Origin of the sequence: Sinorhizobium arboris LMG 14919 (genome assembly GCF_000427465.1) — a bacterium.
Classification (GTDB): domain Bacteria; phylum Pseudomonadota; class Alphaproteobacteria; order Rhizobiales; family Rhizobiaceae; genus Sinorhizobium; species Sinorhizobium arboris.
Genome location: NZ_ATYB01000014.1, coordinates 829,558 through 885,682, shown reverse-complemented (window position 1 = coordinate 885,682; position 56,125 = coordinate 829,558). Strand labels below are relative to the sequence as shown.

General features: G+C 62.6%; 54 protein-coding genes and 1 tRNA gene (2 of these 55 running past the window's edge). 25 read left to right on the top strand and 30 right to left on the bottom strand.

What is annotated here, in order from left to right; translation table 11 throughout:
- A protein-coding gene (cysS, locus tag SINAR_RS0115320) for a cysteine--tRNA ligase (RefSeq protein WP_027999919.1) crosses the window boundary here: on the bottom strand, positions 1 to 582 show its 5' end (the start). The gene continues 819 nt to the left of window position 1, outside the view; only the first 582 of its 1,401 coding nucleotides appear in the window; its start codon is at positions 580 to 582; its stop codon lies beyond the left edge, outside the window.
- A 412-nt stretch (positions 583 to 994) separates the two neighbouring features.
- Here cysS and SINAR_RS1000000135425 point away from each other — a divergent pair, with 412 nt between their 5' ends.
- Positions 995 to 1,144, top strand: a complete 150-nt coding sequence (locus SINAR_RS1000000135425; protein WP_084617449.1) for a hypothetical protein — start codon at positions 995 to 997, stop codon at positions 1,142 to 1,144.
- A gap of 195 nt (positions 1,145 to 1,339) precedes the next feature.
- Here SINAR_RS1000000135425 and SINAR_RS0115310 read toward each other — a convergent pair whose 3' ends face one another.
- Positions 1,340 to 2,173, bottom strand: coding sequence for an SOS response-associated peptidase (locus SINAR_RS0115310; RefSeq protein ID WP_027999918.1), 834 nt, complete (start codon positions 2,171 to 2,173; stop codon positions 1,340 to 1,342).
- Here SINAR_RS0115310 and SINAR_RS0115305 point away from each other — a divergent pair.
- The 8 genes from SINAR_RS0115305 (at position 2,172) to SINAR_RS0115270 (ending at position 7,320) form a co-directional block, all read left to right on the top strand.
- The gene (locus SINAR_RS0115305; RefSeq protein WP_027999917.1) at positions 2,172 to 2,636 is read left to right on the top strand and encodes an NUDIX hydrolase; all 465 of its coding nucleotides are present in this window, start codon (positions 2,172 to 2,174) and stop codon (positions 2,634 to 2,636) included. The genes SINAR_RS0115310 and SINAR_RS0115305 overlap by 2 nt on opposite strands.
- Positions 2,633 to 3,070, top strand: a complete 438-nt coding sequence (locus SINAR_RS0115300; protein ID WP_027999916.1) for a TIGR02301 family protein — start codon at positions 2,633 to 2,635, stop codon at positions 3,068 to 3,070. The genes SINAR_RS0115305 and SINAR_RS0115300 overlap by 4 nt, the downstream gene beginning before the upstream one ends.
- Before the next feature lie 158 nt (positions 3,071 to 3,228).
- A complete protein-coding gene (locus SINAR_RS0115295) occupies positions 3,229 to 3,498 on the top strand; it encodes a hypothetical protein (protein WP_010969047.1) in 270 nt (89 codons plus the stop codon).
- Between the two features lie 15 nt (positions 3,499 to 3,513).
- On the top strand, positions 3,514 to 4,260 hold the full coding sequence (locus SINAR_RS0115290) for a hypothetical protein (RefSeq protein WP_027999915.1): 747 nt from the start codon (positions 3,514 to 3,516) through the stop codon (positions 4,258 to 4,260).
- A gap of 109 nt (positions 4,261 to 4,369) precedes the next feature.
- On the top strand, positions 4,370 to 5,218 hold the full coding sequence (ygfZ, locus tag SINAR_RS0115285) for a CAF17-like 4Fe-4S cluster assembly/insertion protein YgfZ (RefSeq protein WP_027999914.1): 849 nt from the start codon (positions 4,370 to 4,372) through the stop codon (positions 5,216 to 5,218).
- Positions 5,215 to 5,823: a YfbR-like 5'-deoxynucleotidase gene (locus SINAR_RS0115280; RefSeq protein ID WP_027999913.1), complete on the top strand. Its 609-nt coding sequence runs from the start codon at positions 5,215 to 5,217 to the stop codon at positions 5,821 to 5,823. The genes ygfZ and SINAR_RS0115280 overlap by 4 nt, the downstream gene beginning before the upstream one ends.
- A 2-nt stretch (positions 5,824 to 5,825) precedes the next feature.
- Positions 5,826 to 6,359, top strand: a complete 534-nt coding sequence (locus tag SINAR_RS0115275) for a tyrosine phosphatase family protein (RefSeq protein ID WP_027999912.1) — start codon at positions 5,826 to 5,828, stop codon at positions 6,357 to 6,359.
- On the top strand, positions 6,313 to 7,320 hold the full coding sequence (locus SINAR_RS0115270) for an NUDIX hydrolase (protein ID WP_027999911.1): 1,008 nt from the start codon (positions 6,313 to 6,315) through the stop codon (positions 7,318 to 7,320). Before SINAR_RS0115275 ends, SINAR_RS0115270 begins: the two co-directional genes overlap by 47 nt.
- Before the next feature lie 397 nt (positions 7,321 to 7,717).
- Here the strand turns inward: SINAR_RS0115270 and SINAR_RS0115265 are convergent, their stop codons facing one another.
- From SINAR_RS0115265 to recO, 9 genes are all read right to left on the bottom strand, one after another.
- Positions 7,718 to 8,236: a superoxide dismutase family protein gene (locus tag SINAR_RS0115265; RefSeq protein WP_027999910.1), complete on the bottom strand. Its 519-nt coding sequence runs from the start codon at positions 8,234 to 8,236 to the stop codon at positions 7,718 to 7,720.
- A gap of 101 nt (positions 8,237 to 8,337) precedes the next feature.
- Positions 8,338 to 9,237: a carboxylating nicotinate-nucleotide diphosphorylase gene (nadC, locus tag SINAR_RS0115260; RefSeq protein ID WP_027999909.1), complete on the bottom strand. Its 900-nt coding sequence runs from the start codon at positions 9,235 to 9,237 to the stop codon at positions 8,338 to 8,340.
- Positions 9,238 to 9,286: 49 nt separating this feature from the next.
- Positions 9,287 to 10,885, bottom strand: a complete 1,599-nt coding sequence (locus SINAR_RS0115255) for an L-aspartate oxidase (RefSeq protein ID WP_027999908.1) — start codon at positions 10,883 to 10,885, stop codon at positions 9,287 to 9,289.
- A gap of 92 nt (positions 10,886 to 10,977) precedes the next feature.
- Positions 10,978 to 12,057 carry a quinolinate synthase NadA gene (gene nadA / locus SINAR_RS0115250; protein WP_027999907.1) on the bottom strand — a complete coding sequence of 360 codons (1,080 nt, stop codon included), beginning with the start codon at positions 12,055 to 12,057 and terminating at the stop codon, positions 10,978 to 10,980.
- 184 nt (positions 12,058 to 12,241) lie between these two features.
- Complete coding sequence (locus SINAR_RS0115245; protein ID WP_027999906.1) at positions 12,242 to 13,480, bottom strand: MFS transporter; 1,239 nt, start codon at positions 13,478 to 13,480, stop codon at positions 12,242 to 12,244.
- Positions 13,481 to 13,605: 125 nt separating this feature from the next.
- The gene (locus SINAR_RS0115240) at positions 13,606 to 14,454 is read right to left on the bottom strand and encodes an MOSC domain-containing protein (protein ID WP_027999905.1); all 849 of its coding nucleotides are present in this window, start codon (positions 14,452 to 14,454) and stop codon (positions 13,606 to 13,608) included.
- A gap of 79 nt (positions 14,455 to 14,533) precedes the next feature.
- Entirely contained in the window at positions 14,534 to 15,190 is a 657-nt protein-coding gene (locus tag SINAR_RS0115235) for an HD domain-containing protein (protein ID WP_027999904.1), read from the bottom strand.
- Positions 15,187 to 17,970: a DUF2339 domain-containing protein gene (locus tag SINAR_RS0115230; RefSeq protein ID WP_027999903.1), complete on the bottom strand. Its 2,784-nt coding sequence runs from the start codon at positions 17,968 to 17,970 to the stop codon at positions 15,187 to 15,189. Before SINAR_RS0115230 ends, SINAR_RS0115235 begins: the two co-directional genes overlap by 4 nt.
- A gap of 249 nt (positions 17,971 to 18,219) precedes the next feature.
- Positions 18,220 to 18,960 (bottom strand): DNA repair protein RecO, encoded by a 741-nt coding sequence (gene recO / locus SINAR_RS0115220; protein WP_150823945.1) that lies wholly within the window; start codon positions 18,958 to 18,960, stop codon positions 18,220 to 18,222.
- Positions 18,961 to 19,185: 225 nt separating this feature from the next.
- On the opposite strand from recO, the gene SINAR_RS0115215 reads away from it, so the two are divergent.
- A complete protein-coding gene (locus SINAR_RS0115215) occupies positions 19,186 to 19,926 on the top strand; it encodes a L,D-transpeptidase (protein WP_027999901.1) in 741 nt (246 codons plus the stop codon).
- A 5-nt stretch (positions 19,927 to 19,931) separates the two neighbouring features.
- On the opposite strand, the gene SINAR_RS0115210 is transcribed toward SINAR_RS0115215, so the two are convergent.
- Positions 19,932 to 20,294: a glyoxalase/bleomycin resistance/dioxygenase family protein gene (locus SINAR_RS0115210; RefSeq protein WP_027999900.1), complete on the bottom strand. Its 363-nt coding sequence runs from the start codon at positions 20,292 to 20,294 to the stop codon at positions 19,932 to 19,934.
- 9 nt (positions 20,295 to 20,303) lie between these two features.
- Complete coding sequence (locus tag SINAR_RS0115205; RefSeq protein ID WP_027999899.1) at positions 20,304 to 20,786, bottom strand: SRPBCC domain-containing protein; 483 nt, start codon at positions 20,784 to 20,786, stop codon at positions 20,304 to 20,306.
- A gap of 51 nt (positions 20,787 to 20,837) precedes the next feature.
- On the opposite strand from SINAR_RS0115205, the gene SINAR_RS0115200 reads away from it, so the two are divergent.
- The 3 genes from SINAR_RS0115200 (at position 20,838) to rkpK (ending at position 23,726) form a co-directional block, all read left to right on the top strand.
- The gene (locus tag SINAR_RS0115200) at positions 20,838 to 21,170 is read left to right on the top strand and encodes an ArsR/SmtB family transcription factor (protein WP_027999898.1); all 333 of its coding nucleotides are present in this window, start codon (positions 20,838 to 20,840) and stop codon (positions 21,168 to 21,170) included.
- 70 nt (positions 21,171 to 21,240) lie between these two features.
- Positions 21,241 to 22,266, top strand: coding sequence for an NAD-dependent epimerase (locus tag SINAR_RS0115195; RefSeq protein WP_027999897.1), 1,026 nt, complete (start codon positions 21,241 to 21,243; stop codon positions 22,264 to 22,266).
- Positions 22,267 to 22,412: 146 nt separating this feature from the next.
- Positions 22,413 to 23,726 carry a UDP-glucose 6-dehydrogenase gene (rkpK, locus tag SINAR_RS0115190; protein WP_027999896.1) on the top strand — a complete coding sequence of 438 codons (1,314 nt, stop codon included), beginning with the start codon at positions 22,413 to 22,415 and terminating at the stop codon, positions 23,724 to 23,726.
- Positions 23,727 to 23,798: 72 nt separating this feature from the next.
- Here rkpK and SINAR_RS0115185 read toward each other — a convergent pair whose 3' ends face one another.
- From SINAR_RS0115185 to cfa2, 3 genes are all read right to left on the bottom strand, one after another.
- On the bottom strand, positions 23,799 to 24,113 hold the full coding sequence (locus SINAR_RS0115185; protein WP_027999895.1) for a hypothetical protein: 315 nt from the start codon (positions 24,111 to 24,113) through the stop codon (positions 23,799 to 23,801).
- Between the two features lie 241 nt (positions 24,114 to 24,354).
- Positions 24,355 to 26,661, bottom strand: a complete 2,307-nt coding sequence (locus SINAR_RS0115180; protein WP_027999894.1) for a Tex family protein — start codon at positions 26,659 to 26,661, stop codon at positions 24,355 to 24,357.
- A 239-nt stretch (positions 26,662 to 26,900) separates the two neighbouring features.
- Positions 26,901 to 28,157 (bottom strand): cyclopropane-fatty-acyl-phospholipid synthase, encoded by a 1,257-nt coding sequence (gene cfa2, locus SINAR_RS0115175; RefSeq protein ID WP_027999893.1) that lies wholly within the window; start codon positions 28,155 to 28,157, stop codon positions 26,901 to 26,903.
- A 516-nt stretch (positions 28,158 to 28,673) separates the two neighbouring features.
- Here cfa2 and SINAR_RS0115170 point away from each other — a divergent pair.
- The 6 genes from SINAR_RS0115170 (at position 28,674) to arsH (ending at position 32,549) form a co-directional block, all read left to right on the top strand.
- On the top strand, positions 28,674 to 29,672 hold the full coding sequence (locus SINAR_RS0115170; RefSeq protein WP_027999892.1) for a glycerophosphodiester phosphodiesterase family protein: 999 nt from the start codon (positions 28,674 to 28,676) through the stop codon (positions 29,670 to 29,672).
- 59 nt (positions 29,673 to 29,731) lie between these two features.
- Positions 29,732 to 30,088, top strand: coding sequence for an ArsR/SmtB family transcription factor (locus SINAR_RS0115165; protein ID WP_027999891.1), 357 nt, complete (start codon positions 29,732 to 29,734; stop codon positions 30,086 to 30,088).
- A complete protein-coding gene (locus SINAR_RS0115160) occupies positions 30,081 to 30,602 on the top strand; it encodes an arsenate reductase ArsC (protein ID WP_027999890.1) in 522 nt (173 codons plus the stop codon). Before SINAR_RS0115165 ends, SINAR_RS0115160 begins: the two co-directional genes overlap by 8 nt.
- Positions 30,602 to 31,285, top strand: coding sequence for an aquaglyceroporin AqpS (gene aqpS / locus SINAR_RS0115155; RefSeq protein WP_027999889.1), 684 nt, complete (start codon positions 30,602 to 30,604; stop codon positions 31,283 to 31,285). Before SINAR_RS0115160 ends, aqpS begins: the two co-directional genes overlap by 1 nt.
- A gap of 123 nt (positions 31,286 to 31,408) precedes the next feature.
- Positions 31,409 to 31,831 (top strand): arsenate reductase (glutaredoxin), encoded by a 423-nt coding sequence (gene arsC, locus SINAR_RS0115150; RefSeq protein WP_027999888.1) that lies wholly within the window; start codon positions 31,409 to 31,411, stop codon positions 31,829 to 31,831.
- Positions 31,824 to 32,549, top strand: a complete 726-nt coding sequence (gene arsH / locus SINAR_RS0115145; protein ID WP_027999887.1) for an arsenical resistance protein ArsH — start codon at positions 31,824 to 31,826, stop codon at positions 32,547 to 32,549. The genes arsC and arsH overlap by 8 nt, the downstream gene beginning before the upstream one ends.
- 9 nt (positions 32,550 to 32,558) lie before the next feature.
- On the opposite strand, the gene era is transcribed toward arsH, so the two are convergent.
- From era to rpoZ, 8 genes are all read right to left on the bottom strand, one after another.
- Positions 32,559 to 33,488, bottom strand: coding sequence for a GTPase Era (gene era / locus SINAR_RS0115140; protein ID WP_027999886.1), 930 nt, complete (start codon positions 33,486 to 33,488; stop codon positions 32,559 to 32,561).
- An 8-nt stretch (positions 33,489 to 33,496) separates the two neighbouring features.
- Positions 33,497 to 34,213: a ribonuclease III gene (gene rnc / locus SINAR_RS0115135; RefSeq protein WP_084617445.1), complete on the bottom strand. Its 717-nt coding sequence runs from the start codon at positions 34,211 to 34,213 to the stop codon at positions 33,497 to 33,499.
- Positions 34,213 to 34,956 (bottom strand): signal peptidase I, encoded by a 744-nt coding sequence (gene lepB, locus SINAR_RS0115130; protein WP_027999884.1) that lies wholly within the window; start codon positions 34,954 to 34,956, stop codon positions 34,213 to 34,215. The genes rnc and lepB overlap by 1 nt, the downstream gene beginning before the upstream one ends.
- A 150-nt stretch (positions 34,957 to 35,106) precedes the next feature.
- On the bottom strand, positions 35,107 to 35,526 hold the full coding sequence (gene acpS / locus SINAR_RS0115125) for a holo-ACP synthase (protein WP_027999883.1): 420 nt from the start codon (positions 35,524 to 35,526) through the stop codon (positions 35,107 to 35,109).
- Positions 35,523 to 36,005, bottom strand: a complete 483-nt coding sequence (locus SINAR_RS0115120) for a DUF2062 domain-containing protein (RefSeq protein WP_419761328.1) — start codon at positions 36,003 to 36,005, stop codon at positions 35,523 to 35,525. The genes acpS and SINAR_RS0115120 overlap by 4 nt, the downstream gene beginning before the upstream one ends.
- Positions 36,006 to 36,445: 440 nt before the next feature.
- The gene (locus SINAR_RS1000000135415) at positions 36,446 to 36,598 is read right to left on the bottom strand and encodes a DUF3563 family protein (RefSeq protein WP_084617443.1); all 153 of its coding nucleotides are present in this window, start codon (positions 36,596 to 36,598) and stop codon (positions 36,446 to 36,448) included.
- Positions 36,599 to 36,815: 217 nt separating this feature from the next.
- Positions 36,816 to 39,041: a RelA/SpoT family protein gene (locus SINAR_RS0115110; RefSeq protein ID WP_027999881.1), complete on the bottom strand. Its 2,226-nt coding sequence runs from the start codon at positions 39,039 to 39,041 to the stop codon at positions 36,816 to 36,818.
- A gap of 103 nt (positions 39,042 to 39,144) precedes the next feature.
- A complete protein-coding gene (gene rpoZ / locus SINAR_RS0115105; RefSeq protein WP_027999880.1) occupies positions 39,145 to 39,552 on the bottom strand; it encodes a DNA-directed RNA polymerase subunit omega in 408 nt (135 codons plus the stop codon).
- A gap of 471 nt (positions 39,553 to 40,023) precedes the next feature.
- Here rpoZ and SINAR_RS0115100 point away from each other — a divergent pair, with 471 nt between their 5' ends.
- Entirely contained in the window at positions 40,024 to 40,602 is a 579-nt protein-coding gene (locus SINAR_RS0115100; protein WP_027999879.1) for a LabA-like NYN domain-containing protein, read from the top strand.
- A 153-nt stretch (positions 40,603 to 40,755) separates the two neighbouring features.
- Here the strand turns inward: SINAR_RS0115100 and smpB are convergent, their stop codons facing one another.
- A complete protein-coding gene (gene smpB, locus SINAR_RS0115095; RefSeq protein ID WP_003527297.1) occupies positions 40,756 to 41,235 on the bottom strand; it encodes an SsrA-binding protein SmpB in 480 nt (159 codons plus the stop codon).
- Positions 41,235 to 42,119, bottom strand: coding sequence for a 4-hydroxy-tetrahydrodipicolinate synthase (gene dapA, locus SINAR_RS0115090; RefSeq protein WP_027999878.1), 885 nt, complete (start codon positions 42,117 to 42,119; stop codon positions 41,235 to 41,237). Before dapA ends, smpB begins: the two co-directional genes overlap by 1 nt.
- A 236-nt stretch (positions 42,120 to 42,355) precedes the next feature.
- On the opposite strand from dapA, the gene SINAR_RS0115085 reads away from it, so the two are divergent.
- The 4 genes from SINAR_RS0115085 (at position 42,356) to SINAR_RS0115070 (ending at position 47,504) form a co-directional block, all read left to right on the top strand.
- The gene (locus tag SINAR_RS0115085; RefSeq protein WP_027999877.1) at positions 42,356 to 44,419 is read left to right on the top strand and encodes a lytic transglycosylase domain-containing protein; all 2,064 of its coding nucleotides are present in this window, start codon (positions 42,356 to 42,358) and stop codon (positions 44,417 to 44,419) included.
- Between the two features lie 163 nt (positions 44,420 to 44,582).
- Positions 44,583 to 45,074 (top strand): BA14K family protein, encoded by a 492-nt coding sequence (locus tag SINAR_RS0115080; protein WP_027999876.1) that lies wholly within the window; start codon positions 44,583 to 44,585, stop codon positions 45,072 to 45,074.
- Between the two features lie 278 nt (positions 45,075 to 45,352).
- Positions 45,353 to 46,396, top strand: a complete 1,044-nt coding sequence (locus tag SINAR_RS0115075; protein WP_027999875.1) for a porin — start codon at positions 45,353 to 45,355, stop codon at positions 46,394 to 46,396.
- A 40-nt stretch (positions 46,397 to 46,436) separates the two neighbouring features.
- A complete protein-coding gene (locus tag SINAR_RS0115070) occupies positions 46,437 to 47,504 on the top strand; it encodes a tyrosine-type recombinase/integrase (protein WP_027999874.1) in 1,068 nt (355 codons plus the stop codon).
- Between the two features lie 108 nt (positions 47,505 to 47,612).
- Here SINAR_RS0115070 and SINAR_RS0115065 read toward each other — a convergent pair whose 3' ends face one another.
- Both SINAR_RS0115065 and SINAR_RS0115060 read right to left on the bottom strand, forming a co-directional pair.
- The gene (locus SINAR_RS0115065) at positions 47,613 to 48,632 is read right to left on the bottom strand and encodes a porin (protein WP_027999873.1); all 1,020 of its coding nucleotides are present in this window, start codon (positions 48,630 to 48,632) and stop codon (positions 47,613 to 47,615) included.
- Between the two features lie 1,550 nt (positions 48,633 to 50,182).
- Positions 50,183 to 50,272 (bottom strand) — tRNA-Ser (locus SINAR_RS0115060).
- Between the two features lie 262 nt (positions 50,273 to 50,534).
- Between SINAR_RS0115060 and SINAR_RS0115055 the strand changes: the two genes are divergently transcribed.
- On the top strand, positions 50,535 to 51,656 hold the full coding sequence (locus SINAR_RS0115055) for a pyridoxal phosphate-dependent aminotransferase (protein WP_027999872.1): 1,122 nt from the start codon (positions 50,535 to 50,537) through the stop codon (positions 51,654 to 51,656).
- Positions 51,657 to 51,686: 30 nt separating this feature from the next.
- Here SINAR_RS0115055 and SINAR_RS0115050 read toward each other — a convergent pair whose 3' ends face one another.
- Positions 51,687 to 51,953: an SEL1-like repeat protein gene (locus SINAR_RS0115050; RefSeq protein WP_027999871.1), complete on the bottom strand. Its 267-nt coding sequence runs from the start codon at positions 51,951 to 51,953 to the stop codon at positions 51,687 to 51,689.
- Positions 51,954 to 52,573: 620 nt separating this feature from the next.
- Positions 52,574 to 56,125: the end of a tandem-95 repeat protein gene (locus tag SINAR_RS0115040; RefSeq protein WP_441004998.1), read on the bottom strand. It continues 9,234 nt past the right edge of the window; the window shows 3,552 of its 12,786 coding nt (coding positions 9,235-12,786); the start codon falls outside the window, past its right edge; the stop codon is at positions 52,574 to 52,576.

The window sequence follows — 56,125 nt, the reverse complement described above, 5'->3', positions numbered from 1 at the left end:
CACGAAATCGCCCGGGTTTTTCTTGTGCGCCTCGACGGCGACGCGGGCACCCGCCTGCTGCTCGTCGAGATTGCGCTTGGAGAGCTGGCCGTAATCGTCCATCGACCGCGTGTCGAAGAGCACCTCGCCTTCGGCCTCATAGGCATGACCCTTGGCGATCAGCTTTTCTATGATCTCGATCATCCCGGCGATGTTCTCGGTGGCGCGCGGCTGCACTGTCGGCTCGAGGCAGCCGAGGGCCGCCGCATCTTCGAGGAACTGCGTCTCGGTCTTCTCGGTTACATGCCGGATCGCCTCGTTCAGCGGCAGCCCGGGATAATCGCGCAATGCCCGCGCGTTGATCTTGTCGTCCACGTCGGTGATGTTGCGCGCATAGGTGACGTGATCCGCCCCATAGACGTGACGAAGCAGCCGGAACAGGACGTCGAAGACGATGATCGGACGTGCATTGCCGATATGGGCATAATCGTAGACCGTCGGGCCGCAGACATACATGCGGACGTTTTGAGGATCTATCGGCCGGAAATCGGTCTTCTCCCGCGTCAGCGTGTTGTACAGCTTCAAAATCGGCATGGCGCCCATCCAATCTCCAAATCTGCATGCAGCCGCCAGAACATAATCGCCGGGTGGCCCCGCGCGTTTGTCATCTTGGATTTCTGGAGACGAAAACGGCCAGGCCAGCGGATCGGCTAGCGAATAATCTTCCGGCAAATGATGCAGATAACCGTTTTCATGGCGCCCCTTATCGCGCGTCGTCCGGCGCCGGTCAAGAGGCGAACCACGCGCAGGCGAAACTCGTGATTCTACAACCATTGCGGCCATGGATTTGTCACGATTGGGCTATCTGGAACTCGTCGGAGGGGAAGGAGATTCGCAAATGCAGCCCGACACTGCATCAAGTCCTGTTTCCCGAGGAACAACGGGGACACGGTTTTCGTTGAAAATTCACGAGGGCTAATGTTCCCAACAGGGAAAACACCAAGGAAGACATGCAATGAAGGCCGCCAAAATTGCCGAACGCAACCCGCCGCCATCCGATCTGCTGACGAAATACCGCCCCCTTGGCCTGAAGGCCGTCCTCGCAGCCGCGCTGCAGGTCAGGACGAAACCGGCCGACAAGAAGATCGCGAAGCGTTCGGCTTAACCTTCGGAGGCCCACGTCGGCCCCTCACCCTAACCCTCTCCCCGCAAGCGGGGCGAGGGGACGAGTTTGCCGCTTGCGTTCTCCTTCCAGTGGGTACCCAGGTGGACGAGCGGGCACCGCTTGTCCCTTTTCCCCGTGTACGGAGAGAAGGTCGCGGCAGTGGGATGAGGGGCACCTGCCCCGTTGATCGTTCTGCTAAAACAGCGACATCTGCCCGCCATCATCATCCCGATCGTCAGCCCGCGCCCTCTTGGGGATCGGCACTGCGGGCGTGATCTCGTCCTGAAGCTCGGGGCCGGTGTTGCCAACCTTGTTCACCTTGTCCGAAACGGGGATTGCTTCGAAATAATCCTCCGCCGCCGGCACCATGAGATCGGCCACTTCGCGGGGCTCCTGGCTCTTGCAGTCGAGCCAGCGGGAAAAATCTTCCGGCTGGATAACGACCGGCATGCGGTCATGGATATGGCTGACGGCGCGGTTGGCGTCGGTCGTCAGAACCGCCGCGGTGTCGACCTCCGAACCGTCGGCGGAAGACCATGTCTCCATGAGGCCGGCAAAGGCCACGATTCCGCCCTTTTTCGGACGAACCCAATAGGCCTGCGAGGCCTCCCGGCTGCCCTTGGCCGGGCGGCGCCATTCGTAGAAACCGGAGGCCGGCACCAGCACGCGGCGATGGCGCATTGCTGCGCGGAACGCTGCCTTGCCGATCGCCGTTTCGGCCCGCGCATTGATGAGCAGCGGAAACTTGCGCGGGTCCTTGACCCAGCTGGGCGTGAAGCCCCAGCGGACCAGTAGGGCTTTGCGTTCCGGCAGGTTGCTGCCGGGTTCTGACCGATCGGAGGCGACGATCACGATGATCGGCTGCGTCGGCGCGATATTGAAGCGCGCAGGAAAGCCCTCCGCCTCCAGCAGGCCAAACAGCTCTAGCAATTCCTCCGGCGTCGCCGTAAGCGCAAAACGTCCGCACATGACATTGATGTGGCACTTCACATAATATGGGTCAACGACCGAGGTGATTTTCGATTCCATGACGACGAAGCAACCAGAGCGCGCCTCCTCCGCCATTCTCGAACGGAACGGCCGTTACCTTCTTATCCGGCGGGCCAATCCGCCGTCAGCCGACATGTACGCTTTTCCCGGCGGCAGGGCCGAACCCGGGGAAACCCCTGCGCAAACGGCATTGCGCGAACTCGCCGAGGAAACCGGCATCAGCGCCCGCGATCCCGTGCTTTTCGAAACCTATGATTTGCCCGGGACGGTACCGCAGGAGCGTCACTTCCTGCTCTCGGTCTTCACCGTCGAAGCCGATTCCGATGCGGTCGCGATCGCCTGCGATGATGCGGCCGGTGTCGGCTGGTTCACACCGGAGGAGATTTTCACCTTGCCCATTCCGGAAAGCGTACGCGACTGCGTGGAAAAGCTGCGGACCGGTGGGCCCAGGCGTGTATCTGGGCTCGAAAGGGGCGCCAGTTCGGATTTGAGGGGCTCATGATCGAACCGCGGTTCCCGTTCGGACTGTTGTTGGCAGGCATCCTCGTCGTGACCGCCGCAGGCGCGACGGCCCAGGAACAGCAGCCCGCCTCGCAAACGACCGCTCCCTCCCCGGATTCGGCGGAAAAGCCGACCCCTTATGACCAGCGGTTGATCCGCCTGGCCGAGATTCTCGGCTCGGTGCATTACCTGCGCAATCTCTGTCTCGACCAGGCCGAAGACGACTGGCGCCGCTCCGCGCAGGAACTGATCGACAAGGAGGCCGCAGGAGAGCCGAAACGGCGCGAGCGCATAACCGCCGCTTTCAACCGGGGGTATCGGACCTTCGCCTCGGTATACACCAGATGTACGGAGCCCGCGACGCTCGCGGAAGAGCGCTACCGTGCCGAAGGTGCAACACTCGCCTCGGAAATCGTCGCGCGCTTTGGAAATTAGGACGATATTAACCTCTTTTTCCCTGACCCCGTGTCGTTTCGGGAAAAGGCTGCTAAGTTTGTTAAGAGAGTGATAAGAAGTAGCCGGCCTGTCCGCCCGTTCAGTTGCGGTTCAGCGGACAGGCGGTAGGTTAGCCAAGTGCACATAGTGGAAGCCGCATGGAACGAATGATGGAACCAAGCCTGACAGACATCGACGACATGATCGTCCACGAGAAGATGCAGGCGGCGCTCGAACACCAGAACGAGGCTTGGGCGGATGGCATGGCCGACGGCATCGAGCCCGAGATCATCGCCGATGCGGCGATTGCGCTGGCCATGCGTGAAACCGTCCGGCTCCATGGCGAAGAAGGTGCCGAGGCAATGCTGAATTCGCTTCGCGAGCGCATGCTCGCCGGAGAATTCTCGCCAGAGCGGACGATTCAGTAACATCAGGACTGCCCGATGAACCGGAACCCTGCAAACCGGGCTTCCCCGGTTGGTCTCGTTGTGTTGCTGCTGGCGAGTGCGACCATGACCGCCGCGCCGGCGCTGGCCCTCAGTGAGTTTCCGGACGCACCTGTCTCCATTGCCGGCGAACAGAACGCAGCTCCGAGCGAAGGGCGCGACGGCGCCTCGCCGGAAGAACGGACCCCTCTCGAAATTCCGATGCCCGACCCTCTCGTCGACAGGACCGCGGTCGAGCCAAAGGATGATGAGATCGCCGCGCCCGAGGTGGTAGAGCCCATCGAGGTGCTGACGGATGTCTCGAAAATCCCGGTGCCGGTCGCACGCATGCGCGAACTGATCGTCGAGGCCGCGGCTTCGGGTGACATAGAGCGGTTGCGTCCGCTGCTCGGCAAGGGCCCCACCCAGACCCAGGTTACCGCCACCGCCGGGGAAGACGACCCGATTGCCGCCCTCAAAAGTCTTTCCGGCGACCAGGACGGCATCGAAATTCTGGCCATCCTCCTCGATGTCATGTCGACGGGCTTCGTGCTTGCGGACAAGGGTACTCCCGAGGAGGCCTATGTCTGGCCCTATTTCGCCGAGAAGCCGCTCTCGTCGCTGACCGCCCCGGAAAAGGTCGACCTCTTCCGGCTGGTGACCGCCGGCGACTTCGCCGGGATGGAAGAGTTCGGCAGCTACAATTTCTACCGCGTCGGCATCACGCCGGATGGAAGGTGGAAGTTCTTCGTCGCGGGCGATTGAGCGCGTCTCGTGCCGGAGCGACGGGAATACTGACGGATCCCGCTCGGGCATGCTTGCCCTTCCCCGGCAGACATCCTACCTCTTCGGGATAGAGAATAGGACTCGACATATGCCAAAGCTTTGCCTCGACGACCGGGCAATCATTCGTGTCTCCGGAAAGGACGCGGAGAACCTTCTTCAGACGCTGATCACGACGGATGTCGCCACGCTGGCTCCAGATGAGGTCCGGCCCGGTGCGCTCCTGACGCCGCAGGGCAAGATTCTGTTCGATTTCCTGATCTCCCGCGACGGCGAAGCGTTGCGGCTGGACACGACGGAGGACCAGGCCGAAGCGCTGCTCAAGCGCCTGACGATGTACAAGTTGCGCTCGGCAGTGGAACTCTCCCTCAACTCGCCGGAGCCGGTCACCGTCGTATTCGGAGAGGATGCGCCTGCCGAGAGCTACCGCGATCATCGGTTCGAGAAGGCGGGCATGTCCGTTTTCCGCCTCTATCGCGACATGCCTGCCGCGGAAGCCGGCATCGCCGCGTTCGACCGGCTCAGGATCGCGGCGGGCGTCGCCGTCGCCGGCCGCGACTATGACCTGCAGGACGCCTTTCCGCACGATGTGCTGATGGACCTGAATGGCGGCCTTTCCTTCCGCAAGGGCTGCTATGTCGGGCAGGAAGTCGTTTCGCGAATGCAGCACCGCGGCACCGCGAGACGCCGCCTCGTCATCGTCGCCGGCGAGGCGACGCTGCCGCCGACCGGAACGGGCATTTCCGTCAATGGGCGGCCGATCGGTTCTCTCGGCACCGTACTGGATCGGGACGGCCTGGCTATCGTCAGGACCGACAAGGCGGGCGAAGCGATCGTCAAGGGTGAGGCCATTCTTGCCGGCGACGTGCCCGTTACCGTGACGCTGCCCGCCTGGACGGGGCTCGCCTTTCCGAGCGAGGCAGACGAGGCGAGCGCATGATGAATGCGCGTGCGTGGCAGCGTATGCTTTCCGGCAGGCGGCTCGATCTTCTCGATCCCTCGCCGCTCGATGTCGAGCTTTCCGACATTGCGCACGGGCTCGCCCGCGTAGCGCGGTGGAATGGGCAGACTTCCGGCGACCACGCCTTCTCCGTTGCCCAGCACAGCCTCGTCGTCGAGGAGATATTCCGCCGCACCAACCGCTGCGATGCCCAGGATTGCCTGATGGCCCTGCTTCACGACGCGCCGGAATATGTCATCGGCGACATGATCTCGCCGTTCAAGGCCGTCGTCGGCGGCGGCTACAAGACCGTGGAGAAGCGCCTGGAGAATGCGGTCCATCTCCGCTTCGGGCTTCCCGCTCACACGCCCAAGGAGCTCAAGGAACGGATCAAGAAGGCCGACCGCATCGCCGCCTATTTCGAAGCGACGGAGCTTGCCGGCTTTTCCGCCGAGGAGGCCCGCAAGTTCTTCGGCCAGCCGCGCGGCATCACCCGCGATATGTTGCTGATCGATCCTCTGCCAGCAGTCGAGGCGCAGCGGCTCTTCGCAGCGCGCTTCAATACGTTGGAGTCCGAGCGCGCCAAGGCGGGACAGGAGGCGTGACCATGACGGCTATCGTGGTCTCACCGCTTCGGCGCATCGCGGAAATGGCCGTCAGGCATGGCTGCCGCGAAATGCTGAGCCTGCTCGCAAAAGGCCAGGATTTTCATCGTCCCGCCGTTATCGACAAGGCGAAGCATCTGACGATCGGGGTCAACGACATCAGTTTTGCCGGAACGGGCGACCTCATCGCCCCGCAGGAAGAGCACGTCCAGCGGATCATCGATTTCGCCCGCAAATGGGACCGGACGCGGCCGATGCTCATACATTGCTGGATGGGTGTCTCCCGCTCGCCCGCGGCCGCGCTGATCGCCGCACTCGCCGTCGAACCGGATCAGGACGATCATGCGCTCGCCGTGCGCCTCCGGGTTGCATCGCCCTTCGCCACGCCGAATGCGCGGCTCGTGGAAATCGGCGACCGGGCGTTGTCGCGCAAGGGTGCACTCGTCGCCGCGGTACGCGCCATCGGGCGCGGCGCGGATGCCGACGGCAATGCGCCTTTCGTCCTGCCCCTGCAAGACGTGCAACATGCCCGGTGAAGCGCAGCCCGTCACGGTCGAGATCGGGCTCAATGCCGTGATCGTCGCTGTCGTCAACCGCAGCCCGCGCATCCTCGCGGTGAGCGAGACGGACGGGGACGCTCGCGACAGCCTGCCCTTCGGACCGTTCGACCCGGCCCGCCACCGTACCTTCGAGGCAAGCCTGCGGGCGCGTGTCGAGAAGCGTACGGCGCTCAAGCTCGGCTATATCGAGCAGCTTTACACCTTCGGCGACCGAGGGCGCCAGCGGCTGCCCGGCGAGGAAGGCAAGCACATGGTATCCGTCGGCTATCTCGCGCTGACGCGCACCGACGCCGAGAACAATGAGAGGCTCGCCGAAGCCGGCGCCCATTGGCGCGACTGGTACGGCTATCTGCCTTGGGAAGACTGGCGCCTCGGGCGCCCCACGATACTCGATCAGGCCATCCTGCCGGCGCTTGCCCGCTGGGAATCCGGAGACGAGAAGTCGCCCTCGGCGGCACAGCGCCGTTCAAGGGTCCGCCTCGCCTTCGGCCTTGACGACTTTCCCTGGGACGAAGAACGCGTGCTGGAGCGCTACGAACTGCTCTACGAGGCGGGACTGGTGCGCGAGGCTGTCATCGACGGCCATTGCCGCGATCCGGAGAGCCCGGCGGCAGGGCTGGCGATGCGCCACGATCACCGCCGGATCGCCGCGACCGCCGTCGCGAGACTGCGCGGCAAGCTCAAATACCGGCCTGTTGTTTTCGAACTGATGCCGCCGGCCTTCACCCTCACCGACCTGCAGGCAACCGTCGAGGCGATCTCAGGGCGCCATCTTCACAAGCAGAACTTCCGCCGCCTCGTCGAAGGAGCGGAGCTCGTCGAGCCGACGGGAGAGACCCTGGCATCGACCGGCGGCCGTCCGGCCGCACTCTTCCGCTTCCGCCGGCAGATCCTGGACGAGCGGCCCGCGCCCGGCCTCAAGCTTGGCGGGCGCTGATACGGCCGCGAGGCTGGCATAAACGCAAACGGCAGTTGCGGCGGATCCGCAACGCGCGGCTTACCGTCGGCGCCGTCAACTGCCGCTATAGGTGGAGTAGCCGCGCGGCGCAATGCCAGCGCTGGCTTGCTTACCCGAAACCCCTTCTGCGTCTCGCGCGCCAGAGGTCCGATATCAAGCAATGATACGACGCGACCTATCTGCTGATGCCGGCCGGCAGCCACCTGCGTCACCTCGGCGGTTGCGGCATAGCAAGGCTTTCACGGAAATCAGCTGGTCCACCACGTCCTTCGGCTGAAAGAGCCCTTCCCGCGCCGCAAACGCGGCGCTGCTGGATCTCTGTGACAAGCATGCGGCATAGCTCGGACGCGCACAGAAACGTACTGGGCGACATGCACTACTTCACCACCGCGCAGGCCAGCCGGTCGCCGGCATCTCCGGAGGGCTGGCTGCGATTGTCGTCCGAATGCGCGTGAATCACCAGGGCCCGGCCGCGAAGGGCGGTAGCCTTGTCGTCGAGAGACACGAAGCTGTTGAATATCTGGGCGCGCAGGGTGCCATCGGCGCCGACATACTGGTTCGGCATGTCGCCGGCATGCGGGCCATTGGAAGCGAGAAAGCCGTGCTCGGCATTTTCATCCTCGCCGGCAAAATGCTCTCCCGCCGACTTGAACCCGTCCTTGGGATCGCAGCGCCCCATTTCGTGCGCGTGAAAAGCGACCCAGGTATCCTTCGGCAGGCCGCTTATCTCCATCTCGATCAGCACGCCCTTGCCGCCCGCCGTCAAAGTGGCCCGCCCGATGTCCGTGCCGTCCTTGCCCACGAACTCGGCCGTCGCCGTTTGCGAGGATTGTTGCGCCGAAGCGGCAGCTGTCATTCCTGCCGCACAGACGACAGCGATCATCGTTCTCATCATCGGAGTCTCCTCATCGCGCTCGAGCAATGGGGAACAACGCGCAGCTGCCGGTGTCGTTCCGCGGAAACGCGGCTGAGTTGCAGCCAATCCGGCGAAACGGGCTAAATCGACACGTCCAGACCGATGTCGAGCGTTGGTGCGGCCATCGTGATCTTCGATGTCGAGATGTAGTCGACGCCCGTTTCGGCAATTGCCCGAATGGTTTCGATCTTCACGTTTCCCGACGCCTCCAGCCTGGTGCGGCGCAGGTCGCCGGGATAGGAAGCGGCGGACAGGCCCCAATGTACTGCGTTGATCGCGACGGCCTCGCTGAGCAGTTCCGGTCCCATATTGTCGAGCAGGACCACGTCCGGAGAGGCAGTCAGCGCCTCGCGCAACTGTGCGAGCCCATCCACCTCCACCTCGACCTTCACCAGGTGGCCGCAATAGGCCCGGGCCGCGCGGATGGCGCCGGCAACGCCGCCGGAGACGGCGATGTGGTTGTCCTTGATCAGCACCGCGTCGTCGAGCCCGTAGCGATGGTTGGAGCCGCCGCCGAGGCGAACGGCATATTTCTCAAGCGCGCGAAGCCCGGGAATCGTCTTGCGCGTGCAGCAGACCTTGGCGTTCGTATGGGCGATCTCATCGGCGAAGGTTGCCGTGTAGGTCGCAACCCCCGAGAGATGCATGAGGAAGTTGAGCGCCACCCGCTCGGCCGAAAGAAGCCCGCGGGCACGCCCGGAGATCCGGGCAATCGTCGCGCCCGCCGCCACCCGGTCGCCGTCCCCCGCGAGCGCCTCGAAGCGGATCGACGGATCGATCAGGCGGAAGGCCGTGCGGGCGAGTTCCAGTCCCGCAACGACGCCCGCTTCACGCACGCCCATCTTCGCGGTGGCTGTTTGACCCGGGCCGATGGTCGAGAGGGTGGTGATGTCGCCGGCCCGGCCGAGATCTTCCAGAAGGGCCGCTTTCGCCTGCTCCTCGACCATGAGAGCGGGCAGTTCCGGGCGAAGGGCGGTCATGATGTCATTCCTGCGGTTAGAATATTCCAATCTTGTGCGTTTGGCGCCGTCATGCCGGCTCGCTCTCGGTCACTTCCGCGGCCAGACGCTCCGCCTGGGCGAGCGTCAGGTAGGTTCGCCGCCGCCATTCCGGCCGCTCCTCCGGGCTATCGGCTCGAAAATGACCGCCGCGGCTTTCCGTCCGCTGCAGCGCGGCGATCGCGATGAGCTTGGCCGTGGTTGCGATATTGGCGAAGCGCAGGCGCCTGTTGGTCCGCTCGAGTTCCGCGATTCCCCGGATGGCGCGCGTCAGGCTTTCGCGCGTACGCACGACCCCGACGCAGTCGCTCATCAATTGCCGCAGCACTTTGAAAGGCGGGCTGTCTTCGACCGTCACCGGATCATCGTTCTCGCCGGCGTTGTCGCCCCAGGGGGTCAGCTTCGGAGCCGGCAAGCTTCCCTTGATGTTTTCCGCGATGCGCGCCGCGAAGACGACCGCCTCCAGCAAGGAATTCGACGCAAGGCGGTTCGCGCCGTGAACGCCGGTCGACGTCACTTCGCCCGCCGCCCACAGGCCGTCGATGGAGGTCCGCCCCTCCCCGTCCGTCAGCACGCCGCCCATGTGGTAGTGCACGGCAGGCGTGACGGGGATCGGCTGCCTTACCGGATCGATGCCCGCTGCGATGCACGAAGCGTAGACGGTCGGGAACATCTCGGGGAAATGTTTGCCGACGGCCTTGGTGCAGTCGAGGAAGGCGCCGCGTCCGGCTTGCACTTCCGCGAAAACACCACGCGAAACGACATCGCGCGGCGCGAGCTCTCCATCGGGATGAATGTCGAGCATGAAACGATGGCCTTCCGAATTGATCAGGACGGCGCCATCGCCGCGCAACGCCTCGGTCGCCAGCGGCGCCGGGTCCTTGCCGATGTCTATCGCGGTCGGATGAAACTGGACGAATTCGGGATCGGCAATGATGGCGCCCGCCCGCGCCGCCATGCCGACGCCCTGGCCGCATGCCTCCCAGGGATTGGTGGTGACGGCGTAGAGATGCCCGACGCCGCCCGAGCAAAGCACGACGGCGCGCGCTGGGAAGGAAACGCGGCTCTTCGACTGGCCGGCATCCGGCCGTGCGATGACGCCGGAAATGAACCGGCCCTCGCGCACCAGTTCCTCGACCACGTAACCCTCGATCACCCGGATAGACGGGGTGTTGCGCACCGCGGCAATCAGCGCCTCCATGATCGACTTTCCTGCCATGTCGCCCTTGACGCGGACGATGCGCCGCTCGGAATGCGCAGCTTCGCGCGAAAGCAGGAGCTTGCCCTCGAGATCGCGGTCGAAGGGCACCCCGAATTCGAGCAGGTCATGGATGCGAGCCGGACCCTCTGCGACCATCATCCGGGTCATCTTCTCGTCGACGATGCCGGCGCCCGCCGCGAGCGTGTCGGCGACATGCTTTTCGAATGTGTCGCCCTTGCTCATCGCCGCGGCGATCCCGCCTTGCGCCCAGGCCGAGGAGGCGCCGTAGCCGATCGGTGCGGCGGCGAGGATCGTGACGGGACGCGGCGCCAGTTTCAGCGCGCAGAAAAGCCCGGCAAGGCCGCCGCCGACGATGACGATGTCATCGATCCCGTTGAAAGACTGCGGACGAAAATGGTCGGTCAGCATGGCTCGGTACTCCTCCAGACAGCGGCGCCGCGCGTCCTATTTTGAACCCTGCATGCCTCGGCATGCCTCCCGGAACAACTCCGGCGGATCGATTACTGCTTGAGGTTCACCATGCGCTCGACCGCCAGGCGCGCGCGGTCGGCGATCGCCGGATCGACCAGAACCTCCTCCGTCATGTTAAGCAGGCTGTCGAGGATCTTCGGCAGCGTGATACGCTTCATATGCGGACACAGATTGCAGGGCTTGACGAAATCGACGTCATTGACCTCCGCCTGGATGTTGGACGCCATCGAGCATTCCGTCACCAGCAGCACCCGTTGCGGCCGCTTATCCTTGACGTAATTGATCATGCCCGAAGTGGAACCGGAGAAGTCGCACACGGCGATGACATCCGGGTGGCATTCCGGATGGCCGACGATCTCGATACCGGGATTGGCTTCCTTGTAGGCGAGGAGCTCGGCTGCCGTGAAGCGCTCGTGCACTTCGCAATGGCCTTTCCACGTCAGGATCTTCTTGTTCGTCTGGCGCGCCACGTTCATCGCCAGATATTCGTCCGGAATGCACAGTACCCTATCGGAGTCGAGGCTTTCGACCACCGCAAGCACATTGGAGGAGGTGCAGCAGATATCGGTTTCCGCCTTCACGTCGGCCGAGGTGTTGACGTAGGTGACGACCGGTACGCCCGGATAGCGTTGTCTGAGGAGCCGCACATCTGCCCCGGTGATCGACTCGGAAAGCGAGCATCCTGCTCTCGCGTCCGGAATGAGCACGGTCTTTTCCGGATTGAGCAGCTTCGAGGTCTCAGCCATGAAGTGCACGCCGCACTGAACGATGATCTGCGCGTCGACCTTCGTGGCGTCGCGGGCAAGCTGAAGTGAATCGCCGACGATATCAGCCACGCAGTGAAAAATATCCGGCGTCTGGTAATTGTGGGCCAGGATGACCGCATTGCGCTCTTTCTTCAGCCGGTTGATCGCATGGACATAGGGCGCGTAGGCCGCCCACTCGAACGCCGGAATGAAGTCCTTGACCTTTTCGTAAAGATGCTCGGTCTCGCGGGCGATGGCCGGAGTGAAGGCGAGGTTCGGCTTCTCGATGACGCCGAAGCGTTCCGCAGCGCTCACGAAGGCTTTAGCGGGGGCCGCCTCCTTGCGAAGGTCAAGAGTTGTCATCGGGCTCTCCTCTCTCGCCGTTTCCGGCAAACCGCGAATTATGCTCAAAATGAGCATAATTGGCGCAAAACAAAAGCGGCTGAGCCGCCGAAACTGATTTAGAAAGTTTTGTGACAGATTTCAAGTTCGTAAGGGAGAAACAATGCGCCCGCTTATGACGGGCGCATCGAACATTTTTTTGTCGTCAGGCCAATGCCGGACGGGCGACGGCACGCTCTTCGATCGGCCAGTGAACGATGGCTGCGAAGATACCGAGTGCCACACCCACCCACCAGACGGGATCGTAAGAGCCGAATTGGTCGTAGAGATAGCCGCCCATCCATACGCCCAGGAATGAACCGATCTGATGCGACAGGAAGACGATGCCGCCGAGCAGGCCGAGGTGCCGCGTTCCGAACATGATCGCCACCAGTCCATTGGTCGGCGGCACCGTCGAGAGCCACAAGAGACCCATGACGACCGCGAAGACGATGACCGATGTCGGCGTCTGCGGCAGCAGCAGGAAGGCCGAGACGGCGACTGAACGGGCCAGATAGATGAGCGCCAGGAAATAGGGTTTCGAATAGCGCTGGCCGATGATGCCGGCCGAAAACGAGCCGATGATGTTGAAGAAGCCTATCAATGCCAGTGCGATTACCGCATAGCGCGCATCGATGCCGATATCGCCGATATAGGCCGGGAAATGGGCCGTGATGAAAGCGACCTGATAGCCGCAGACGAAGAAACCTGAGACGAGCAGAAGATAGCTCTTGTGGCCGAGTGCTTCCTTGAGCGCTTCGCTGACCGTCTGCTTGTACAATGCCTCGGACTGGCGTCCGGACGCGGCATTGCCGCGCAGCGGAATCGCAAAGAGCGGAACAAGCAGCATCAGGAGGCCGAGATAGACGAGACTGTCAGACCAGCCATAGGCGGAGATGAGGCCTTGGCTCAGCGGCGCGAAGAGGAACATGCCGGCCGAGCCGGCAGCGGTGCCTATGCCGAAAGCGAGTGAGCGCTGCTCGGGCGCGACGTTGCGCGCAAAGGCGGAAAGCACAATGCCGAAGGAGCCGGACGCAACGCCCAGACCGACCAACACGCCGCCGCCGATATGCAGCCAGATCGGCGCATCCGCGAAGGCCATCAGGATGAGTCCCGCGGCGTAGACGAGTCCGGAGAGCGCAAGCACGCGCCAGGTGCCGAACTTGTCGGCGATCGCGCCGAAGAACGGCTGGCCAAGTCCCCAGCACAGATTTTGAAATGCCATTGCGAGGCCGAAAGTCGTTCGGTCCCAGCCCTTTTCGGCGAGCATCGGCAGTTGGAAGAATCCCATGGCGGAGCGCGGACCGAACGTCAGCATCGCGATGATCGAGCCGGCGACGATGATGAGCCACGGCAGGCCGCTGCGCTCGACCGGACGGCTGACTGCAGAAGAAACGGCGGACATGGGCAAGCTCCTGATGATGAGGGGCCATCCTATGGCGGCGCCTGCTTCGGGGGAAGCCAATTAAATTGACGATGCGATCACAGGAATTGATGCGCCGGCCGCAGCCGCGTTCCTGCGGACCCGTCTCAGCCGGCGGAACGCAGCTTCATCGGCCAACGCTCATTGCGGCGCACGACCTCGACCGCATCACCGAGGCCGAGGATTCCCTCGCCGCGCGGCACGGCGTTCCAGCCGAAGAGCACGCCGGGAACGCGTCTGTCCGCAGACATGCGCTTCTCCGAAAGACCCTGGATCGGGTTGCCGCCCGTACGTTCGCCGGTCGTTTGATCCTGGGTGGTCATGATGCACCGGGCACAGGGCTTGACCAGATCGAAGATGATGCCCGAGATCTCGATGCTTTCCCAAAGATCTTCTGCCCAAGGCTCATCGCAATCGATGAGGATATTGGTGCGGAAGCGTTCCATGCCGACCGGTTCCTGCCCCTTCTCGAGCAGGGTGCGGTTGAGGTCGGCGAGCGAGCCCGTCGTCGTGACGAGAACCGGGAAGCCGTCAGCGAATCCGACGGGCGCCGCCGTTCCCGCCCATTCGGCGCCGACGAGCCGCTCGGCTTTGTCGTCCATATGGACGAGCTTGACGGGGCGGCCGAACCAGCCGGAAAGCACTTCATTGGCCGCCTCACTTGCGACGGCCGCATTGACGTCGCTCGACCAGACCCGAATGTCGAGGCGGTCATTCGGGTCGAAGCGGACGGAGAGCTCCTCGCCCTTCATCCTGAGGCGCACGCCGCCCTCGACATGCTCCGCCTCGACTTGCGCCAGCGCCTGCAATTCGCGCTGGGTGATGAAATGTCCATCGGGTCCGGTCAGCATGAAGCGCCGGTCGCCGGCTACCCCGTCGAGATTGACGGTCACGGCCGTTTGCGGCACCGCACGGCCGCTCTTCAAGGGATGGATGTTGAGGCCGATCACTTTCATCACAGAGGTTCCATATTGAGGAATTGATTCAGCGCGCTCGCAAAATGATTCATGCGGCCGCGATAAACCTTTGAAGGATTTAGATTTCATCGAGCATCATGGCAAGCATGCTGCGCAGCCGGGCTTCGCGTTCCAGGGCCAGACGCCGCCCCGCTCCGGTCTGGAAGCCGCCGGAGAGACGGAAGAGCTTCGTTTCGAAGTGATCAATAGCGAAAGCCTTGTCGTCGAGCGGCCGCTCCTCGGCCAGGGGATCAAGCGGATCGTAGAGGGCGCTGCCCATGCGTCCGGCTATGTAGAAGCAACGCGCGGCGCCGACCATGCCGATGGCGTCCAGGCGATCCGCATCCTGCAGGATTTTCGCCTCCAGCGTTTCCGGTGCGAGATTGGCCGAAAAGCTGTGCGTCAGAATGGCATGCGCTACGGATGAAATCTCCGCCGCGCACCAGCCGAGGCCGCCGAGGATTTCGGACGCCTTTTCCGCCGCCAGCCGCGACGCCTCGGCCCGCAACGGAGAGTTCTTTTCGACTGAAACGCAGTCATGCAGCAGCACGGCGGCGGCGAGCCGGCGCGTGTCGCCGCCCTCCTCCGACTGGATGCGGGCAGCGTTTTTCCAGACGCGAATGAGGTGCGAGGCGTCATGCGAGCCGTCATCGGCGGCAAAGGCATGCGGAAGGAGTTCCACGGCCAGACGGTCGTGAGGAGCGAATGCGGCTGTCAGTGCGGAGAGCCGGGTCATGCCCGCTGACCCCCGCTTCCAGCGCTGCCCGACAATATCCTTTGATAGAAGAGCCCGATGCCGATCAGTACGGCGCCGAGGCCGATGAAAGACAGCGCCCGCAGGAAGCCTTCAAGATTGGACATGTCGACCAGGAAGACCTTGAGCACCGCGACGAAGACGAGAACCGCCGAAGCAATCCGGATGCTCTTTGCGTCGAGACGCGAGCCGGCCACGAGCAGCAGAACGCCGAGCACGAGCCACACGACCGAATAGGTGTAGGTTTCGCCCTGGAGGAATCCCTTCCAGTCGGCAACGTTCTGGCCCTGCCAGAAGCGGCGAACGCTTAAGGTGGCCCAGGTGAAGGCAAGGATGGCGCCGCTGACGGCGAGCGCCACGACATAGGGCTGCGGCCGTCGGCCGCGTGCATACCACGCAAGCCCGAAATAGCCGATGGCGGGCAGCAGATAGCCGATGAGGAGCAGATCGAAGAAGGGAACGCTTCCGAGCAGTTCTCCGCTGAAATAGGGGTTCAGGCCGACAAGATGCGCCCCGAGCACGGAGAGCATGGACAAAACGCCAAGCGCCATACCTCCGTAGCGGAACACCGGGCTCGGCGACCTTCCGTCGAGCGTCATGAATATTCCCGAAGCGCCGATGGCGAGGAGGGTGTAGATCGCCTGTTCGCCAAGCGTCGGAACGGAGCTGTCGAGCACGCCGCGGTTCATTGCATGGCGCACGAGCATTGCAAGCGTCAACAGGACGAAGAGGCTTGCGAGCGCCTGCAGCAGGTTTCGTACGCGCAGGTCCGGCCAAGCCCGCAGAAAATAGGCGGAGGCGACGAGCAACAGTGCCGGGATGCCGTAGCCCGGGAGCAGCCCGTTGAAGACGGGCGTCGTTCCGAGACTGCTCGGCCCGACGATCGTCGGCTCCCAGGCAATTCGCGCGAGAACGACGACCCCGCCGGCCACCGTTACCCAGGGAAGAACCGGCCAGGAGCGCAGACGCGTCGCGAAGCTGTATCCGGCACCAAGGAGCGCGATCGCCAGGGTGGTCACCAAGCCGTCGGTCCAGGCATGAAGCCCGATGACGAAGAGGCCGAATGAGCCGAGCGCCAGCAGCCCCCCATCGACATCGGTATTGCCTGCCCCGGCGCTCCGGCGATAGAGCCATTCGACTAGCCCGAGAAGGAACAGCCCGCCGGCGAACGCAGCGAGGCCATGCGGCAGGTCGAAGGCGAAATTGCCTGTCATCACGAACGACATGGCCAGAAGCGCATTCGGCACCACGGCGGCCATGCCCGCCCAAAGGGCTGCGAATTGCCGCCCTCCCGCCCGGCGGCGGGCAAGGACGAAGGCGCCGAGAAGGACGAAGAGCGCCGACAGCGTCATGGCGGTCAGCATGGCCGTGCGACCGGGGACGACGATCTGAGGCGGCAAATCGGCAAATGACGGATCGAGATAGGCAAGCACACCGCTGAGCGCGGTCAGGCTCCAGGTGCCGGCGATGGCGCCGAAGCCGGCGAGCAGTGCCGGATAGACTGCCGTCGCCCTCAAAGACCCTGCCGCCGCCAGCGCCGCGATGACGATCGCAAATTCGCTCACCGGGAAGCGCGCAGCGTCTACTGCGGGGCTGATGAACAGGAGCGCGAGAGCGGTGGTCACGAGCGCCGCCGAAATGGCGATGCCGGCGTGCGGCGGTTTGAAGAGGCTCTCCCATGCACCCGGCGCAGTCGCATCCATTGCGGCGGCCGTCGTTCCGCTCGCTTCATCCGTCCGGGCACGCCCCGGCCAGATCAGCGCGACACCGGCTATCATCACCAGGAGCGCGAAGGTGACCGGAGGCGCTTCGAAAGGTGCGGCGAGCGCTACATAGGCAAGCCCCCAAAGGCCAAGGCCGGCATTGGCAAGAGTCGGCACCACCGTCCAGCGCCGCAGGCGCGACGCGGCGAGCGTGGCGAGCCAGGCGACCGCGAGGAAGCCGAACAACACCCACGGACGCGGCTCTCCGCTCGACACGAAGAGCGGCGTCAGAAGCGATGCCAGAAGGCCGAGGCCGGCGAGCGCCTGGCCATGCAGCAGCGAGAGCCCGACGGTGGCAAGAGAAACCAGCGCCAGCAGGACGAAGGCGGAGCCGGTGCCGATGAAATCGTAAATACCATAGGCCGCATAGACGACACCGAAGAGCGTGACCGCACCGGCGGCGGTCAGCACGCCGGGGATCATCGCATTGCGGTACCGGTCGGCGATGGCAGGCACGGCGCGGCGCCGGATCACCTCGCCGGCTATTGCGAGCACGAATCCGAAAACGGCGGCAAGCATCAGGCGGACCGCCGGGCTCAAAAGCCCGGCCTCGATCGAATACTGCACGAGAAAATAGCCGCCCAGCGCCAGCGCCAGGCCGCCGACCCAGACCGGCCATCGCCCGCCGATCCGGCTCTCCAGGCTCTCGGTCGGTTCTGCCGCAGCGAAGGGCGTCGCCGGCGCCGCGATCTCCTCGTCTGGCGGGGCGCTCTGCGCAGTGCCCCTCGCTTCGTCAGCAGCGGCACGCGCGTCCTGCCGCGCCCGTGCCCAAGGACCGTCGGCTTTTGCCTCCGACTCGGCAGCGGCTGTAACGTCAATCTCTGGCGGAGTGGCGGATGCGAGGTCCTCCGCAGGCGCTGCCGCCCCTTCCCTCGCGAGCCGGGCGATTTCCGTCTTCAGACTTTCGATTTCGCCTTCAAGCCGCTCGGCCGTCCTGCGGCCGCCGAGGAAAGCGGCGAGCGCCATCACAAAGGCTAGAAGAGCTATGGCCTCGAGCATCCGTTCCCCCGGCGTCATCATGGTCGATTCGGCAACGTTAGCGCGAAACGGTCGCCGAAAATATCCTGCGCCTGACATCTGAGGCCTACACGGCTTTGGGCATCGCGACCGGGTCGTCGTCAACGAAGTGGCAGCCGGTCGACGGCAAGTACAACCGCCGCATCATCACCACTGCCGGGATGCCGCTTTGCGGCAGCACCTTTCCTCCCGGCCTCATCGCTGTGCTCGTCACAGGGAGCGAAACAATCGTTACGCCGGCGAGGCGGCCTTCAGGGCTTTCAGCGTCGCGTGGACGAAACCGTCCCGCGCCGACGCAGCGTCAATGCCTCGCGGCTCGTAAACATGACGGTTGAGGAAATAGGCGGTGAGGCGGAAGGCGGCCGCCAGACTTTGGTGATCGGCAGCTTTGCTTGCTCCCGAAAGGAAATCCGGAAGGACAAGCATGCGCTCGGCGTAAGGAGCACCGGCTTCGCGACAGACCGCGCGCCCCGATTTCGGAGACACAAAGACCAGTTCGTCGCGCGCGCCCGTTGCCGCGCACTCGGAAAGGTCCAGTCCGAAACCGAGATCGTTCAGCACCGCGAGTTCGAAGCGCACGAACAATTCACCGGCGTCCGCCGGATCCTGGAGATGATCCACGATGACGGCGAGCGCCTCGTACAGATGGGGATGCGGGTCGCGCTCCGGCAGAAGCCGCAAGAGCGCGCCAAGCGCCTGAATTCCGTAAACGGAGGTTGCCGTCTCTATCAGCCTCGCGGCGCGCAATTGCAGCGGCTCGACACGGAATTCGCCGAGATGCTCGTCGAGTCTCGCCCGCCAGATCACCTCCACGGAATTGCCCGGCTGCAGCACCGGCTGCATCGCACGCGAGCGGCCCGAGCGCACGAGCCCGAGATGCCGCCCGTGCCCCGGCGTCATCACTTCCGCGATGACAGAGCTTTCGCCATGCCGCCGGATACCGAGAATTATGGCTTCATCGCTCCATTGCATGGAAGAGGCATACACCCGTGGCGGAAAGAGGATCAAGCGAGAAAGGACCAGCGTTATCGGGCCCGGACGGATGCGGCCGAAGCAAACTGTCGCCTTTCCGCTACACTTGCGGTGCGCTGCATTCTCCTGTCGTTTTTGCCGCATTGCGACGTCTTTCAATGCAGGTTGCCAGGCCTTAGACGTGAACCACCTCCTCAGAAACAATGCAGCAGGAACAGTTCGATTATGTGTGTGTTCGGGAATCGCGCCAGCCGCCTGATGCAGCTTTGCGCAGTTGTGGCCCTCTCCGCTGCGCTCGCGGGTTGCGTTAGCAACAGTCAGCAGGTGCAGCAAAAGGGGCCGGATCCTTATTTCGTGGCGATGTACGCGGCGAAGCCGGACGAGCGGTTCCCCCTACAGGCCACCGACATCCGCAAGGTCGAGCCGCGTTTTCTGCGGCAACAGGTGTCTTACGTCACCCATGAGCCGCCTGGTACGGTCGTCATCGACACGGAGAATCGCTTTCTCTATCTGGTGCAGGGCGGAGGCATGGCGCTTCGTTACGGCATTGGCGTGGGTAAGGCCGGATTGGAGTTCGAGGGAGAGGCGCGCGTCGGCCGCAAGGCGGAATGGCCGCGCTGGACGCCGACGTCCGACATGGTCGCGCGCGAACCGGAACGCTACGGACCGCTCGCGGGAGGCATGGACCCCGGCCTCCGAAATCCGCTCGGACCGCGCGCGCTCTATCTGTATCAGGGAAACCGCGACACGCTGTTCCGCATCCACGGCACCACGGAGGCCTGGTCGATCGGCAAGGCGGTTTCGAGCGGCTGCATCCGCCTGTTCAACCCTGACATCATCGACCTTTACGGCCGCGTGCCGGAGGGCTCGCGCGTCGTCGTGCTCCAGGCGGAACCGCCGATGAGCCAACCGACGGATGCACCGATGTCGACCGCCGCCGACGGCAGCGGTTCGCTTTCGTTCTAGAACGCTTACCAGGCGTCCGGCTCGCGCACGAGGTGCACGATATTGGCGGGGTTCATGATCCATCCGCCGCGGAAGCCCTCGCCCAGTTCCTCGACCTGATCGCAGCGCACGACATCGTGCGCTGCCAGGCGATCGAGGGCTGCCCTGTGATCTTCGGTGAACAGCTCCAGCCATATTTCTGCCTGGCTGCAATGCGGCGCTTCGTCTATCCACAAACGGTTGGGACCGAGAACGAAGCCTTTCGCCGGTGCCTTTTCGTCGAAAGGCGGGAGACCGACGACGTCGCGGTAGAAGGCGATCACCGCTTCATATTGATGGCTCGGAACTTTCATGGCGATGTTGATACCGCCCTTGATTTCGGTCGACATCGCCCCCTCCTAAACCTGCGGTTCGAGTGCCGGCTTGCCGGAGAGTTCGCTCACATAATAGCCCTCCCGCAAATTGATGCCGTATTCGACCCAGGCCTTCATACAGGCGAGCATCTGCGACCAGCCCTCGCAATTGAGGTAGGAGCTCTTCTGCCCCTGTTCGTTTTCCCGCCAGCCGCTCTCGGCGATCGTCACCATGGTGGCGCCGTCGTCGAGCGGCTGAAAGCGCATTTCGACCCGCGTTTGGTAGGGAGACTCGCCTTCACCGATCATGGCATCCCAGCAAAAGACGATCCGCTCGTTAGGCTCCACGGCCTCGACCTTGACGGGGACCTCGCCCCACCACGTCACGATGGCGCCGGCGACCAGCGGACCGCTGATGCCGCCGAGCGTGACGAAATAGCGGCTGAGCTGATCCGGATTTACCACCGCGTCGAAAACCTGCTCGACGGGACGGGCAATCCGTCCGTTCACACGAAATTCGAAAGTCATGACGTCCTCCTCATGATTGTATCGGTCAACAATATGTTATAAAAATATAACATGTCAAACGATTCGAAAGACGATGGGGTTTTCAAGGCCTTGGCCAACGGCCTGCGCCGACAGATGCTCGACGCGCTGAAGGAGGAGCCGCAAACGACGGGCATGCTCTGCGAGCGTTTCCCGAACCTCGATCGCTGCACGGTCATGCAGCACTTGAAGGTCCTTGAAGAGGCCGATCTCGTTCTCGTCAGACGCGAGGGCCGCGAGCGGTGGAACCACCTGAACGCCTTACCGATTCAGGCCATTCACAATCGCTGGATCAGCCAGTATGCCGGCCACGCAATCTCCGTTCTGACAGCCCTCCAGCGTGACCTGGACGAGCCGCGCGAGTGACGGATTTGACTTTTCATCGCCCGGCTTTCTGCGTATGAACGGTCGAGTGGGCAAACTGGGGGAAATCGTCGTGCGTTACCTCATTACCGGCACTGCAGGTTTCATCGGTTTTCATGTTGCAAAGCGGCTGATCGACGAGGGGCATTTCGTCGTCGGATTCGACGGAATGACACCCTATTACGACGTGATGCTGAAGGAGCGCCGGCACGCGATCCTCCAGCGCTCCAACGGCTTCAAGGCGGTGACGGCTATGCTCGAGGACCGGGCCGCACTCGACCGGGCGGCGGAGCTTGCCGAACCGGAAGTCATTATCCACCTCGCCGCTCAGGCGGGTGTTCGCTACAGCCTCGAAAACCCGAAAGCCTATGTGGATTCGAATCTCGTCGGGTCGTGGAACATGCTCGAACTCGCCAAGGCGATCAACCCGAAGCACCTGATGCTCGCCTCCACCTCTTCGATCTACGGCGCCAATGAGAAGATTCCGTTTGCCGAAGCCGACCGGGCAGACGAACCGATGACGCTTTATGCCGCGACCAAGAAGTCGATGGAATTGATGGCGCACAGCTATGCACATCTCTACAGGGTGCCGACCACCGCCTTCCGCTTCTTCACCGTTTACGGTCCCTGGGGGCGGCCGGACATGGCGCTCTTCAAGTTCGTCGACGCCATCCACAATGGCCGCCCGATCGACATCTATGGCGAGGGCCGGATGAGCCGGGACTTCACCTATATAGACGACCTCGTCGAAAGTATCGTGCGCTTGTCACATATCCCACCCTCGGAAGAGAACCGGGTGGCACCGGAAAAGGCCACTGACACGCTTTCGCGCCATGCGCCGTTCCGCGTCGTCAACACCGGCGGCGGCCAGCCGGTGGAGTTGATGACCTTCATCGAAACGGTCGAGAAGGCGGTGGGCCGTCCGGCGATCCGCAACATGCTGCCGATGCAGCAGGGCGACGTACCGCGCACCTTTGCCTCGCCGGACCTGCTCGAAGCCCTGACCGGGTTCAAGCCGTCCGTTTCGGTCGAGGAAGGCGTAGCGCGCTTCGTCGAATGGTATGAACAGAATTATCGTCGTGCACAGACGGCCGTCTGATGGTAAAACAAGCTATATTTATGCGAGACGCGTGCCCCCGCACGCAGTTGCAATCGGGTTTTTCTTTGCATTTTGTTCAATGCCATCTTTTTATTAGATAACACTTAATTTACTAACGTTCTCAAGAACAATCAAAGGAAGAGCGGATGAAAATCACGATGATCGGCGCCGGCTATGTCGGCCTTGTTTCCGGCGTTTGCTTTGCGGATTTCGGCCATGAGGTCGTCTGCGTCGACAAGGACGAAGGCAAGATCGCGGCGCTCAGGAAGGGGCAGATTCCGATCTTCGAACCGGGGCTGGACCATCTCGTCGCCGGCAACGTCGCTTCCGGACGCCTGAACTTTACCGACGACCTCAAGACCGCCGTCGCCGCAAGCGACGTGGTCTTCATTGCCGTGGGAACGCCGTCACGGCGCGGTGACGGCCATGCGGATCTTTCCTATGTTTACGCCGCCGCACGTGAAATCGCCGCCAATCTTCAGGGCTTCACCGTGGTCGTGACCAAGTCCACGGTTCCGGTCGGTACCGGTGACGAGGTCGAGCGCATTATCCGCGAAACCAACCCCGAAGCCGACTTCGCCGTCGTATCCAACCCGGAATTCCTGCGGGAAGGCGCGGCCATCGAGGATTTCAAACGGCCCGACCGGATCGTCATTGGGGTCGACGGCAACGACGGGCGCGCGCGCGAGGTGATGACGGAAGTCTATCGACCGCTCTATCTCAACCAGTCGCCGCTCGTCTTCACGACACGCCGCACTTCGGAACTGATCAAATATGCCGGCAACGCCTTTTTGGCGATGAAGATCACCTTCATCAACGAGATTGCCGATCTCTGCGAGAAGGTCGGCGCCAATGTGCAGGACGTCGCCCGCGGCATCGGACTGGACGGCCGCATCGGGTCGAAATTCCTGCATGCCGGACCGGGATATGGAGGCTCCTGCTTCCCCAAGGACACATTGGCGCTGGTCAAGACCGCGCAGGACCACGACAGCCCTGTGCGGCTCGTGGAGACCACGGTCGCCGTCAACGACAACCGCAAAAGGGCAATGGGACGCAAGGTGATCGCGGCCGCCGGCGGCGAGATCCGCGGCTCCAAGATCGCGGTCCTCGGCCTGACCTTCAAGCCGAATACCGACGATATGCGCGACAGCCCGGCGATCGCGGTCGTCCAGGCGCTGCAGGATGCAGGCGCCCAGGTCACCGGCTACGACCCGGAAGGAATGGAAAACGCGCGCAAGCTGATAGAAGGCCTGAACTGCGCGAGCGACCCCTATGAAGCGGCCGCCGAGGCGGATGCTCTGGTGATCATCACCGAATGGAACGAGTTCCGGGCGCTGGATTTCGACCGTTTGAGGTCCACCATGAAGACGCCCCTGCTCGTCGACTTGCGCAATATCTACCGCAAGGATGAGGTCGCAAAGCACGGCTTCCGCTATGCGAGCGTCGGAAGACCGGACTGAACGGCGACGCCGTCGCATTCATGGTCGACAGAGGGAGGCAGCGCCGGCTTCCCTCTGTACATAACACGGGCTTCAGGCCTTCGGACCCACCTGGACGACCTGTTCCCAGCTCTTTCCGGCAAGCACGACGCAGCTCCGGCCGGAAACATCCGTCACGATCAAGGTCCAACTGCCGCCGTCGGCTGCATAAAGTTCCATGACCGCTTGCGGGTTGATCTGCCCGACTGCGGCCTGCTTTTCTTCATATTGCCGGGTAAGCAGCTCGATGACCTGCGATCGCTCGGCGCAATTCACAACGCCCTGTGAATCTGCCACATGGGGGTAGGCCGTCACCGCCGCCGTCAGCAGGACGGCAAGAGAGAGGCCGCGGACCACTTTGCGTACCATGACGCACCTCCTTTCGCCGGGATGTCCCGGCGGAAGAGGATTTCCGCTGACCTGTTCCGCCGCCTACCGGCATTCGATGGTCGACACCTTCTCGCGACAAAGAGATGTCGCCATCTGAAGAGTGTGACGGAGGCGGGATTACATGTCATTTTGCTAATTTATAGAGCGTAACCCGTCCCATCACACGAGCATCGATGCTCGGGTAACGATCCGCCCACAGGGGCCGTTCCATCGGCCTCGCTCATTTTTTCTTCATCGCCGCCATCAGCGCCGCGCCGAACGCGCCTTGCGCCGGCTCCTGCGGTGTTTGCGACCGAGCCGGACCGCCCCGATGGCCGCCCTTCGCCGCCACCCCCCTCGCCTCGCGGGACGTGTCGGCGCCGCCCTCCTTGCGCATGGAAAGGCCGATGCGCTTGCGCGCGACGTCGACCTCGGTGACGCGCACCTGCACGACGTCGCCCGCCTTGACGACCTCATGCGGATCCTTGACGAAACGGTCGGCCAGTTGCGACACGTGGACGAGGCCGTCCTGGTGCACGCCGATATCGACGAAGGCGCCGAAAGCTGCGACATTGGTCACCGTGCCCTCGAGCCGCATGCCGACTTTCAGATCCTTGATGTCGTCGACGCCCTCCGCGAAGGTGGCCGTCCTGAAGCTCGGGCGCGGATCGCGACCCGGTTTCTCCAGTTCGGCCAGGATATCCTTGACCGTCGGAAGGCCGAAGCGCTCATCGACGAAAACACGCGGATCAAGCTTTTTCAGTTCGGCGGTGTCACCCATGAGCGAGCGCACGTCCCGGCCGCAGGCCGCAACGATCTTCTTGGCGACGCCATAAGCCTCCGGATGCACGGCCGACGCGTCGAGCGGCTCGGAACCGTTCGGAATCCGCAGGAAGCCGGCACACTGCTCGAAAGTGCGGGCGCCGAGACGCGGCACTTTCAATAGCTCCTGGCGGCTGGCGAAGGGACCCGTCGCGTCGCGATGCGCGACAATCGCCTCGGCCGAGGACTTGCCCAACCCCGAGACGCGCGCCAGCAGCGGCGCCGACGCGGTGTTGAGATCGACGCCGACCGCATTCACGGCATCCTCCACCACGGCATCGAGCGAACGGCTGAGCTTCGACTGGTCGACGTCGTGCTGGTACTGGCCGACGCCGATCGATTTCGGTTCGATCTTGACGAGCTCGGCCAGCGGATCCTGCAGCCGGCGGGCGATGGAGACCGCACCCCGCAGGGAAACGTCGAGCCCCGGAAATTCGGCTGCCGCCGTCTCGGACGCGGAATAGACCGACGCGCCCGCCTCGGACACGATCACCTTGGTCGGCTTCGGCGCCGGCATGGCGCCGAGCATATCTGCGACGAGTTTCTCTGTTTCACGGCTACCGGTACCGTTACCGATTGCGATCAGTTCCACCTTGTGCTTGCGCACGAGCGCCGCGAGCTCCGCCTGTGCGCCGCGAACGTCGTTCTTCGGCGGAAAGGGGTAGACCGTGCTCGTGTCGAGCAGCTTGCCGGTCCCGTCGACCACGGCAACCTTGACGCCCGTGCGGATGCCGGGGTCGAGGCCCATGGTCGCGCGCGAACCCGCGGGCGCTGCGAGCAGCAGGTCCTTGAGGTTGCGCGCGAAGACGCGGATGGCCTCCTCTTCGGCCCGCTCCCGCAGTTCGCGCATCAGATCCAGCGACAGCGAGAGCGAAAGCTTGACGCGCCATGTCCAGGCGATGACCTCCAGCAGCCATCTGTCGCCGGGCAACCGGTCGCCGACATTGTAGGCCGCGGCGATCATCCGCTCGGTCGGTCTCTGCGAAGCCGCCGCTTCCGGATCGACCACGATATCGACCGACAGGACCTCTTCGTTCCAGCCGCGCAGCATCGCCAATGCGCGGTGCCCGGCCACCGTCGCCCAGCGCTCGGAGTGGTCGAAGTAGTCCGAGAATTTGGCGCCGGACTCCTGCTTACCGTCGACGACCCGGGCGCGCAGGAAGGCTGTTTCCCGCATGTGGCTCCGCAGCCGCCCGAGAAGGTCGGCGTTTTCGGTCATGGCCTCGGCGATGATGTCGCGGGCGCCATCGAGCGCGGTCTTGACGTCCGGCACATCGGCGGTGAGGAAGGCTGCCGCCCGTTCGGCCGGCGCGATCGAACGATCGGAAAGTATGGCTTCGGCCAGCGCACCCAGACCACGCTCGCGAGCGATCTCCGCTTTGGTGCGGCGCTTCGGCTTATAGGGCAGGTAGATGTCTTCGAGTTCCGCCTTGGTGGCCGCACCGGCGATCTTGCCTTCAAGCGCGTCGGTCATCTTGCCCTGGCCGCGGATCGAATCGATGATCGACGTCCGCCGCGCTTCAAGCTCGCGCAGATAGGTGAGCCGCTCGGACAGGACACGCAGTTGCGTATCGTCGAGACCGCCAGTGACTTCCTTGCGGTAGCGGGCGATGAACGGCACGGTCGCCCCGCCATCCAGCAATTCGACGGCGGCCGCGACCTGGGCGGCGCTCGCCTTGATTTCGCTGGCGATGATGACGGCGATGGGCTTTGCAGTCATGACCATTCTCTCGTTCCGTTTCCTGTTTCGGGACCGGACCATAATGGCGCAGACCATCAAGGCCAAGTGAAGGCCTGCGGCCGTCTGGGCGAACTCCACAGAAGATCATGAGAGATGCTTGCCCCCCGCAAGCGGAGCGAGGGGAGAGTGCGTGGCTGCCGAGACTCCCTTTCGTCCCGCCTGCGGTAGAAGACCGGCAAGCGGACAAGGGACGAAATGGGCCCAGAGCGTAATGCTCCCCTGCACTAAACCGCAACGAGTTCCAGCCGTTCGCGGGTCTTTTCGAACTCCAGCAATTCGCGCTCCCTGATGGCGATGTAGTCGCGCGACACCGGCACCGTCGCGAGAGACGGCGACAGCTGGAGCTGGAAGATGAAGTGCTTGTCGTAGAGGAAGGCCGTCTCCGAGGCGGCGAGATAGAACTCCCACATGCGGAAAAAGCGTTCGTCATAGAGCCTGACCGCCTCCTCCCGCTGCGCCACGAAACGCTCGCGCCAGGCCCTCAGCGTCCATGCGTAATGCAGCGGCAGGATTTCGATGTCCTTGACGAGCAGGCGATTGCTCTCCACCGAGGGCAACACCTCAGAAAGGGCTGGAATATAGCCGCCGGGGAAGATGTATTTCTCGATCCACGGGTTGGTCGCCCAGGGCTTGTAGATCTGGCCGATCGAATGCAGCAGCATCACTCCGTCGGGCTTCAGCAGTTCTTTCATCTTGCGGAAGAAATTGCCGTAATTGCCGATGCCGACATGCTCGAACATGCCTACGGAAACGATGCGGTCGAATTGCCTTCCCTGCATGGTGCGATAGTCCTGCAGCTCGAACCGCACCCGGTCGGAAAGCCCGCGCCTTGCCGCACGCTCACGCGAAACCTTCAACTGCTCTTCGCTGAGTGTGATGCCCGTAACTTCGACCCCCGACGATTCGGCGAGATACATCGCCATGCCGCCCCAGCCGGAACCCACCTCCAGGACTTTCTGACCGGGTTCGAGCAAAAGCTTTGCCGCTATGTGCCTCTTCTTGGCGCGCTGCGCCTCGTCCAGCGAGATGCCCGGCGGATGGAAATAGGCGCAGGAATATTGCCAGTCCTCATCGAGGAAGAGATTGAAGAGCTTGCCGTCCAGATCGTAATGATGGGCGACGTTGTAACGGTTGCGGTTGACCGGCAGCCGGCTCTTCATCTGCTGGCGCAATATATGACCCAGCGCGACGATCGAATTGGTAAAGGTTGCCGCCTTGTCGAGATCATTGCTCTTGACGATGGACAGCACGTCGAAGATGTCGCCCTCCTCCACAAGAACGCGACCGTCCATGTACATTTCACCGAATTTCAGTCCTGGATCGTAGAGGACGGCTTTTTCCGCTCCGGCATCAACGAAACGAATGGCCGCGGGCTTGCCGGTACCATCGCCCAGAACCACCTTTTCACCCGACGAGAAAACGACCGTAAGCTTGCCTTTCTGGACAAGCCGGCGAAGTAGCTTCAACAATCCCGCATTCATATCCTACCTCAGCTCAGACCTAAACGGACCATCGGTTCCTTCACGGGGTGGAGCGGGTGAGCGGCTGGTCGGCTTCGGGGCAGAGACGGGCGGCGATGCTTGGAAGCGCGCAGCCACGTCCGGAAGCGGCGAGAAACCGGCTCGAGCACGACCTGACGGTTTCCGCCGGGTCCTCGCGAAACGAGGCGGGACCGTCTGCGGCAATTCGTCAGGCCAGCCCATCGGGCTCCTATCCATCAGAACTTCCATTAACTTAGCCGTGTTCGGCGGTTATTCAATGGGGCTTTTTTGTGGCCCCTCAAAGATTTATTTCCTTAGTAAGTTCGAATTCACTGACTGAAGCCCATCCGCAGCGGGTGCAGACGGCGCGCTCCCGGGTGCCCGCAGGTGCGCGGGTCCGAGCGCGCGGCCGGGGGTGACAGGGCGATGCCAATCCGTGTAACACTTTGCACACCGGCCGGTAACATCGTCACGCCACATTATCGCGGCAAGCCCGACGCGAGAGGAGGATACACGATGAAGAAGATCGCCGCGATTGCGCTTGTCGTCGTCGCCATCGTCTGGCTTCTCAATACGTCGCTTTTGGCGCCGCCTCCCTCCGGCAATGCAAAGATCCTCGCCCATCGCGGCATCCACCAGGTTTTCGACTCGAAAGGTCTCGACAATGAGACCTGCACCGCCGAGCGCATCGAAGCCCCGCGTCACAGCTATCTCGAAAACACCATCGACTCGATGCGCGCGGCGATGGAGATGGGCGCCGACGTCGTCGAGCTCGATGTCCATCTGACGCCCGACAGACAGTTCGCCGTTTTTCACGACTGGACGCTCGACTGCCGGACGGATGGGAGAGGCGTGACCGAAGAAACGCCGATGTCCGAGCTGAAGACGCTGGACATCGGCTATGGCTATACGGCCGACGGCGGCAAGTCCTTCCCGTTCCGCGGCCAGGGGGCCGGCCAGATGCCGACGCTGACGGAGGTCTTCAAGGCCCTGCCTGAGGGCCGCTTCCTGATCAATTTCAAGAGCGAGCGGCGGGAGGAAGGCGCTACCCTGGCCGTGCTCCTCCGGTTTCATCCGGAGTGGCGCAAACAGGTATTCGGCGTCTATGGCGGCACTGCACCGACGCAGGAAACACTCCGGCTGGTTCCGGGGCTTAGAGGCTATGATCGACAGTCCACGCGCGCCTGCCTTGGCCGATATGCCGCCTATGGCTGGACCGGCATCGTACCGGACGCCTGCCGCGACACGCTGATCATGGTTTCCAGCAATTACGCACCATTTCTGTGGGGATGGCCCGACCGGTTCGCGGCCCGCATGCAGGCCGCCGGCAGCGAAATCATCCTGCTTGGCCCTTATAGCGGCGGCGATTTCACCTCGGGCATCGACAGCGCCGATGATCTCGCCTCCGTTCCCGAGGGCTTTGCCGGCTATGTCTGGACCAACAGGGCGGAAACAATCGCCCCCCTTCTCGGCAAGCGTCCCGCGGCAGCGACCGATCAGGCTAATCGCCAGTAGTCGAGACCCGGGCAAGCTTTCGCTTGCGCTGATTACCATATGTCGATATATCTCGACATATGGACGCACACGACACCATCGCGGCCTTCGCCGCTCTCGCCCAGCCGACGCGGCTCGACGCGTTCCGATTCCTGGTCAAGCATGAACCGGACGGACTCCCGGCAGGCGAGGTCGCGCGGCTTCTGAACGTTCCACACAACACCATGTCGACCCATCTCGCGCAGCTGCAGCGCGCGGGACTGGTGACCACTCGGCGGCAGAGCCGGTCGATCATCTACCGCGCCGACCTCGATGGATTGCGCCGCGTCGTGAGCTTTCTGCTCAAGGATTGCTGTGCCGGCCACCCGGACGTTTGCGCGCCGCTCGTCGCAGATCTCGCACCCTGCTGTTCGCCAAGGGAGGAAAGCCGTGCCTGAACCCATCTATAATGTGCTCTTTCTTTGCACCGGCAACTCGGCGCGTTCAATCCTCGCCGAGGCGATCATGAACGCTGAAGGCAAGGGCAGGTTCCGCGCCTTTTCGGCCGGCAGCAATCCCAAGGGGACGGTGCATCCGCTCGCGCTTCGGGAGCTGCAAAACATCGGCTATCCGGCCGAGGGCTTCAGCTCAAAGGGCTGGGAGGTGTTCTCCGCGCCCGGTGCACCGGAGATGGACTTCATCTTCACCGTTTGCGACAGCGCCGCAGGAGAGGCCTGCCCCGTCTGGCCGGGCCATCCCATGACCGCGCACTGGGGTGTGGCCGATCCCGCCGCCGTTGAGGGCAGCGAGTTCGAAAAGGAAAGGGCCTTCGCTGAGGCCGCGCGATTTCTCAAGAACAGGATCATGGCTTTCCTCAGCCTGCCGCTTGCCTCGATAGACCGCATGTCGTTGCACAGCCATCTCTCCGAGATCGGCAAGATGGACGACGAAGCCACGGATCGGAAGATTTGATGCAGGAGTTCGATCTGACACGACGCTGCATCGCAGAGGCGCTCGGCACCGGTATTCTCGTCGCGGCGGTCGTCGGATCGGGGATCATGGCCGACGCGCTGACAGCCGACGACGCCTTGGCGCTCGTTGCCAACACCATCGCCACGGGCGCGATCCTGGTCGTGCTGATCACGATGTTAGGCCCGCTGTCCGGGGCGCATTTCAACCCGGCAGTCTCGCTTGTCTTCGCGCTCTCCGGCAGTCTCACGCGGCGGGAGTGCAGCGCTTATGTCGTAGCGCAAGTGGGCGGCGCCGTTGCCGGGACTGCCCTCGCCCACCTGATGTTCGACCTTTCACCGCTCGACATATCCGCGAAGGTGCGCACCGGTCCGGCGCAATGGCTTTCGGAGGCGGTCGCGGCCTTCGGGCTCGTCGCCGCCATACTTGCCGGTATACGGTTTCGTCGTGAGGCCGTGCCGTGGCTCGTGGGCCTCTACATCACGGCCGCCTACTGGTTCACCGCATCCACGTCCTTCGCCAACCCCGCCGTGGCACTGGCGCGCTCATTCACAAACACCTTTTCCGGGATCCGCCCGGGCGACCTGCCGGGATTCGTACTCGCCGAACTGTTCGGGGCCGTTTGCGCGCTCGCGCTGATGCGATGGCTCTTCCAGCCGGCCCGCCCCATGACCGGAGCGGGATGAGGAAAATCTGTGCGGATTCCGCCCCACTCCCGCGTCTCGACCATCAGAATCGATCGCGTTCAGGATCAGGTCTGTCCGACCTGAAATCGTCGTGATCAGCCACCCTTCCCAGGAGACCGCATCATGAACGTCACCATCTACCACAATCCGGCTTGCGGCACCTCGCGCAACACGCTGGCCATGATACGTAATGCTGGCATCGAGCCGACCGTCGTCGAATACCTGAAGACGCCCCCTTCACGTTCCGAGCTTCAGACGCTGATAGCCGCCGCCGGGCTGACGGTGCGCGAGGCTGTTCGTGAAAAGGGCACGCCTTTTAACGAGCTCGGCCTGGACGATCCGTCGCGCACCGACGAGGAACTGCTCGACGCAATGCTCGCGCATCCGATCCTCATCAATCGCCCCTTCGTCGTGACGCCGCTCGGCACGCTTCTCTGCCGGCCCTCCGAGCTCGTACTCGACATTCTGCCCGACACCCACAAAGGCCCGTTTTCCAAGGAAGACGGCGAAGCCGTCCTCGACGCCGGGGGCAAGCGCATTGTCTGACGACGACTCCAGACACGACCTGCCCGCCGCGAATCTGCAACAGCTGCGGCTGCCGGACAGCGGCGCGCTGCGCCCGGCTGCTTCGACCCACGGGCCGCGCATCCTGATCCTCTACGGATCACTGCGGGCGGTGTCCTACAGCCGCCTCCTGGCCGAGGAGGCCCGGCGCCTGCTCGAATTTTTCGGCGCGGAACTGAAGATGTTCGACCCGTCCGGTCTGCCGCTCCCCGACGCGGCACCGGTGAGCCACCCCAAGGTGCAGGAGCTGCGCGAATTATCGATCTGGTCAGAAGGCCAGGTGTGGGTGAGCCCGGAGCGGCACGGCGCGATGACCGGGATCATGAAAGCTCAGATCGACTGGATCCCGCTTTCGGCCGGCTCGATCCGGCCGACGCAAGGCAAGACGCTAGCGGTGATGCAGGTTTCGGGAGGCTCGCAGAGCTTCAACGCGGTGAACCAGATGCGCATTCTCGGCCGTTGGATGCGCATGATCACCATTCCCAACCAGTCTTCGGTCGCCAAAGCGTTCCAGGAATTCGACGCCAGCGGCCGTATGAAGCCGTCGAGCTATTACGACCGGGTCGTCGACGTCATGGAGGAACTGGTGAAATTCACGCTTCTGACGCGTGACTGCTCCGCTTACCTGACCGACCGATACAGCGAGCGCAAGGAGCCGGCCGCGGACCTCGAACGCCGCGTGACATTGAAGAGCATCTGAGCCGCTCCATTACCGTGGAAAATCGAGCCCCATTTCGCGGAAGCGCTCCGGATCGTCGCCCCAGTTCTCACGCACCTTGACGAACAGGAAGAGGTGCACCGGCTGCTCCAGGATTTCCGAGATCTCCTTGCGCGCGGCGGTCGAAATCGCCTTGATCGCCTCGCCGCCCTTGCCGAGGGCGATCTTCTTCTGGCTGTCACGCTCCACGTAGATCACCTGCTCGATGCGCACGGATCCGTCCTTGCGCTCCTCCCACTTCTCCGTCTCCACGTGAGATGCATAGGGAAGCTCCTGATGCAGCCTCAGGAAGAGCTTCTCGCGGGTGATCTCGGCAGCGAGCTGGCGCATCGGCAGATCGGAGATCTGATCTTCCGGATAGTACCACGGGCCTTCCGGCAGCGTCTCGGCCAGATAATCCATGACGTCGTCGCAGCCGGAACCCGTCAGCGCGGAGACCATGAAGGTGCGCTCGAATGCAACCGCCTCGTTGGCAGCGGCCGCGAGCTTCAGCAAATCCTCGGGGCGAACCCGGTCGACCTTGTTGAGGACGAGGATCTTCGGCTGATGCACCTCCTTCAGACCGTCCAGGATGGCTTCCGCGTCACCCTTGATCCCGCGCTCGCTGTCGATCAGCAGCATGATGAGATCGGCGTCCTTGGCACCGCCCCAGGCTGTGGTGACCATGGCGCGGTCGAGCCGGCGCCGCGGCTTGAAGATGCCGGGAGTGTCCATGAAGACGATCTGCGCATTGTCGTGAATCGCAATGCCGCGGATGATCGCCCGCGTCGTCTGCACCTTGTGGCTGACGATCGACACTTTCGCGCCGACAAGGCGATTGACCAATGTCGACTTGCCGGCATTCGTCGCTCCGATCAGAGCCACGAAGCCCGAGCGCGTCGGCACCGCGCCGGCGGCCGTGTCCTTTTGAGTATCCGTCATGATATCCGTCAATTTCCGGCAGAGCGCTTCTGCCACACACCTTCGCGTTCCAGCAATTTCATGGCGGCGACCTGCTCTGCCCCACGCTTGGAACGATCAACCCCCGTTTCCGGCGCGATCCCGTCGACCTCCACCGTCACGGTAAAGCGCGGATCGTGATCGGGGCCGGAACGGTCATCCGTCCTGTATTTGGGCGCAACCCCAAACCTGGCATGCGCCCATTCCTGCAGTTCCGTCTTTGCATCCCGCCTGGCGCCGTCTGCGCTCGCAGCCCGATGCGTCCAATGCTCGAGCACGAAGCGGCGCGCCGGCTCCAGACCGCCATCGAGATAGATCGCCGCAATCAGCGACTCTACCACATCGGCGCGCACATTCATCATGTGCTTGCCCGTGATCCTCTTCACGTCCGAGCCGGTTCGGATGAATTCGTGCAGCGAGAGTTCATCCGCCACCTTCGCGCAGCTTTCCGCACTGACGAGCTGGTTCAGGCGGACCGAGAGCTCGCCTTCGTTGGCATCGGTGAAGGTCTGGAACAGAAGTTCGGCGACGCAGAGCCCGAGGACCCGGTCCCCCAGGAATTCGAGCCGCTGATAGTTGATTGCACGGCCGCTGCGCGCGCTCGAATGCGTCAGCGCCCTGTCGAGGCGCTCCTTCTCGGAGAACTGGTAACCGATCGCGGCCTCCAGCCGCGCCCGATCCTCCACGTTCAACGAGCGGGCCTTCATCAGTGGACCACCTTGAACAAGCGATCGTAACGCAGATTCGCCGGCCACTTCCAAACCTGCCGGAACGACGTGTCGTTGCCGAGCGAGAAGAAAATCAGGCTGGCGCGGCCGACCAGGTTTTCGGCCGGCACGAAGCCCACATCGAAACGGCTGTCGGCGGAATTGTCCCGGTTGTCGCCCATCATGAAATAATGGCCTTCCGGGACGATGAATTCACGGGTGTTATCACCGCGCGAATCGGGGAACTGATCGAGCGTGTCGTAGGACATGCCGTTGTCCATCGTCTCACGATAGACTGGAACATCTCCGCCTGTGTCGTACTGGTCGTCCGCCCGGAAGGTGCCGTCCGGCACCCGCTCGACCGGCTTGTCGTTGACGTAGAGAACGCTGTTCCTGACCTGGATGCGGTCGCCCGGCAGACCGACGAGGCGCTTGATGTAGTCGATGTCCGGATTGGGCGGGAAGCGGAAGACCACGATGTCGCCCCGCTCCGGTTCGCTCGCAAAGATCCTGCCGCTGAAAAGATCCGGCGAAAAGGGCAGCGAGTATTTCGAATAGCCGTAGGCGAACTTGTTGACGAAGATGTAGTCGCCGACAAGGAGCGTCGGCATCATCGATCCGGACGGAATCGTGAAGGGCTGGAAGAAGACGGTGCGGATGACCACGGCCAGGAGCAGCGCCTGGATAATAACCTTGACGTTTTCCCAGAGACCGCTCTGCTTCGCTTCTGTCTTTTCTGCCACGCTCAGTCTTCCTTGTCATCCTGCCCGGGATACCCGAGCCTAACGCTTCAACCTTCGTTTGCGCCCGAACCCGGGTCGCACGTCACCCGCAACTGCTATATGTCGCGGGAAATCCGTGCTTCAAGCGACCGCGGTCTTTCGGCAAGTGCTCTAAACCGTTCCCTCCGCGGGGGCAACCGGGAGCGCCTCGATAATCACGAAAGCTTGCGCAAGCGGGAAGTCGTCGGTGATCGTCAGATGGATGGCGGCGCGGTGGCCTACCGGCAGCATTTCCTGAAGACGCGCGGCCGCGCCGCCCGTCAACTGCATCGTCGGTTTCCCACCGGGCAAGTTCACCACGCCCATCTCTTTCCAGAACACGCCCTGCGCCAGGCCGGTGCCCAGCGCCTTTGAACAGGCCTCCTTGGCCGCGAAACGCTTGGCATAGGATGCCGCACGGTTCTTGCGGCCGTCTGATTTGGCGATCTCGATATCGGTGAAGCACCGGTTGACGAAACGCTCGCCGAAGCGCTGGAGCGAATTTTCGATGCGCCTGATGTCGATGAGATCGCTGCCGATTCCAATGATCATGTCGGATGTCCGAATTTGTGCGAGCGGACCTGCCGGCGCCGCTCCTGAAAGAGGCGCGCCGTCTGAAACGCAAGCGGGTAGAATATCATGGCGCCCGCCGCCGCAAGGGGAAGCGAGCCTATGAGCATCGGCTTGAAGACCGGGCCCCATAAGCTGGCGAGATCGAAATGCTCTACCATCCGCATGATCTCTTGACCGCCCATCACCCGGGCGCCTTGCGGCTGCGTGAGCATCGTGCCGACCTCGTAGGAAGCCGTCAGGATGACCGGAATGGTAACGGGATTGGCAACCAAGGTCGTGATCGCAGCCGCGACCAGATTTCCTGAAAAGACCGATGCGAGAAGAACGGCGAGAACGATATGCAGGCCGAAGAACGGCGTTAGGGACGATGCAGCGCCGGCCGCTACCCCGACGGCGATCGAGTGCGGAGACGAGTTCAGACGGAGAATGCGAAGGACGATATAACGCGGAGCGCGCATGAACCCTTTGCGCGGCCAGAAGAAAGCGCCAAGCCTCTCGAATGGTGTGACCGGTTTTCTGCGCCTGAATAACATTATGCCGTTATGATCGCACTCAAAGCTGCCCGCCGGCACAAGACGGACCCGCCCCGCCTTTTGATGCCGCAAGATAGGCGCGACGCACTCCATGTGCAAGCTACTGCATATTTCCTTCGATCCTGTCGGATCAAAGGACAAAAACATGCAGCCAGGGCTGGAGCACGTCCAGCAGACATGCGCAGCGATTATCCGTACGACGTGCTTAGCTTAGAAAACTACGTAGCTGCGCCTGGCAAGAGAGGCAGCGCTGTGACGGCGTCAGACTGCAAGATCGGGCAAGTGAGCCATCCGAAAAACGCATAGCTCTGGCCATCGTCGGCGCGGCAGCCATGGCGCGCCTTTCCGGCGCGCCGCATTCGCGGTCAGAAGCCCTTCCGGAAAAGGCCGCGGTCGATCTGACGCTGACGGTATTCCAGGTCGATGCGGTCGACGGAGCCGTTCAGATAGGCGACCTCGCGCTCTTCGACAGTGGGTATGTGCAATGCACGGGTGATCTTCTTCAACTGCTTGAACATGGTAAACCTCTTCGTTCACCTCCCGACGCAAAGATAGTTGAGCGGCCGCATGGCCACCAGCCTCACGATCCGGCGGCAGCCATGCGCGCTGCGCATGACTTGGCGGCGAAACTCCCCATGTGCTCATTTCGGAGGCAGTTTGCACTGATAGGGGAAGAAGCCCTGGGCATGCGAGGGCGATCCCCCTGCGGGGGCGGCGCCAGCGCAAGGCGACGCCCTACTCGAACAGGCGCTTGACCATGGAAATGCTCGGCAGTTCCTTGAGCTGTGCCATCAGATGGTTGAGCTGACGCAGGTCCCAGACCTCGAGATCGAACTGCAATTCGCTGAAGTCTGCGGCGACGCGGCCCATGGAAAGCGAACGGATATTGACGTCGGTGGTCGCGATGGCCTGCGCGACCTCCGCCAGAGTGCCCGGTTCGTTCAAGGCGCTGACCGCAATCCGCGCCATGAAACGGCTGTTGTTCGCCTCGTCGAGATCCCAACGAACGTCGATCCAACGCTCGGGCTCCTCGTCGAACTTCTGCAGGATCGGCGACTGGATCGGATAGATGGTAATGCCTTTATCCTTGTCCATGATCCCGACGATCCGGTCGCCGGGAACGGCGCCAGCAGGGCTGAAGTGAACCTCCGCATTGCCGGAAAGCCCGCGGATCGGCAGGGCTTCCGGTCCCTCCGCCTGTTCCGCTGCGGCCATTTCCTTCGACCGTTCCGGCAGCTTGAAGATCATTCCCGCAGCGCTGCGCATGTTGAACCAGCCGTCGTCGGCGCTGGGCTTCACGGTTACGCGCTCGTCCTGGTGATCGGGGAACACGGCGCGCAGAACGTCGAGCGACGAGAGTTCGCCCCGCCCGACCGCGGCGATGGCGTCCTCGACATCCTTCTGTCCGAGGCGATGCAGCACCGGTTTCAAGGCTTCGCGCGAAAAGGTCTTGCCCGCCCGTTCGAAGGTCCGCTCAAGGATGCGGTAGCCGAGTCCGGCATATTGCTTCCGGATCGCGGCACGGGTCGCGCGACGGATGGCCGCCCGCGCCTTGCCCGTGACGACGATCTCTTCCCAGGCCGGCGGCGGCACTTGAATGCCCGAGCGAATGATCTCCACCTCGTCGCCATTATTGAGCCGCGTCACGAGCGGCATGATGCGGCCGTTGATCTTGGCCCCGACGCAGGTGTCGCCGATGTTCGTATGCACGGCATAGGCAAAATCGATCGGCGTGGCCCCGCGCGGCAGCGCGATCAGTTGCCCTTTCGGTGTGAAGCAGAAAACCTGATCCTGGAAGAGCTCGAGCTTGGTGTGCTCGAGAAATTCCTCCGGATTGTCGCCCTCGGCGAGCGACTCGATCGTGCGGCGCAGCCAGGAATAGGCATTCGACGTCGGAGTGCGCGTCAGATCGCCCGAAACCGTGTCGCGATCCTTGTAGAGCGCGTGGGCCGCGATACCGTATTCGGCGATCTCGTGCATGCGCTTCGTACGGATTTGCAGTTCGATACGCTGACGCGACGGGCCGATGATCGTCGTGTGAATGGATTGGTAATCGTTCTGCTTCGGCGTCGAGACGTAATCCTTGAAGCGTCCCGGCACGACGCGCCAGCGCGTGTGCACGATACCGAGCGCGCGATAGCAGGACGGGATGTCGTTGACGATGATGCGGAAGCCCCAGACGTCCGAGAGCTGCTCGAAGGAGAGCGACTTCGACTGCATCTTGCGGAAAACCGAATAGGGCTTCTTCTGGCGCCCCTTGACCTGTGCGTCCTTCAGTCCCTCGGCCTGAAGCAGTTCGCTCAGTTCCTCCTCGATCTTCTTGATCAGACCCTCGTTTCGCTCGGACAGTTCCTGGAGGCGCCTGGTAACGGTCTCGTATGCCTCCGGGTTGATGTGGCGGAAGGACAGGTTTTCGAGCTCCTCACGCATGTCCTGCATGCCCATGCGCCCCGCCAGGGGCGCATAGATGTCCATCGTCTCCTCCGAAATACGTGCGCGTTTTTCCGCCGACATATGATCGAGCGTGCGCATATTGTGGAGGCGATCGGCAAGCTTGACCAGGAGCACGCGGACGTCGTCCGAAATGGCGAGCAGCAGCTTTCGGAGATTTTCCGCCTGCTTGGCCTTCTTGGTGACCAGGTCGAGCTTCTTGATCTTGGTGAGGCCCTCGACCAGGGCGCCGATGTCCTCGCCGAAGAGGTCGTCGATTTCCTGCCGCGTCGCGGTCGTATCCTCGATCGTGTCGTGCAGCAGCGCCACGGCGATCGTGGATTCGTCGAGATGCATTTCCGTCAGGATCGCCGCCACTTCCAGCGGATGTGAGATGTAGGGATCGCCGCTTGCCCGCTTTTGCTGCCCGTGCTTCTGCATGGCGTAGACATAGGCCTTGTTCAGCAGGGCCTCGTTGACGTCGGGCTTGTATTTCTGCACGCGCTCAACGAGCTCGTATTGGCGCATCATCCGCTGGCGGCTCCGTGAAATCAGACAAATAAAAAAGTGCGCCAATCATACGAGTGGCGCACCGCTTCGATAACACGTCGGAACGGTTGTTCCGGAACGAATCTCAGTAGTCGTCGCTCTTTTCCGGAGGAACCAGGCCTTCGATACCGGCCAGCAGTTCTTCTTCGGACATGCGGTCGAAGGTCAGCGCTTCCGGCTGGTCTTCCTCTTCGGCAGCCTCAGCGAAGGCAGGGGCTGCTTCCGTCTGGACGAGAGATGCCGGATCGGGTTCCGGCTCGTCCACTTCGACATGCTTCTGCAGCGAGTGGATCAGATCTTCCTTCAGATCGCCGGGCGAGAGGGTCTCCTCAGCAATCTCGCGCAGTGCAACGACCGGATTCTTGTCGTTGTCGCGGTCGACCGTGATCGGGGCACCCTGGGAAACCAATCGTGCGCGGTGGCTGGCAAGAAGGACGAGTTCGAAACGGTTTTCGACCTTGTCGATGCAGTCTTCGACGGTGACGCGGGCCATGGCCTGTCCTTTACGACTCAAGAGGTGCGGCGGCATTGCCGCAGGTTTAACAACGCGAAACCGGAACGTCCGCTTGCATGCGGTTCCATCAGCTCCGATTTCTGGAATTAGCCGTTCGGATACAATCAAAACAACATAAGTTCAAGTTTTTCCTGCGGGCCGCTCACGTCAGCGCCCATAGCATGGTAAAATGCCGCATCTGCGGATCGCCGCTGCGGGTCCCAGACGTTGCCTGTATCTCGTGATATTTTTTAGACGCGTATCCAGCAACAATTATAGATTGAAAATGTGGATGAACTGCAGCAACTGCTAAAACTAGCTATAGGCGCGGCGGCCCGGTTGGAATAATGCATTGGCATGACCTAAATTATTTGCAGATAAGCGAAGTTTAATGTAATCCGCCGTTTTTATGCGTGACGCTCCGCGAGGTTGGTCCGGTCACTGTGTAGGGTACGGAAAAAGGAAGTAACGATGTTCGATCCTCGCGAGAAAATCGCTCTTTTCATCGATGGCGCCAATCTCTACGCTGCGTCGAAGAGCCTCGGCTTCGACATCGACTACCGCAAGCTGCTCAAAGCCTTCCAGAAGCGTGGCTACCTGCTCAGGGCCTACTACTACACTGCACTGATCGAGGACCAGGAATATTCGTCGATCCGCCCGTTGATCGACTGGCTGGACTACAACGGCTACAAGGTCGTGACCAAGCCGGCCAAGGAATTCACCGACTCGCTCGGGCGCCGCAAGATCAAGGGCAATATGGATATCGAACTGGCCATCGATGCCATGGAGCAATCCGAATCCGTTGATCATCTGGTGATCTTCTCCGGCGATGGCGATTTCACGACGCTTGTCGAAGCGCTTCAGCGCAAGGGGCGCAAGGTTTCGGTGGTTTCCACCATGGCGACCCAGCCGCCGATGATCGCCGACGACCTGCGTCGCCAGGCCGATCACTTCATCGATCTCGCCTCCCTAAGAGGCGAAATCGGCCGCGAGCCGTCAGAACGCGTTCAGCGCCCCGTAGAACCGGTGGCCGACGACGTGGAGCTTTAGAGCGGATGAGGAAAGTGCGGGCGGTGTCCGCCCGCATTCCGCCCGAACTCATTGGAATCGATCACGTTCACAGTCTCAGGTCGACCCTCCTAAAATCATCGTGATCTCGTCTGCCCGATGAAGGGCAATATACCCCAAGCGATCGGCGAGGACTTAGCCACGCTCCTTGAGGAGCCTGTTCTTCTGCCGGTTCCAATCGCGTTCCTTGGAGGTCTCTCGCTTGTCGTGCAGCTTCTTGCCCTTGCCGAGAGCCAGTTCCAGCTTCGCCCTGCCTCGCTCATTGAAGTATATCCGGAGCGGTATCAGCGACATTCCCTCGCGGTTGACCGCACCCTGCAGACGATTCACTTCCCTCTTCGACAGGAGCAATTTGCGGCGTCGGCGCGTCTCGTGATTGAAGCGGTTGGCCTGCAAATATTCGGGCAGATAGGAATTGATGAGCCAGATCTCGCCGCCTTCGTCGGTCGCGTATGATTCCGCGATATTCGCTTTTCCCTCGCGCAACGACTTGACCTCCGTGCCGGTCAGGACCAGACCGGCCTCGTAGGTGTCCACGATCTCGTAGTTGAAGCGGGCCTTGCGATTTTCCGCAACAACCTTCTTGACCGTGCGTTCGCTGCCTTTCGGTGCCATCAGTTCATCAGCCCTGCATGCCTGAGCGCCGCGTCGATAGCCGACGCCGTGGCCGGCTCCAGCGCCGACAGTAGTGGCGAGCGGACGGTAAAGCTCATTCGCCCGAGGCGGTTCAACGCATATTTAGCGCCGCAGACGCCCGGCTCAAGGAAGATGGCCTTGTGAAGCGGCATCAATTTATCCTGCAGCTCCAGGGCCTTGGCAAAGTTGCCGGCAAGGGTCGCCTCCTGAAACTCGGCGCAAAGGCGCGGCGCGACGTTGGCGGTCACGGAGATGCAGCCGACGCCGCCATGCGCATTGAAGCCGAGCGCGGTCGCGTCCTCTCCCGAAAGCTGCACGAAAGCCTTGCCGCAGGCCATGCGCTGTTCGGAGACCCGCTCGATCTTGCCGGTCGCATCCTTGACGCCGATGATCGTGGGATGGGCCTTCGCCAGCGCCGCCATGGTTTCGACGCTCATGTCGACGACGGAACGGCCCGGAATGTTATAGATCACGATCGGCAGCTTTACGCTTTCGGCGATCGCAGCAAAATGGGCGAAGAGGCCCTTCTGCGTCGGCTTGTTGTAATAGGGCGTGACCACGAGAATGGCATCCGCTCCGGCCTTTTCCGCGTGCTGGGCAAGTTCGACCGCCTCGATCGTGTTGTTGGAACCGGCGCCGGCGATAACCGGCACGCGCCGTCCGGATGCCTCGACGCACAGTTCCACGACCTTCTTGTGCTCGTCATGGGAAAGCGTCGGGGATTCACCCGTGGTGCCCACCGGCACGAGGCCGTGGCTGCCCTCTTTTATCTGCCATTCCACATGCGCGACGAAACTATCCGCATCAACCGAGCCGGCAGCGGTGAAGGGCGTTACGAGTGCGGGAATGGAACCCTTGAACATGCACAACTCCTGACGGCCGGAGGCGCAGAATACGCTCACGCTTTGGCCGCAATCGACGGTTAAAAAACTGCCGCACCATAATCATGTGGCGTGGCTGCGGCAAGCGCTGTGAGGATGCATTTCGCTTTCGTTTCCACGCAATGGCCGCCCCTGATCAAGGCGGTAACCGACGCCGGCTGTTGGGCTGCGATGAAGCGGCAATTGAAGTTGAGGGATGGGGGACGACAGGGCTCTTGATGCGCGGAACAGTCTTTCTGCCGGTCGCCGCCATAATCGGTGCGGGGATGCTGGCTTTTTCGGCTGACGCAGCCGAGGGCCGGATACCGATACCGACGAGCAAACCGGATGCTGCCGGCAAGATCGGCAGCCCCGCCACCGGCGAATCCGCAAATCCCCTGCCGGGCACTGCGGCGATCAGCGGCAATCTGAAAAGCGGGCTGGATGCCCTCTCCGATCGGCAGCCGGAAAAGGCGATCGCCATTCGCGACGGCATGCCCGCGGGAACGCTCGATCGGCATATCCTTGCCTGGGCGATCGCCGTTTCCGGACAGAGAGGCATTCCCTCCTACGACATTGCCGAAGCGCAGCGGGAGCTCCAGGGCTGGCCAGGCCTCAAATCGCTGCGCTCCCATTCGGAAAGGGCTCTTTATCGGGAAAACGCGCCGGCCGCCGATGTGATTGCAGCCTTCGGCGCAACTCAGCCCGAAACGGCTGAAGGGGCGATCGTCCTTGCACGCGCGCTTGCAGCACAAGGGCAGCGGCCGGCGGCCGCCGCGCAGCTGCGCGCGTTCTGGCTGAGCGAAGCCTTGGACAAGGACACCGAAACGAAGATCCTTTCCGAGTTTTCCAATCTCCTGACGACGGAGGATCACAGGCGGCGGATGGAGATGCTTCTCTACCGCGCCCGTATAGACCAGGCCGAGCGGTTCAGCGACCTCGGCAAGGCGCAGTCGCTGTTCCGCGCCTGGGCCGCAGTCACCCGCGGCGCCAGCAACGCGGCTTCGCTCATAGAAGCGGTGGACGCTTCCTGGCGCAGCAATCCCGCCTATCTCTTCATTCGCATCGAACATTTGCGCAAGCAGCAGAAATATGCCGAGGCGGCCCGGCTTCTCGACCAGATGCCGAAGGACGACAGCGCTCTGGTCAACCCCGGAGAATGGTGGGTCGAACAGCGCATCGTCAGCCGCGGTCTGCTCGACGGCGGCGATTTCCGAGGCGCCTACCGCATCGCCGCCAACCATGCGGCAAAGCGCGCTGCGGACCGCGTGGACGCGGAATTCCACGCGGGCTGGTATGCGCTTCGCGGCCTCGAGGAGCCCGAGAAGGCGGCGCAGCACTTCCGCAGGATTCTCGAGGCATCGAGCAGGCCTGTCTCCGCCTCGCGCGCCTGGTACTGGCTGGGCCGCGCGGCCGAAGCGGGCGGCCCCGGCGACGCGCGCGAATATTTCACCAATGCGGCGCGCTATCCGGCGACCTTCTACGGACAACTCGCCGCGGCACGCCTAGGCCAGGCGAAGCTCGACATGAGCTACCCCTCACCTACTCAGGAAGACCGCATCCGGTTGGAAGGCCGCGAAGCCGTCAAGGCGATCGGCCGGCTCGAAGCCGCCGGCCATGGCTGGCGCGCCGACAGTCTTTATCGGGCGCTTGCCGAGGAACTGACCAGCCCCGGCGAACTTGCGATCCTGACGGAGCGGGCCGAGAAGGCGGGCAATCACCAGCTGTCGCTGCAGATCGGCAAGATCGCCTTCGGCCGCGGCATCGAGGTGGCTGCCCTTGCCTTTCCGATCGGGGTCATTCCGCCGAGCGCGGACATCGACGGCGCCGGCAAGGCGCTCGCCTATGCCATTGCCCGCCAGGAAAGCGCCTTCAACCCGGCCGCGGTTTCGGTGGCGAATGCCCGGGGCCTTCTGCAGCTTCTGCCCGGCACAGCCAAAGGCGTCGCAAGCCGCTATGGCCTCGCCTATTCCAAGGACCGCCTGACCAGCGACGCCGGCTATAACGCGACACTTGGAGCCCATTATCTCGGCGAGCAGATCGACAGCTTCGGCGGTTCCTACATTCTCACCTTCATAGCCTACAATGCCGGCCCAGGTCGCGTTCCGCAATGGCTCGCCCGCTATGGCGATCCGCGCGGCAAACCCATCGACGAGGTCGTGGACTGGATCGAACGCATCCCCTTCGAGGAGACGCGCAACTATGTCCAGCGGGTGATGGAGAACTACCAGGTTTATAAGTCCCGCCTGGGACAAAATTCGGATATCGTTGCGGATTTGAGATTGGGACGTGTCTTGCCCTGAGCCTCGGTCCATGCGACCGGGCAGCCCAAACCCGGCTGCGACCTGCCCTCGCGGCAGCTCCGCTGTAAGAGGATCACATCATCGTGATCGGCTGGCCGCCCCGGCACAAAACAGGATTTCGGCCATTTTCCCCTGGAAGGGATTTATTTTCTCCTGAGAGGAAATGGTGAGGCCAATGAAGACCTTAGCAATTGTTGCCCTGTCGCTGGCCACGGCTATGAGCAGCGTTCCGCCGGCAGAAGCGTTTCCGCTCGTTCCGGCGCCGAAGCCGCTGGCCGCCGACGTGCAGTTGGCGCAGTTTCCCTACGAGCGCGGGGAAGCTCGAAAGGGCCGCTGCCGGGGCGTGGAATGCCGGCGGATGGGCTACTGGCGCGGTTATCGCGGGAACCGCCATTACGGCAACCGTTACCACCACCGCCGTTATTACCGGGACGACGATGACGATGATCTCGGCGCTTTCTTCGGTGGCCTGGCTGCCGGGGCGATCGTCGGCGGCTTGCTGAGCCAACCGAGATATGCGGCTCCGCGATATTACGGCGGCGGTAATGCACATGTCGAATGGTGCTACTCGCGTTATCGCTCGTACCGGGCCTGGGACAATACGTATCAGCCCTATAACGGCCCGCGGCGCCAGTGCTATTCGCCCTATAGCTGATGAACTCGGCGCCTCCGAACGGCGGCGCGAATTGAAGGGAGGAGCCGTGCGCCCCTCCCTTCGCGGGTTGCCAGCATCGTCAGCCCGTCATTCCTGGGGCCGTTCCGGATGCGGCGACCGGTGGCTCGTCATCGGATTCCCCTTCGCCGGCGTGATTTCCATCCGCAACCTTGGAAGCCACAGCACGTTCCGTCGACGGGCTCGGCTCGAGCACCCGCCCTTCTCTCCTGGCTGCCCAGTCATAGGATTATTATCCCACGCCTGACTGGAGGTCAGAAATGAATATCAAGAGCCTTCTTCTCGGCTCGGCTGCCGCTATGGCGGCAGTCTCCGGCGCCCAGGCTGCCGACGCCATCGTCGCTGCAGAGCCGGAGCCTATGGAATATGTCCGCGTCTGCGACGCTTTCGGTACGGGCTACTTCTACATCCCGGGCACGGAAACCTGCCTCAAGATCGGCGGCTATATCCGCGTTCAGGGCGACTACGGGCGTGACAAGGTCAATCATTTGACCGGCTACGGTAAGAAAGGCACCTCCGATTGGGACGTGTTTTCCCGCGCTTACATCTCGTTCGACGCCAAGAGCGATACCGAGTACGGCACGCTCACCGGCTTCTTCGCTTCCGAGTTCAATGCCGATACTGACGCGTCCGCGGACGGCGACAGCCACATCAACGTCGACGAAGCCTATATCGAGCTCGGCGGCTTCCGGGCCGGCTTCTTCTACAGCTGGTGGGATAAGGGCCTGAACGGTGAAACCGACCTGATCGGTGAGAATACCGAGTTCAACTCAATCCGCTATACCTATGACGGCGGCTCGTTCCAGGCCGGCGTTGCTGTGGATGAACTCGAGGGTACTTCGACCAAGCCGAATGGCGTCGGTGTCGAAGGCATCGTTTCGGCTTCGCTCGGCGGCGTGACCTTCGACCTGCTCGGCAGCTACGACACGGAATGGGAAGAAGGCGCGGTGCGTGCCCTGCTCTCCGCGGATGCCGGTCCGGGCACCTTCCAGATCGCCGGCATCTGGGCATCCGGTCCGAACGCGTACTGGCATGACTCGGAGTGGGCCGTTGCCGCCTCTTACCGCTTCAATGTGAGCGATAAGCTTGCGATCACGCCCGGCGCTCAATACTGGGGCGCTCTGAACGAAGGCGACAAGATCGGCGGCCGCTTCGACAATGATGCGGACCAGTGGCGTGTCGGCCTTACCGCCGACTACGACATCACGGAAGGTCTCGCTACCCGCTTCGCGATCAACTACACGGACCCGAGCAATGCACCGGATTCCGTCAGCGGTTTCCTTCGCCTGCAGCGGAACTTCTAATCTGACCTAGTCAGGTAAAAGAAAGCCCGCAGCTCACACGTTGGGTTGCGGGCTGTTGCTGTACTGCAACGCAAAACGCGCCGTAAAGGCGTTGAGATTGTTTGACTATAAGCACTGGTTTCATCGCCAGTGGTTTCTTGGCTCGTTCACGGAGAATGGGAAGGAAACGGCAAACGTGACGTCGGACGCTGAAAAACGGGTAAATGATCTCGGTTTCCCGGACATGGGTTCGGGATATGAGGTCAACTATACTTTCGGCCGGCAAGGGCCGATCGGCGTGGTAAAGGAGGCCACGCTTGCCGAGTTGCTTCAGCGCTATGCCGACATCCTGTGGGACGAAGGCAAGCACAAATACAATGTGAAGGCCTTCATCGGAGAGCTCGACGAGATCTTGCTCGGTGCCCGTTTCTCCGCCTTCTCGCAGGAACTGCTCGACGGCCTCATAGGGGCGCTACGCAAGCGCGGCAACAGCAACGCGACCATCAACAGGAAGATGGCGGCGCTGGGGAAGTTGCTGCGGAAAGCGTACAAGATGGGGGACATCCACAATCTGCCGGAATTCAAACGCCAAAAGGAGAAGGCGGGGCGCCTGCGCTTCCTGGAGGCCGAAGAAGAAGAGGTCCTGTTCCGCGAAATCGCCAGCCGATCGGAACTCTATCTGTACCTCTCGATATTTCTGGTGGATACCGGTGCTCGGCTGGGCGAAGCCGTCGCCCTCAAATGGAATGATGTTCACGAGGGCCGGGCGACATTCTGGGTCACGAAATCGGGCCGCAGCCGCACAGTTCCGCTTACCGTGAGAGCAAAAGACGCATTGAAACGCGTCGCGGACAGGTCCCCCGGTCCCTTTTCCAGAATCGATCAGCAAAAATACCGCGCTGTCTGGAACGCCGCTAAAGTGGATGCGGGCCTCGGCAACGAAGACGATCTCGTTCCCCACATTCTGCGGCACACCTGCGCCTCACGCCTGGTCAGAGGCGGAATCGATCTCAGACGGGTTCAGATGTGGCTCGGCCACCAGACGCTCGAGATGACGATGCGCTACGCGCATCTGGCCTCCCATGACCTCGATATGTGCGTGCCTGTACTCGAGCGCCATCTCAAGTAATGGCGCATAAGCGCCGGCAGCGGCGCGCTGCCCCCCTGGCAATAGTCCAAAAAGAGAAAGCCCGGCTTTGAGCCGGGCTTTCCTTCCACTGACCGAGGTCAGGTCAGATTAGAAGTCACGCTGCAGGCGGAGGAAGCCGAAGACTTCTTCGTCGCCGTTGTCCTGATCTTCATAGTTGATCGTGAAGCGGGTAGCGAGACCTTCGGTGATCTGGTAGTCGGTCGTGATACCAACGCGCCATGCATCGTCGTTGCCGAAGTTGTTGTTCTCGTTCACGTTACCGAAGTACTGAGCGCCGGGGGTGATGGCGAACTTGTCGTTCACGTTGAAGCGGTAGGACGCTGCAACGGTCCACTCGGAAGCATCCCAGTAGGCGTTCGTTTCGGATGCCCAGATACCAGCGAGCTGGAACGTGCCCGGGCCGAGGTCTGCGGAGAGCAGGGCGCGGATCGCGCCTTCTTCGGCTTCGGTGTCGAAGCTGCCGAGCAAGTCGAAAGCAACGCCGCCGAGCGTAGCGGAGACGATACCGGTAACGCCGACACCGTTGTCCTTCGTCGTTGCGCCTTCGAGTTCGTCGACCGAGATACCGGCCTGGAAGGTGCCGCCATCATAGATGTAAGCGAGCGAGTTGAATTCGGTGAAGTTGCCGAGCGTGTCGGTTTCGCCGTTCAGACCCTTATCCCACCAGCTGTAGAAGAAGCCGGCCTTGAAGCCGCCGAGCTGGATGTAGGCTTCGTCGACGTCGATGAAGCTGTCGCCGTCGTCGGTGTCGTTGTCGGCGTTGAACTCAGCGGCGAAGAAGCCGGTGAGCGTGCCGAACTCGGTGTCGCTCTTGGCGTCAAACGCGATGTAAGCGCGGGAGAACATATCCCAATCGGACGTGCCGCCGTTGTCGTCACGGCTGGTAACAGCGTCACGGCTGAACGAGCCCTGAACGCGGATGAAGCCGCTGAGCTTGAGGCAGGTTTCCGTGCCCGGGATGTAGAAGTAGCCCGTGCCGAAAGCGTCGCAGACGCGGACGTATTCCATGGGCTCCGGCTCGGCAGCGACGATGGCGTCGGCAGCCTGGGCGCCGGAAACTGCTGCGAGAGCAGCAGCGGAGCCGAGAAGAAGGCTCTTGATGTTCATTTCTGACCTCCAGTCAAAAGTTTCAAACGGGTCTGGGTTTTTTTGCTGAAGGACAGCGTTCCCTGCCCCATCCCCAACGTTCAAGAAGTCGGACGATCAACCGCCCTTGCTTCCGGAGTTGAAAATACAAAACCGGGTGGGGCGCGCAACGACCAACTTACCAGATCGACTCCTTTGCCCTGCCCTTCCCTGATCCCTGTTGCTGAAACGACACAAAATCGCCCCAGACGGCCCGAGGGAATTAACAAAGCGTTAAGAAAATCCTTTAGCAACGAGGGGTTAGCGCGAGGCATCGCCCTGCCATCTGTTTCGGAAAGGGGCAGAAAATGGCCCGAAACGGGGTGAAAACCCGGCAAGAGCCTCCCGCGAGTCTGGTCCTTTTATGCGCCGTCACGTCGTAGTCCAGGTGCACCTCGGGCGATTCTGGGCAGAATCAGCACACAGAGATTCGCGAGTCGGCAAGGACTCCTGCCGACGGCAGGCGGACAGGTTCGGGTCACCTGTGCAAAGGCCGTCGGATCGGGGCCAGCGACAATTGCATATAGGTCGCATTTCAGCGCACCAGTGTAAAACCCCCTCTGCAGGCGTTCAGAGGCACATATTGGCAGGATGCAAACAAACGCGCTCGAAAAGGGGGCAGCCCTCGATTAGCCCTCGCTGCATCAGGTCACGCAAAGTTGCGACCTCAGGCCATTGACCGCCCCCTTTGATATACCGGACCGAACGTGGATCAGGGCAGCATCCTCGAGGTTTTCCCGCCAACTTGGGCGCCACCACTTATCACCTTCGCGCCGAGCAAGTTCCCGAATGCTCGCCATCGAACGTCGGCCGACTTCTCCCGGACTTCCGGTAATAGGCTGAAGTATAAGGCGCCTCACTCAGGCGCCTCAACTTGCCTCATTTTTATGCTCCATCTGATTGCCTCCCCGACAATGGACCATTCATCTCGCATCGAAATCGATCGATATGGAAAGACAGTGTGAAAGAACTTTGCAAGTCCCAAGACGTCCTAGATAAACCAAGGTATATTTCGAGATGAACTTACGTCCGGAAAGCAGTCCTAAGCAGCGTGTCGACCGGTCTTATGCGGCTGCTTTACTCCCGAGAACGAGATCGGTGAACCCGTAGGAGGTTATTCGCGGCAGCCTCCGGCCGCTGAAGCCGATTGCGGCCGCCTGTCGTCCTTGGCGGATGGAGCGAACGCGACAGTCACTTTCGCGATCCAAGCTGAGACAGCGAAGTCGACACGGACACTTTGCACTCCGAGTCGCGAGCCGAGGTTGAAACGTTGCCGATAGTCGCACCAGGCAGGACAACTGCGGCAATGCGTTCAGGCAAGCCGGACCGGCCTGGTTGAGCGGAGACCACGGGGGAACGGGCGACTTGCGGCTGGACCGATCGCCAATGGACGTGATGGCTCCGCCGATTGGGAGGAAATCACATGCAACGCGGATATGTCCGCAAACATCGACAACCCTGCGCCACGCGGTCGTCGCCCATGTCTTAGGTACGAAGTGTTACCTATGTGTCCGGGTCGGACAGAAGGAAAATGGCGGAGAAGAAGGGATTCGAACCCTCGATACCGTTTCCGGTATACTCCCTTAGCAGGGGAGCGCCTTCGACCACTCGGCCACCTCTCCGTTAGCGCCTGACTAGTGTCACCGCGTTTCCAATGCAAGATTTTTTTGTCGGATTTCAGGAAATCATCCGATTTTCGTCCGCTTCGGGGCGATCGCACCCGACCGGGATATAGGAAGTCGTGCCGTGCTGGACGAACTTGGGGAAGAAACGCCGGCCCCGGACGCACGTCTTCCGGCGATTCCTTGGCCCTAATCGATTCCGCTTTCCCTTCTTATGCGATAAGTTCCGCCGGCATTTGCGAACGGAGCACGATTTTTCAACATGTCCGCATTCTCACGTTTCACGCCACTCATCCAATCCCTGCCGGCCACCGTCCCCTTCGTCGGCCCGGAAGCCCTCGAGCGTCAGCGCGGCCGCCGGATCGCAGCGCGCATCGGCGCCAATGAGAGCGGATTCGGTCCGGCACCATCCGTGTTGCTGGCCATCCGGCAGGCGGCGGACGAAACCTGGAAATATGCCGATCCCGAGAATCACGACCTGAAGCAGGCGCTTGCCGGCCATCTCGGCACCTCTCCCGCCAATATCGCCATCGGAGAGGGCATCGACGGCCTTCTCGGACAGATCGTGCGGCTCGTCGTGGAGGCCGGGGCGCCGGTCGTGACTTCTCTCGGAGGCTATCCGACCTTCAACTATCATGTCGCGGGTCATGGCGGGCAGCTGGTCACGGTACCCTATGCCGACGACCGGGAAGATCTCGAAGGACTGCTCGCCGCCGTGAATCGTGAGAATGCGCCGCTCGTCTATCTGGCCAATCCCGACAATCCGATGGGAAGCTGGTGGCCGGCCGAGCGTGTCGTCGCCTTTGCGGAGGCCTTGCCGGAAACGACGCTCCTCGTGCTCGACGAAGCCTATTGCGAAACGGCGCCGCGGGAGGCGCTCCCGCCGATCGAAAGCCTTATCGACAAGCCCAACGTCATTCGCACGCGCACCTTTTCAAAGGCCTACGGCCTGGCAGGCGCGCGCATCGGCTATACGCTGTCGACGCCGGGGACCGCTCAGGCCTTCGACAAGATCCGCAATCATTTCGGTATGAGCCGCATCGGCGTGGCAGCAGCAATAGCCGCTTTGGCCGATCAGGCTTATCTGAAGGAAGTCACGCTCAAAATCGCGAACTCACGGCAAAGAATCGGTCGCATTGCCGCCGATAGCGGGCTCGTCCCCCTTCCCTCGGCCACGAATTTCGTGGCTGTCGATTGCGGAAAGGATGCAATCTACGCACGGTCGATCGTTGATCGGCTGATGAGCGATCACGGGATCTTCATCCGCATGCCCGGCGTCGCGCCGCTTAACCGCTGCATCCGTATCAGCACCGCGCCCGATGCGGAAATGGAGCTTCTTGCGGCCGCGTTTCCGGAGGTGATCAGGAGTTTGGCTGCCGCCTGAACCGGCGGCCGCCGCATCTTCAGCCACGCATCAGTGCATCGTCATCCATTCGCGTGCCGCGCGCAGCGCGGCGGCGAGGTCCGTCTTGCTCATCGTGGCCGCGAGGCTGGCACGCAGGTCGGCGGCACGGTCCGAACCCCTGATGGCGGCGATATTCAGCCACTTATGCGCGGCCACCAGGTCGACGGGCCTGCCGCGGCCGGTCGCATAGGCAAGACCCATCGCGCACAAAGCGTCGGCCCGGTTGCCGCCGCCAATGGCGTCATCCGAAACGATCTCAATGTTAAAGAGTGCCATTTTCTTGTCCCTGTCTTTTTCGTTCTAGCATTTCCGCAACTCCGGACGGAAAACCGCTACGCAATTTTCCTGGAATTGCTCCGGCCCACCGAAGCGGCCCGCCCGTAGGGCGAGCCCGGCTTCAGCTGGTATTCCTGGTCCCTGTTTCATCGAGCCTCTTGACGGGCTGTCCGGGAAATCGCGCCGTCTTCTGCGGCGTCGCTTTCCGGTTGTCGTCGGCTTGTTCGCCGCTCGTCTTATGGATGTGAATATAGCCGACGCCCTTCAATGGCCGCTTAAAATCCATGCTTAATTTGACGCAAACAAAGTTCAAACACTTGGTAAACTTGGGTTTTCGTTAAGCATCGCACCCCTTGCGGAAACGGCATTTTTCTCGAATTTTACAAAAAATTGACGCACGGAAATCAACCGAACGCTAACCATAAGACGAACGGCAATTCCGGAGACGACGCTTCGGCGGGCCCTGCGGACCGTGTCCTGCCGCTTGCCCTCGGCGCGAGACCCTGAGAATTGATCGCGCAGTTCTCCCGGATCAGCATCCCGCTCGGAATTTTTCCCTGCCGTGACTTGCAGGGGCGGCGCGTTCCGGAAGGGGGCCGTAGCGCATCTCCTGGAAGCGCTTATTCTTCGAAGCTTCGCGACAATGCCCTTGCCAGGTCCTCCGCCGCACCGCTTGCACGCGTCGCCTCCGTCTGCAGCGCATCCGAGAACAGCGGGCCGCCAATATCCGCGCGCCGCTCGGCTACATGATTCTGAACGGTGGCCGTCAGCAGATCGACGCGGAACGTGTCGCTCAGCACCGTGTCGCCGACGCTCGCCTGGACGCGCAGCTCGATGGACGGCATTCCCGCGGGCGGCGTGCCGACGGCCACGCCCTGGCGCGTCATGGCGAGCCAGTTGGGCAGGGCGCGCCCGTCCGCACGCATGAGGCGGATTTCGTCGACATTTGCCTGTGCATCGGAAATCATGATGTAGATCGTGTTCCCCCGTTTGAAGGCGTCGGCGGAGAACCAGGCGCTGCCCCCGGTCCCGTCAGCCGCCGCGACGCTCGATCCTACGTCTTCCATGCGGATGATATCGGCGTCGTCAAGCTGGCCGAAGCTGGTCCAAGCGGCCATCCGCTCCACGACGTTGCCGACGATGCCGTTGGTGCCGAGGCTGCCGAGGCTGTTCAGCCCCTGCATGCCGTTGACGGCCGTCTCAATGACACCTTGCGCGCTCAGGGCGCTCGCCTCATCGATCGAGTCCAGCACGGCGCCCTCGACTGCAATCGCGACCGGAGGCAGGGCGGCGCCGTCGTCGAAGGGAAGATCGTCGGACGGATCGCGTTCGAGAAGCGGCGGTTCGGTTTCATCGCTCACCGCAATTGCCATCGTGTAGGTCACCGTCACAGTCCCGTCGCTGACGGTGTAGGTGAAGCTGTCGCTGCCGACGAAGCCCGGCGCGGGGGTATAGGTGAACGTCCCGTCGGGCTCGATCTCGACCGTGCCGTGGTCCGGCTGGCTTCCGATGCCGTAGGTCAGCGGGTCCCCGTCCACGTCGGTCGCAGACGGCAAGTTGCCCGTCAGCGGCCTGTCCTTCTCCGTCTCGCCGGCACCGTCCGCTCCGACGGGCGCATCGTTCACGGCCTCGACGGTGACGGTGACCGTGTAGGTGACCGTCTCCGTCCCGTCGGTGACGGTATAGGTGAAGCTGTCGGTTCCGGAGAAATCGGGATCCGGTATGTAGGTATAGCTGCCGTCCGTGCCGATGGTGACGGTGCCGTGGCTCGGCGGAGAACCTTCGCCATAGGTCAGCCGATCGCCGTCGACATCCGTCACCGGCGGCAGCTTTCCGCTTGCCGGCGTGTCCTCGGTCGTGGAGACGGTCGTATCCCGGCCTACCGGCGCATCGTTGACCGGGGTGACGGTGACCGTCACGGTCGCCGTCGCGGTGCCGCCGTGACCGTCGTCGACGCGGATGTCGAACGTATCGGCGCCGCTGAAGTCGGGTGCCGGCGTATAGAGATAGCTCCCGTCCGGATTGACCACCACGGTGCCGTTGGCCGGACCGTTCGTCAGGCTGAAGGTCAGCGCATCGCCGTCCACATCGGTCGCGACGACCCGGCCGGAAACCGGCGTGTCTTCCGGCGTCCTATGCGCGGCATTGCCCGTCTCCGGCGCATCGTTGACCGGCGCGACGAAGATCACGGCATTGTCCGTATCGATCAACGCGCCGCCGGAGCCGGTGTTGCCCCGGTCGTCCGTCGTCATCGTCAGCGCGACCGGGCCGCTCATGTCCGGCAGCGGTGTGAAGACGGGTGCCGAAGCGCCGGCGAGATAGGCGTTGATGTCGGCGAGCGTGCCCTGCAGCACGATCGCGTCCGTGCCCGATCCGGAGACCGTCACGCCGCCCGCCGGCGAGGCCGACAGGCTGCCGGAGCTGACGGAAAGCGTCACGCTGATCGGGCCGTTTGCCGCATCGATATCGGAGACCGACAGGCCCGTCAGACGAACCTCGGCATCCTCCTTTACATCAAAGGTCGCCGGTAAGGTGTTGACCGGTGCGTCGTTCACGGGATCGACATTGAAGGTGAAGGTGTTGGGCGTCGGGTCGGCGGCGCTGCCGTCCCCAACCTGGAAAGTGAAGAAGGCGTAGTCAGCGCCGTTCTCGTTCAAGTCGGGGGTGAAGACGAGCAGTGCGATTTCAGCCGCACTGACGACCTGGCCGGCGCCGACCGTGGTCCCGTTCAGCGTGAGCACGCCGTTGGATGGCAGCGTCGTGATCGTCACGCTCGACAGCGCATCGCCTGTATCGGCGTCGCTGAAACCAAAGTCGGCGAGGCTGAAGCCATAGCTCCCGTCCTCGGCGATCGTCACGGTCCTGTCGGTCCCGGAGGGCACGTCATTGACCGGGTTGACGACGATGCTCACCGTCGCGGTGGAGCTTCCGCCATTGCCGTCGTCGATCCGGTAGACGAAGCTGTCGGTGCCATGGAAATCGTCTGTCGGCGTGTAGCTGAAGGTGCCGTCGGCGTTCAGCACGAGCGTGCCGTTGCCAGGGCCCGAGACCAGTGAGACCGCAAGCGGATCGCCGTCGGGATCGCTGTCGGCGCCGGAGCCGTTGTCGGCGAGCACCCGTCCGGCGAGCGGCGAGTCTTCGTCTATCGTGAAGGCGTCGTCGCGGGCAATCGGTTGCGGGTTCGTGACCGTCCAGTCGAAGCTGCGCGAAACCGTGCCGCCGTTACCGTCGCTTGCCGTGACCGTAACGCTGTAGACGCTGGTTCCCGTCGATCCGGACGCGCCGCGGTCGATCGATCCGCTGATCAGGCCGGTGCTCGCGTCGTAGCTGAGCCCCGGCGGCAGGCCGGTGACGACGTAGCTCAGCGGATCGCCGTCCGCATCGCTGAAGGCGTCCGCGGCCGCGACGGAAACCGCCGCACCATCGGGGTCGCTGCGCGGCGAAAGCGACGTTGCGGTGGGTGCATCGTTGGCGCCGGCGACGACGACCGTCAGCCTCGCCGTATCGGTGCCGCCATTGCCGTCGGAAACGGTATATTCGATACTGGTCGCGCGGGTTTCGCCGGCCTTGAGGTCATCGAAGTCCGTTCCCGGGTCGAAGGTGAAGTTTCCGTCCGCGCCGATCACGAAGGTACCGCCGCCGGAGCCGGTTACCCCGGGGCCGACATTCGCGCCGGAACCGTTCACCGCGGTGGCGACCAGGGTGTCGCCGTCGATGTCCGTGTCGCGGCCGGCCAGGTTGTGAAGAACGTTGCCGGAGACGGGTGTGTTCTCAACCGTCGAGGCAGTATCGTCGTTGGCAACGGGGGCGTCGTTCACCGGGTTGACGGTCAATAGAACGACGGCCGTATCCGTGCCGCCCGCGCCGTCGTTCACGGTATAGGTGAAGCTCGGCGTGCCGACGAAATTGGCACTCGGCGTGAAGGTCAGCGTGCCGTTCGCATTGAGCGTGACCGTTCCGCTTTCAACCGCCACACTGCCGCCGGATGCGATCGGCTGCCCGTTGATCGCGCCGATCGTCAGCGGATCGCCGTCCACATCCGTATCGTTGAGCCGGGGATCGAAGGTGACCGGGACATCCTCGTCGGTGACGACGGTGTCGTCGGCCGCAACCGGCGCGTCGTTGACCGGCGCCACTGATATCGTGGACGTCGCGGCGGCNGAGNNCGCNNC

Bases quoted from the DNA above. Each gene is read 5' to 3' on its own strand.
- SINAR_RS1000000135425 (WP_084617449.1), top strand. From the start codon at position 995: ATGAAGGCCGCCAAAATTGCCGAACGCAACCCGCCGCCATCCGATCTG.
- SINAR_RS0115305 (WP_027999917.1), top strand. From the start codon at position 2,172: ATGACGACGAAGCAACCAGAGCGCGCCTCCTCCGCCATTCTCGAACGG.
- SINAR_RS0115310 (WP_027999918.1), bottom strand. From the start codon at position 2,173: ATGGAATCGAAAATCACCTCGGTCGTTGACCCATATTATGTGAAGTGC.
- SINAR_RS0115300 (WP_027999916.1), top strand. From the start codon at position 2,633: ATGATCGAACCGCGGTTCCCGTTCGGACTGTTGTTGGCAGGCATCCTC.
- SINAR_RS0115295 (WP_010969047.1), top strand. From the start codon at position 3,229: ATGGAACGAATGATGGAACCAAGCCTGACAGACATCGACGACATGATC.
- SINAR_RS0115290 (WP_027999915.1), top strand. From the start codon at position 3,514: ATGAACCGGAACCCTGCAAACCGGGCTTCCCCGGTTGGTCTCGTTGTG.
- ygfZ (WP_027999914.1), top strand. From the start codon at position 4,370: ATGCCAAAGCTTTGCCTCGACGACCGGGCAATCATTCGTGTCTCCGGA.
- SINAR_RS0115280 (WP_027999913.1), top strand. From the start codon at position 5,215: ATGATGAATGCGCGTGCGTGGCAGCGTATGCTTTCCGGCAGGCGGCTC.
- SINAR_RS0115275 (WP_027999912.1), top strand. From the start codon at position 5,826: ATGACGGCTATCGTGGTCTCACCGCTTCGGCGCATCGCGGAAATGGCC.
- SINAR_RS0115270 (WP_027999911.1), top strand. From the start codon at position 6,313: ATGCGCCTTTCGTCCTGCCCCTGCAAGACGTGCAACATGCCCGGTGAA.
- SINAR_RS0115265 (WP_027999910.1), bottom strand. From the start codon at position 8,236: ATGATGAGAACGATGATCGCTGTCGTCTGTGCGGCAGGAATGACAGCT.
- nadC (WP_027999909.1), bottom strand. From the start codon at position 9,237: ATGACCGCCCTTCGCCCGGAACTGCCCGCTCTCATGGTCGAGGAGCAG.
- SINAR_RS0115255 (WP_027999908.1), bottom strand. From the start codon at position 10,885: ATGCTGACCGACCATTTTCGTCCGCAGTCTTTCAACGGGATCGATGAC.
- nadA (WP_027999907.1), bottom strand. From the start codon at position 12,057: ATGACAACTCTTGACCTTCGCAAGGAGGCGGCCCCCGCTAAAGCCTTC.
- SINAR_RS0115245 (WP_027999906.1), bottom strand. From the start codon at position 13,480: ATGTCCGCCGTTTCTTCTGCAGTCAGCCGTCCGGTCGAGCGCAGCGGC.
- SINAR_RS0115240 (WP_027999905.1), bottom strand. From the start codon at position 14,454: ATGAAAGTGATCGGCCTCAACATCCATCCCTTGAAGAGCGGCCGTGCG.
- SINAR_RS0115235 (WP_027999904.1), bottom strand. From the start codon at position 15,190: ATGACCCGGCTCTCCGCACTGACAGCCGCATTCGCTCCTCACGACCGT.
- SINAR_RS0115230 (WP_027999903.1), bottom strand. From the start codon at position 17,970: ATGCTCGAGGCCATAGCTCTTCTAGCCTTTGTGATGGCGCTCGCCGCT.
- recO (WP_150823945.1), bottom strand. From the start codon at position 18,960: ATGCAATGGAGCGATGAAGCCATAATTCTCGGTATCCGGCGGCATGGC.
- SINAR_RS0115215 (WP_027999901.1), top strand. From the start codon at position 19,186: ATGTGTGTGTTCGGGAATCGCGCCAGCCGCCTGATGCAGCTTTGCGCA.
- SINAR_RS0115210 (WP_027999900.1), bottom strand. From the start codon at position 20,294: ATGTCGACCGAAATCAAGGGCGGTATCAACATCGCCATGAAAGTTCCG.
- SINAR_RS0115205 (WP_027999899.1), bottom strand. From the start codon at position 20,786: ATGACTTTCGAATTTCGTGTGAACGGACGGATTGCCCGTCCCGTCGAG.
- SINAR_RS0115200 (WP_027999898.1), top strand. From the start codon at position 20,838: ATGTCAAACGATTCGAAAGACGATGGGGTTTTCAAGGCCTTGGCCAAC.
- rkpK (WP_027999896.1), top strand. From the start codon at position 22,413: ATGAAAATCACGATGATCGGCGCCGGCTATGTCGGCCTTGTTTCCGGC.
- SINAR_RS0115185 (WP_027999895.1), bottom strand. From the start codon at position 24,113: ATGGTACGCAAAGTGGTCCGCGGCCTCTCTCTTGCCGTCCTGCTGACG.
- SINAR_RS0115180 (WP_027999894.1), bottom strand. From the start codon at position 26,661: ATGGTCATGACTGCAAAGCCCATCGCCGTCATCATCGCCAGCGAAATC.
- cfa2 (WP_027999893.1), bottom strand. From the start codon at position 28,157: ATGAATGCGGGATTGTTGAAGCTACTTCGCCGGCTTGTCCAGAAAGGC.
- SINAR_RS0115170 (WP_027999892.1), top strand. From the start codon at position 28,674: ATGAAGAAGATCGCCGCGATTGCGCTTGTCGTCGTCGCCATCGTCTGG.
- SINAR_RS0115165 (WP_027999891.1), top strand. From the start codon at position 29,732: ATGGACGCACACGACACCATCGCGGCCTTCGCCGCTCTCGCCCAGCCG.
- aqpS (WP_027999889.1), top strand. From the start codon at position 30,602: ATGCAGGAGTTCGATCTGACACGACGCTGCATCGCAGAGGCGCTCGGC.
- arsC (WP_027999888.1), top strand. From the start codon at position 31,409: ATGAACGTCACCATCTACCACAATCCGGCTTGCGGCACCTCGCGCAAC.
- era (WP_027999886.1), bottom strand. From the start codon at position 33,488: ATGACGGATACTCAAAAGGACACGGCCGCCGGCGCGGTGCCGACGCGC.
- rnc (WP_084617445.1), bottom strand. From the start codon at position 34,213: ATGAAGGCCCGCTCGTTGAACGTGGAGGATCGGGCGCGGCTGGAGGCC.
- acpS (WP_027999883.1), bottom strand. From the start codon at position 35,526: ATGATCATTGGAATCGGCAGCGATCTCATCGACATCAGGCGCATCGAA.
- SINAR_RS0115120 (WP_419761328.1), bottom strand. From the start codon at position 36,005: ATGCGCGCTCCGCGTTATATCGTCCTTCGCATTCTCCGTCTGAACTCG.
- SINAR_RS1000000135415 (WP_084617443.1), bottom strand. From the start codon at position 36,598: ATGTTCAAGCAGTTGAAGAAGATCACCCGTGCATTGCACATACCCACT.
- SINAR_RS0115110 (WP_027999881.1), bottom strand. From the start codon at position 39,041: ATGATGCGCCAATACGAGCTCGTTGAGCGCGTGCAGAAATACAAGCCC.
- rpoZ (WP_027999880.1), bottom strand. From the start codon at position 39,552: ATGGCCCGCGTCACCGTCGAAGACTGCATCGACAAGGTCGAAAACCGT.
- SINAR_RS0115100 (WP_027999879.1), top strand. From the start codon at position 40,024: ATGTTCGATCCTCGCGAGAAAATCGCTCTTTTCATCGATGGCGCCAAT.
- smpB (WP_003527297.1), bottom strand. From the start codon at position 41,235: ATGGCACCGAAAGGCAGCGAACGCACGGTCAAGAAGGTTGTTGCGGAA.
- dapA (WP_027999878.1), bottom strand. From the start codon at position 42,119: ATGTTCAAGGGTTCCATTCCCGCACTCGTAACGCCCTTCACCGCTGCC.
- SINAR_RS0115085 (WP_027999877.1), top strand. From the start codon at position 42,356: ATGCGCGGAACAGTCTTTCTGCCGGTCGCCGCCATAATCGGTGCGGGG.
- SINAR_RS0115080 (WP_027999876.1), top strand. From the start codon at position 44,583: ATGGTGAGGCCAATGAAGACCTTAGCAATTGTTGCCCTGTCGCTGGCC.
- SINAR_RS0115075 (WP_027999875.1), top strand. From the start codon at position 45,353: ATGAATATCAAGAGCCTTCTTCTCGGCTCGGCTGCCGCTATGGCGGCA.
- SINAR_RS0115065 (WP_027999873.1), bottom strand. From the start codon at position 48,632: ATGAACATCAAGAGCCTTCTTCTCGGCTCCGCTGCTGCTCTCGCAGCA.
- SINAR_RS0115055 (WP_027999872.1), top strand. From the start codon at position 50,535: ATGTCCGCATTCTCACGTTTCACGCCACTCATCCAATCCCTGCCGGCC.
- SINAR_RS0115050 (WP_027999871.1), bottom strand. From the start codon at position 51,953: ATGGCACTCTTTAACATTGAGATCGTTTCGGATGACGCCATTGGCGGC.